This is a genomic window from Thalassotalea agariperforans (assembly GCF_053470345.1).
In genome coordinates, this window is sequence record NZ_JBQMWH010000017.1 from 1 (window position 1) to 57,671 (window position 57,671).

46 protein-coding genes and 2 tRNA genes (1 of these 48 running past the window's edge) are annotated in these 57,671 nt (G+C 37.5%); 35 read left to right on the forward strand and 13 right to left on the reverse strand.

All coding sequences use genetic code 11. The features are described from left to right. The 3 genes from ftsY to ftsX form a co-directional block, all read left to right on the forward strand. On the forward strand, positions 1–1,044 hold a 1,044-nt coding region (gene ftsY, locus ACSLUO_RS15840; RefSeq protein ID WP_448249986.1), incomplete at its 5' end, for a signal recognition particle-docking protein FtsY. Positions 1,045–1,116: 72 nt separating this feature from the next. Beyond that, positions 1,117–1,815, forward strand: coding sequence for a cell division ATP-binding protein FtsE (gene ftsE, locus ACSLUO_RS15845; protein ID WP_448249988.1), 699 nt, complete (start codon positions 1,117–1,119; stop codon positions 1,813–1,815). Beyond that, positions 1,808–2,797: a permease-like cell division protein FtsX gene (gene ftsX, locus ACSLUO_RS15850; RefSeq protein WP_448249990.1), complete on the forward strand. Its 990-nt coding sequence runs from the start codon at positions 1,808–1,810 to the stop codon at positions 2,795–2,797. Before ftsE ends, ftsX begins: the two co-directional genes overlap by 8 nt. On the opposite strand, the gene ACSLUO_RS15855 is transcribed toward ftsX, so the two are convergent. Then, entirely contained in the window at positions 2,794–4,008 is a 1,215-nt protein-coding gene (locus ACSLUO_RS15855) for an EAL and HDOD domain-containing protein (RefSeq protein WP_448249992.1), read from the reverse strand. The genes ftsX and ACSLUO_RS15855 overlap by 4 nt on opposite strands. Before the next feature lie 213 nt (positions 4,009–4,221). Between ACSLUO_RS15855 and rpoH the strand changes: the two genes are divergently transcribed. Together rpoH and ACSLUO_RS15865 are read left to right on the forward strand one after the other, a co-directional pair. Beyond that, complete coding sequence (gene rpoH, locus ACSLUO_RS15860; protein ID WP_448249994.1) at positions 4,222–5,082, forward strand: RNA polymerase sigma factor RpoH; 861 nt, start codon at positions 4,222–4,224, stop codon at positions 5,080–5,082. Positions 5,083–5,235: 153 nt separating this feature from the next. Then, the gene (locus tag ACSLUO_RS15865) at positions 5,236–7,848 is read left to right on the forward strand and encodes a DUF484 family protein (RefSeq protein WP_448249996.1); all 2,613 of its coding nucleotides are present in this window, start codon (positions 5,236–5,238) and stop codon (positions 7,846–7,848) included. Positions 7,849–7,855: 7 nt separating this feature from the next. Here the strand turns inward: ACSLUO_RS15865 and ACSLUO_RS15870 are convergent, their stop codons facing one another. Next, positions 7,856–8,773: a hypothetical protein gene (locus ACSLUO_RS15870; protein ID WP_448249998.1), complete on the reverse strand. Its 918-nt coding sequence runs from the start codon at positions 8,771–8,773 to the stop codon at positions 7,856–7,858. Between the two features lie 165 nt (positions 8,774–8,938). Between ACSLUO_RS15870 and tatA the strand changes: the two genes are divergently transcribed. The 6 genes from tatA to hemB are packed head-to-tail and all read left to right on the forward strand — an operon-like array spanning position 8,939 to position 13,195. Then, on the forward strand, positions 8,939–9,169 hold the full coding sequence (gene tatA / locus ACSLUO_RS15875; protein ID WP_448249999.1) for a Sec-independent protein translocase subunit TatA: 231 nt from the start codon (positions 8,939–8,941) through the stop codon (positions 9,167–9,169). A gap of 3 nt (positions 9,170–9,172) precedes the next feature. Further along, the gene (tatB, locus tag ACSLUO_RS15880; protein WP_448250001.1) at positions 9,173–9,544 is read left to right on the forward strand and encodes a Sec-independent protein translocase protein TatB; all 372 of its coding nucleotides are present in this window, start codon (positions 9,173–9,175) and stop codon (positions 9,542–9,544) included. Between the two features lies 1 nt (position 9,545). Then, positions 9,546–10,298 carry a twin-arginine translocase subunit TatC gene (tatC, locus tag ACSLUO_RS15885; protein ID WP_448250003.1) on the forward strand — a complete coding sequence of 251 codons (753 nt, stop codon included), beginning with the start codon at positions 9,546–9,548 and terminating at the stop codon, positions 10,296–10,298. 39 nt (positions 10,299–10,337) lie between these two features. Then, the gene (locus tag ACSLUO_RS15890) at positions 10,338–11,126 is read left to right on the forward strand and encodes a TatD family hydrolase (protein WP_448250005.1); all 789 of its coding nucleotides are present in this window, start codon (positions 10,338–10,340) and stop codon (positions 11,124–11,126) included. Continuing rightward, entirely contained in the window at positions 11,119–12,180 is a 1,062-nt protein-coding gene (locus tag ACSLUO_RS15895; protein WP_448250007.1) for a GGDEF domain-containing protein, read from the forward strand. Before ACSLUO_RS15890 ends, ACSLUO_RS15895 begins: the two co-directional genes overlap by 8 nt. Positions 12,181–12,184: 4 nt before the next feature. Then, positions 12,185–13,195 (forward strand): porphobilinogen synthase, encoded by a 1,011-nt coding sequence (gene hemB, locus ACSLUO_RS15900; RefSeq protein WP_448250009.1) that lies wholly within the window; start codon positions 12,185–12,187, stop codon positions 13,193–13,195. Between the two features lie 115 nt (positions 13,196–13,310). Here the strand turns inward: hemB and ACSLUO_RS15905 are convergent, their stop codons facing one another. From ACSLUO_RS15905 to ccoG, 3 genes are read right to left on the reverse strand one after another with little or no spacing between them, the layout of a single operon-like run. Further along, positions 13,311–13,958 carry a thiol:disulfide interchange protein DsbA/DsbL gene (locus ACSLUO_RS15905; RefSeq protein ID WP_448250011.1) on the reverse strand — a complete coding sequence of 216 codons (648 nt, stop codon included), beginning with the start codon at positions 13,956–13,958 and terminating at the stop codon, positions 13,311–13,313. Positions 13,959–13,984: 26 nt separating this feature from the next. Then, on the reverse strand, positions 13,985–14,977 hold the full coding sequence (locus ACSLUO_RS15910; RefSeq protein ID WP_448250013.1) for a serine/threonine protein kinase: 993 nt from the start codon (positions 14,975–14,977) through the stop codon (positions 13,985–13,987). Then, positions 14,977–16,389 (reverse strand): cytochrome c oxidase accessory protein CcoG, encoded by a 1,413-nt coding sequence (ccoG, locus tag ACSLUO_RS15915; RefSeq protein WP_448250081.1) that lies wholly within the window; start codon positions 16,387–16,389, stop codon positions 14,977–14,979. Before ccoG ends, ACSLUO_RS15910 begins: the two co-directional genes overlap by 1 nt. Positions 16,390–16,552: 163 nt before the next feature. Between ccoG and ACSLUO_RS15920 the strand changes: the two genes are divergently transcribed. Then, entirely contained in the window at positions 16,553–16,909 is a 357-nt protein-coding gene (locus ACSLUO_RS15920) for a hypothetical protein (protein ID WP_448250014.1), read from the forward strand. A gap of 62 nt (positions 16,910–16,971) precedes the next feature. Here ACSLUO_RS15920 and ACSLUO_RS15925 read toward each other — a convergent pair whose 3' ends face one another. From ACSLUO_RS15925 to ACSLUO_RS15935, 3 genes are all read right to left on the reverse strand, one after another. Beyond that, complete coding sequence (locus tag ACSLUO_RS15925) at positions 16,972–19,266, reverse strand: FdhF/YdeP family oxidoreductase (protein WP_448250016.1); 2,295 nt, start codon at positions 19,264–19,266, stop codon at positions 16,972–16,974. Then, entirely contained in the window at positions 19,263–20,198 is a 936-nt protein-coding gene (gene fdhD / locus ACSLUO_RS15930; RefSeq protein ID WP_448250017.1) for a formate dehydrogenase accessory sulfurtransferase FdhD, read from the reverse strand. Before fdhD ends, ACSLUO_RS15925 begins: the two co-directional genes overlap by 4 nt. A 114-nt stretch (positions 20,199–20,312) precedes the next feature. Further along, the gene (locus tag ACSLUO_RS15935; protein ID WP_448250019.1) at positions 20,313–20,936 is read right to left on the reverse strand and encodes a peroxiredoxin family protein; all 624 of its coding nucleotides are present in this window, start codon (positions 20,934–20,936) and stop codon (positions 20,313–20,315) included. Between the two features lie 197 nt (positions 20,937–21,133). Between ACSLUO_RS15935 and ACSLUO_RS15940 the strand changes: the two genes are divergently transcribed. From ACSLUO_RS15940 to ACSLUO_RS15995, 12 genes are all read left to right on the forward strand, one after another. Continuing rightward, positions 21,134–24,400, forward strand: a complete 3,267-nt coding sequence (locus ACSLUO_RS15940; RefSeq protein ID WP_448250021.1) for an ATP-binding protein — start codon at positions 21,134–21,136, stop codon at positions 24,398–24,400. A gap of 96 nt (positions 24,401–24,496) precedes the next feature. Further along, positions 24,497–25,357 carry a formyltetrahydrofolate deformylase gene (gene purU, locus ACSLUO_RS15945; RefSeq protein ID WP_448250023.1) on the forward strand — a complete coding sequence of 287 codons (861 nt, stop codon included), beginning with the start codon at positions 24,497–24,499 and terminating at the stop codon, positions 25,355–25,357. 102 nt (positions 25,358–25,459) lie between these two features. Beyond that, complete coding sequence (locus tag ACSLUO_RS15950) at positions 25,460–27,247, forward strand: M61 family metallopeptidase (protein WP_448250025.1); 1,788 nt, start codon at positions 25,460–25,462, stop codon at positions 27,245–27,247. Between the two features lie 724 nt (positions 27,248–27,971). Continuing rightward, positions 27,972–28,544: a Der GTPase-activating protein YihI gene (gene yihI, locus ACSLUO_RS15955; protein WP_448250027.1), complete on the forward strand. Its 573-nt coding sequence runs from the start codon at positions 27,972–27,974 to the stop codon at positions 28,542–28,544. Positions 28,545–28,550: 6 nt separating this feature from the next. Continuing rightward, a complete protein-coding gene (locus ACSLUO_RS15960) occupies positions 28,551–29,048 on the forward strand; it encodes a DUF2489 domain-containing protein (protein ID WP_448250029.1) in 498 nt (165 codons plus the stop codon). Positions 29,049–29,090: 42 nt separating this feature from the next. Continuing rightward, positions 29,091–29,402: a TraR/DksA family transcriptional regulator gene (locus tag ACSLUO_RS15965; RefSeq protein ID WP_448250031.1), complete on the forward strand. Its 312-nt coding sequence runs from the start codon at positions 29,091–29,093 to the stop codon at positions 29,400–29,402. A gap of 128 nt (positions 29,403–29,530) precedes the next feature. Continuing rightward, positions 29,531–30,901, forward strand: coding sequence for an oxygen-independent coproporphyrinogen III oxidase (gene hemN / locus ACSLUO_RS15970; RefSeq protein WP_448250033.1), 1,371 nt, complete (start codon positions 29,531–29,533; stop codon positions 30,899–30,901). A gap of 130 nt (positions 30,902–31,031) precedes the next feature. Further along, positions 31,032–31,107, forward strand: a tRNA-His gene (locus ACSLUO_RS15975). A gap of 865 nt (positions 31,108–31,972) precedes the next feature. After that, positions 31,973–32,575 (forward strand): RNA polymerase sigma factor, encoded by a 603-nt coding sequence (locus ACSLUO_RS15980; protein WP_448250035.1) that lies wholly within the window; start codon positions 31,973–31,975, stop codon positions 32,573–32,575. Further along, positions 32,572–33,738 (forward strand): FecR family protein, encoded by a 1,167-nt coding sequence (locus ACSLUO_RS15985; RefSeq protein ID WP_448250037.1) that lies wholly within the window; start codon positions 32,572–32,574, stop codon positions 33,736–33,738. Before ACSLUO_RS15980 ends, ACSLUO_RS15985 begins: the two co-directional genes overlap by 4 nt. A gap of 105 nt (positions 33,739–33,843) precedes the next feature. After that, positions 33,844–37,128 carry a TonB-dependent receptor gene (locus tag ACSLUO_RS15990; protein WP_448250039.1) on the forward strand — a complete coding sequence of 1,095 codons (3,285 nt, stop codon included), beginning with the start codon at positions 33,844–33,846 and terminating at the stop codon, positions 37,126–37,128. 398 nt (positions 37,129–37,526) lie between these two features. After that, on the forward strand, positions 37,527–40,226 hold the full coding sequence (locus tag ACSLUO_RS15995; RefSeq protein WP_448250041.1) for a CHASE domain-containing hybrid sensor histidine kinase/response regulator family protein: 2,700 nt from the start codon (positions 37,527–37,529) through the stop codon (positions 40,224–40,226). Here ACSLUO_RS15995 and ACSLUO_RS16000 read toward each other — a convergent pair. From ACSLUO_RS16000 to ACSLUO_RS16010, 3 genes are all read right to left on the reverse strand, one after another. Then, the gene (locus tag ACSLUO_RS16000) at positions 40,223–40,870 is read right to left on the reverse strand and encodes a TVP38/TMEM64 family protein (protein WP_448250042.1); all 648 of its coding nucleotides are present in this window, start codon (positions 40,868–40,870) and stop codon (positions 40,223–40,225) included. The genes ACSLUO_RS15995 and ACSLUO_RS16000 overlap by 4 nt on opposite strands. A 26-nt stretch (positions 40,871–40,896) precedes the next feature. Next, the gene (locus tag ACSLUO_RS16005) at positions 40,897–42,696 is read right to left on the reverse strand and encodes a PQQ-dependent sugar dehydrogenase family protein (protein WP_448250044.1); all 1,800 of its coding nucleotides are present in this window, start codon (positions 42,694–42,696) and stop codon (positions 40,897–40,899) included. A gap of 99 nt (positions 42,697–42,795) precedes the next feature. Continuing rightward, positions 42,796–43,446, reverse strand: a complete 651-nt coding sequence (locus ACSLUO_RS16010; RefSeq protein ID WP_448250045.1) for a single-stranded DNA-binding protein — start codon at positions 43,444–43,446, stop codon at positions 42,796–42,798. Positions 43,447–43,573: 127 nt separating this feature from the next. On the opposite strand from ACSLUO_RS16010, the gene ACSLUO_RS16015 reads away from it, so the two are divergent. The 3 genes from ACSLUO_RS16015 (at position 43,574) to ACSLUO_RS16025 (ending at position 46,192) form a co-directional block, all read left to right on the forward strand. Further along, positions 43,574–43,990 carry a hypothetical protein gene (locus tag ACSLUO_RS16015; RefSeq protein ID WP_448250047.1) on the forward strand — a complete coding sequence of 139 codons (417 nt, stop codon included), beginning with the start codon at positions 43,574–43,576 and terminating at the stop codon, positions 43,988–43,990. A 200-nt stretch (positions 43,991–44,190) separates the two neighbouring features. After that, positions 44,191–45,330 (forward strand): methyl-accepting chemotaxis protein, encoded by a 1,140-nt coding sequence (locus ACSLUO_RS16020; RefSeq protein ID WP_448250049.1) that lies wholly within the window; start codon positions 44,191–44,193, stop codon positions 45,328–45,330. Between the two features lie 22 nt (positions 45,331–45,352). Further along, positions 45,353–46,192, forward strand: coding sequence for a nitrate- and nitrite sensing domain-containing protein (locus ACSLUO_RS16025; protein ID WP_448250051.1), 840 nt, complete (start codon positions 45,353–45,355; stop codon positions 46,190–46,192). Between the two features lie 19 nt (positions 46,193–46,211). Here the strand turns inward: ACSLUO_RS16025 and ACSLUO_RS16030 are convergent. Then, positions 46,212–46,288: transfer RNA gene (locus ACSLUO_RS16030), tRNA-Arg, on the reverse strand. A 614-nt stretch (positions 46,289–46,902) separates the two neighbouring features. On the opposite strand from ACSLUO_RS16030, the gene ACSLUO_RS16035 reads away from it, so the two are divergent. The 5 genes from ACSLUO_RS16035 to ACSLUO_RS16055 all read left to right on the forward strand — a co-directional run bounded on the left by ACSLUO_RS16035 (position 46,903) and on the right by ACSLUO_RS16055 (position 52,686). Continuing rightward, entirely contained in the window at positions 46,903–47,472 is a 570-nt protein-coding gene (locus ACSLUO_RS16035) for a gluconate 2-dehydrogenase subunit 3 family protein (protein ID WP_448250053.1), read from the forward strand. After that, the gene (locus ACSLUO_RS16040; RefSeq protein WP_448250055.1) at positions 47,472–49,211 is read left to right on the forward strand and encodes a GMC oxidoreductase; all 1,740 of its coding nucleotides are present in this window, start codon (positions 47,472–47,474) and stop codon (positions 49,209–49,211) included. Before ACSLUO_RS16035 ends, ACSLUO_RS16040 begins: the two co-directional genes overlap by 1 nt. After that, entirely contained in the window at positions 49,211–50,149 is a 939-nt protein-coding gene (locus ACSLUO_RS16045; RefSeq protein WP_448250057.1) for a TIM barrel protein, read from the forward strand. Before ACSLUO_RS16040 ends, ACSLUO_RS16045 begins: the two co-directional genes overlap by 1 nt. 309 nt (positions 50,150–50,458) lie before the next feature. Further along, a complete protein-coding gene (locus ACSLUO_RS16050; protein ID WP_448250059.1) occupies positions 50,459–51,025 on the forward strand; it encodes a sigma-70 family RNA polymerase sigma factor in 567 nt (188 codons plus the stop codon). Then, positions 51,022–52,686: a LamG-like jellyroll fold domain-containing protein gene (locus tag ACSLUO_RS16055; RefSeq protein ID WP_448250061.1), complete on the forward strand. Its 1,665-nt coding sequence runs from the start codon at positions 51,022–51,024 to the stop codon at positions 52,684–52,686. The genes ACSLUO_RS16050 and ACSLUO_RS16055 overlap by 4 nt, the downstream gene beginning before the upstream one ends. A 12-nt stretch (positions 52,687–52,698) precedes the next feature. On the opposite strand, the gene ACSLUO_RS16060 is transcribed toward ACSLUO_RS16055, so the two are convergent. Beyond that, positions 52,699–53,781 carry a substrate-binding domain-containing protein gene (locus tag ACSLUO_RS16060; RefSeq protein ID WP_448250062.1) on the reverse strand — a complete coding sequence of 361 codons (1,083 nt, stop codon included), beginning with the start codon at positions 53,779–53,781 and terminating at the stop codon, positions 52,699–52,701. 337 nt (positions 53,782–54,118) lie between these two features. On the opposite strand from ACSLUO_RS16060, the gene ACSLUO_RS16065 reads away from it, so the two are divergent. From ACSLUO_RS16065 to ACSLUO_RS16075, 3 genes are all read left to right on the forward strand, one after another. Beyond that, positions 54,119–54,790: a GntR family transcriptional regulator gene (locus tag ACSLUO_RS16065; RefSeq protein ID WP_448250064.1), complete on the forward strand. Its 672-nt coding sequence runs from the start codon at positions 54,119–54,121 to the stop codon at positions 54,788–54,790. 168 nt (positions 54,791–54,958) lie between these two features. Further along, positions 54,959–55,945, forward strand: a complete 987-nt coding sequence (locus ACSLUO_RS16070) for an efflux RND transporter periplasmic adaptor subunit (RefSeq protein ID WP_448250066.1) — start codon at positions 54,959–54,961, stop codon at positions 55,943–55,945. A gap of 5 nt (positions 55,946–55,950) precedes the next feature. After that, positions 55,951–57,671 carry the 5' portion of an efflux RND transporter permease subunit gene (locus tag ACSLUO_RS16075; protein ID WP_448250068.1) on the forward strand. Its footprint extends 1,306 nt past the window's final position, so the window shows 1,721 of its 3,027 coding nt (coding positions 1–1,721); the start codon lies at positions 55,951–55,953; its stop codon lies beyond the right edge, outside the window.

Consider the following 57,671-nt stretch of genomic DNA (forward strand, 5'->3'; position numbering starts at 1 on the left):
CCAGAGCCAGAGCCAGAGCCAGAGCCAGAGCCAGAGCCAGAGCCAGAGCCAGAGCCAGAGCCAGAGCCAGAGCCAGAGCCAGAGCCAGAGCCAGAGCCAGAGCCAGAGCCAGAGCCAGAGCCCAAAAAAGGCTTTTTTGCTCGTTTAAAAGCGGGTTTAAGTAAAACCCGACAAAACTTAGGCGGTGGTTTATTTGATATTTTTCGTGGCAAAAAAATTGATGATGACTTATTTGAAGAATTAGAAACCCATTTATTATTAGCAGATGTTGGGGTTGAAACCACGTCGAAAATTATTGACTCATTAACGGAATCGGCTAGTAAAAATCAATTAAAAGATGCAGAAGCTCTTTATGAATTATTAAAAGATGAGCTGAAAAAGATTGTTGCCCCAGTTGATCAGCCGCTCGTGATCCCTGAATCAAAAGATCCTTATGTGATTTTAATGGTTGGTGTTAATGGTGTGGGCAAAACGACTACTATTGGCAAATTAACTAAACAGTTTCAAGCGCAAGGCAAATCAGTGATGTTAGCGGCTGGTGATACTTTCAGAGCGGCCGCGGTAGAGCAATTACAAGTATGGGGCGAGCGTAACGATATTCCGGTTATTGCTCAACATACGGGTGCTGACAGTGCGTCAGTAATTTTTGATGCTATTAGTGCAGCAAAAGCTCGTGGTATTGATGTGTTAATTGCCGATACAGCGGGGCGTTTACAAAATAAAGGTCACTTAATGGAGGAGTTGAAAAAAGTGGTGCGAGTGATGAAAAAACTCGACATTAACACCCCTCATGAAGTGATGTTAACCTTAGATGCGGGTACCGGCCAAAACGCATTAAGCCAAGTAAAATTATTTAATGAAGCGGTTAATATTACCGGTATTACTTTATCAAAACTTGATGGTACCGCGAAAGGTGGTGTTATTTTTGCGATTGCCGACAAGCATAATATTCCTATTCGCTTTTTAGGGGTTGGTGAGGGAATTGATGATCTAAGACCATTTATTGCCAATGATTTTATTGATGCTTTATTTGAACAAGATTAAGGTTGTAGATATTCAGTTGTCGTTTTATGATAATGCCCATAATAACGGCAACTTTGGTGTAATTCACTTGGTATGATCCACTTTAAAAATGTAAGTAAAACTTATCCTGGTGGATTTTTAGCACTGAAAAACGTTAGTTTTGAACTTGCTGCAGGTGAAATGGCGTTTCTAACCGGCCACTCAGGTGCCGGTAAAAGTACCTTACTTAAGCTGATCAGCTTAATGGAAAAACCGACCAGCGGTAGTATTCAAATTAATAATACCGAATTAGCGCGGATTGCCTACAAGCAAATTCCTTATGTGCGTCGTAGCATCGGGATGATTTTTCAACACCATAACTTACTGATGGATAGAACCGTTTTTGATAATGTGGCACTACCGCTGATTATTGAAGGTTATAGCCATAAAGAAATTCGTAAACGAGTTGATGCCGCGCTTGAAAAAGTCCATTTGTCGAATAAAACTAAATGTTTCCCGAATATGTTGTCTGGTGGCGAACAGCAAAGGGTAGGCATTGCACGGGCAATTGTGAATAAACCGCCAGTGATTTTAGCGGATGAACCCACCGGTAATTTAGATCCAAAATTATCTTTAGATATTATTAAGTTATTTGAAGAATTTAACTCTGTTGGAGTTTGTGTGTTAATTGCCACTCATGACTTAGGCTTAATTGCGCGAATGAAGTATCGCACCCTAACGTTAAAAAATGGCACTATGATCACTGATGGCATTGTTGATGGTTTACAGCAGCGAGAATTAGTTGATGACTAAAACAATGAAAAAAAACGACGGTTATCAAAGCAGCCGACCACAAGTTAATTTTTTTACGAAACTTGTCTCTTTACCTATTCGCCATTTACAGCAAGCTGTGGGTAGTTTAGGAGAGTTGTGGCGTACACCCTTTACTACCGCGATGACAGTATTGGTGTTGGGCATCAGTTTATCATTACCCGCCACTCTGCAATTATTTGTTAAAAACGCGAATCAAATCACTGCACAATGGAATTCAGCCTCTGAAATTAGCCTGTTTTTAAAGTTATCAATTAGTGAAAAAAGCGCACAAAATTTTGTTAGCCGAATAGAGTTATATCCCGAAGTCGCTAGCGTTACTTATATTTCAGCTGAGCAAGCACTAACTGACTTTAAAGCATTATCTGGTTTTGGTGATGCCCTTGGTTATTTAGCAAAAAACCCATTACCCGCTACTGTGTTAGTTACCCCAACTCAGCGTTCAAGCCAAGCACAAGCCGCACAAGAGTTATTGAATAAGTTAACGCAAGAGCGCGAAGTGGAACAAGGTAAACTCGATTTAGAGTGGTTAACCCGCTTAGAAGCGATTGCCACTTTAATAGAAGATATTGTTTTTGCCATTGGCTTTTTATTATGTAGCTCAGTTGTCTTAATTATTGGCAATACTATTCGTTTAGCTATTCTCAATCAAAAAGATGCGATAGCGGTAATGAAATTAGTTGGCGCAACCGACAGCTTTATTCAAAGACCCTTTTTATATGCGGGTGCTTGGTATGGTATTTTAGGTGGTGTTTTTGCTTGTTTTGCAATAGCGATATTAGCGCAGTATTTATCAGGTGCAATTTCAGCGTTAACTGAGGTTTATCAACAAAAAATCGAATTAACCATGTTGTCATTTTCTGAATTGTTATTGATTATTGGATTTGCGGTCGTTTTAGGTTTACTTGGTAGTTTTATGTCGGTCCGTCGACATATTCGTGATATCGAACCTACAGCTGATTAAGCTTGTTTTAATATATCATCAGCCCATTCAATGGCTTGCATATGGGCATTATAAGTATCTTTGTTTGCCAAGCCTAGCTTGATGGTTAATAAGCTCGATTTTTTCCAATCGCCCTGTTCGGTTAATTTTGCTAACGTTAAATAATGCCTGAGGTAATTGTTTTTATTCATTAATGCTTCTTTAATATCATTATGAATTGGAATGATATCGAATACGGTATTAATCTGTTGATCTAAAATCCCATCAATTAAAGATAATATACCGGTTAAAAATGCTTTTGGTGGATTATTATCATCATGTAATTTTTCAGAAATAATTTCACAAAACTTTGCTCGTACCAAAGAGAAGCGCATCAATTCCATACATTTTCCACTACTTAAATCAGATAGCGCTAACAAGGAGATGAATTTTTTTAGTTCTAATTCACCAATATAAGCTAAGGCATGTTTAAGAGAAGTGATTTCTTGATTTCGACCATATACAGGGCTATTGATAAAACGCAGTAGTTTATAGGTAAGTCCAGGGTCTTTACTAAATGTATCGCTGATCTTGCTAAAGTCCATCTCTTTTGCACTTGCGTGTTGTATGAGTTCTAAAATATTTTGTTTAGCGGTGTTGGCTTTTTTTTGTTTGATCATTTCGGGTTTCGCAAAAAAGTAACCCTGAAATAACGTAAAACCGAGTAATTTGTATTTCTCAAATTGCTCTTTAGTTTCAACTTTTTCAGCTAATAAAGTAATGTTGTAATCTTGCAATCGTCTAATGTAGCGGCTGATATCAATAATACTGGCATCTAAAACATCAACTTTAATAATGTCGATCAGAGGAAAAAAAATGTCCCATTTAGGGTCAAAGTCATGATCATCTAACGCAAATTTAAAGCCTTTTGCTTTTAGTTCTTTACAGGCATCAATTAATTCATCGGTGATTGGTACATCTTCTAATATTTCAATGACTACATTTTTAGGATCTAAAAAACTTGGGAAGTTTTTGATCAAAGTATCTGCATGAAAATTAATAAATGCTGTATGGCCACTAGTAACTTTTTCAATACCTAAGGTTAAATGATTGTTAGTTAAAATATTTGAGGTAGCTTGATCTGGGCAAATATTCGGAAATTGATTACTTTCACCATCTCTAAAGAGTAGCTCGTACGCAATAAGATTCTGATTTAAATCAATAATTGGTTGTCGGGCAACATATGAATACACAAGCACTCCTAAAGGACTTCTAAAATTTACAACGAGGGGATGTCTTGTTAAAATTTTTATTGTTTATTATTTTTTTAAGAATATAACAGGCCTTTGTGAAAATACATTGATTTTTTATTGACTGATCGCCAAGGTACTGGTAGAAAAGATGGTCGCAAATTTATAACGAGCGTGCTAGTATCGCGAGCTAGCGTATGAAAAACGAGGTTTACTATGAGTAATTCAGCACCAACAATGGCTTTAACTATCCCACAAAGTGGTAGTATTGAAGCCTATACGTCTTCGGCGTATAGCATCCCTATGCTGACAGCAGAGCGTGAGCTCGAATTAGCTACTCAATTGTATCATGAGAATAACCTACAGGCGGCACAAGAGCTTATCATGTCGCATTTGCGTTTTGTTATCCATATTGCAAAAGGTTATGCCGGATACGGCTTACCACAAGCGGATCTAATTCAAGAAGGTAATGTCGGGTTAATGAAAGCGGTTAAGCGTTTTAACCCTGAAGTGGGTGTTCGCTTAGTGTCATTTGCTGTTCATTGGATCAAAGCAGAAATACATGAGTTTGTACTTAAAAACTGGCGTGTAGTGAAAATAGCTACTACCAAAGCACAACGTAAATTATTTTTTAACTTACGTAAAAATAAAAAGCGTTTAGGCTGGTTTAGCCAAGAAGAAGTACAAAATGTGGCTGACACCTTAGGAGTGACAACCAAAGACGTGATGGAAATGGAATCACGGATGAGTAGTCAAGATCAAGCTTTTGAGCTTTCTTCTGACGATGATGATTCAGCATCTACGGGTAGTTTTTCGCCAGCACAATACTTAGAAGATAAACAATCTGATTTAGCTACTTCGGTTGAAAACGAAAACTGGGATGCACATGCTAACAAGCGTTTATCAAACGCTTTAGTGACACTTGATGATCGTAGCCAACATATTATTCGTACTCGTTGGTTAGACGATAACAAAGCAACGTTACAAGAGTTGGCCGATCAATATGATATTTCTGCTGAGCGGGTTCGTCAGTTAGAAAAAAATGCTTTAGCTAAGTTAAAAAATTCAATGATTTAATAACTAAAGCGATACTATTTGAATCAAAAAACCGACAAAAGTCGGTTTTTTATTATACAAAAATCATATTTGCACTAGTTATTTGTGAAAATTTTGTTAGTATGGACGGCATAAAAATTATACTAATAACAACAAAATTAATCATTTACGCTAATGGAAGTACCGGCGAACACCGATAAAGCGGCACGACAATTACCCAAATTAAAGTCGTTGCTCAATAAATACCGACAAGTCAGGACGATGCAATCAGGGTTGCTTCGCCTGTCTGAGCTTGCCGGTACCATTACGGATATCAACTCTTTCTATCAAGCACTCGACAGTGTTGTGAGTGCGCTGTTAATTACTGATAATTTCCATATTGTTTTAGCGAATGACGAGCGTCGATTAGCGCTTGCTTATGCCAACACCAAACAAGAAGCACAATTAATTCAGCAGTTAGATGCTGCGCATTGGCAGCAGAGTTTAACGGCGTTGGTTTTTAATGAAAAACGCTCTATACATTGTAGTTCAGCTGAGCGTATGGCATTAATGAAAGCCGAAAAAATTGTCATACATGGCACTTCATGTGTTGATTGGCTTGGTGTGCCACTTAAACGCGGACAACAAGTTATTGGTGTAATAGCCTTACAAAGCTATGATGCCAAACATTATTTTGATGACCGAGACTGCCAACTGCTTGAATTTATTGCTGAGCATTTAGTGACGGCGATTGATCGAGTCCATAGTCGTGAATTATTAGAACAAAGCATTCAAGAGCGTACTTTAAAGCTCACGAAAATTAATCATGAATTACAAAAAGAAATTGCTGAGCGTCAAAAAGCACAACGTATTCATGAAGTGTTATTAGCGGTATCTGAAATTACGGCAAGCTCACAAGATTTACCGAGCTTTTATCAAGCGTTGCATCAATCTATTAAGCGTTTGTTACCCGCTGATAACTTTTATATTGCTTTGGTATCACCAGATAAAAAATCCCTAGAGTGCCCCTATTTTGTTGATCAGCGTATTACCGAAATGGTGACAAGGCCTTTTGGTAAAGGTTTGTCCGAAAGAACCATTAAAGCAGGTTTACCGATTTTAATTTGTGACGATGCTCAGTATGTTTTAACGACTCGTGGCCGGGTATTAAAAGAAAAATTGTATGACATACAAACCACGCAACCTATGCCAAAAGCTTGGTTATCTTCACCTTTGATTGATCAAAATGAAGTGTTTGGCATGTTTGCGGTACAAGATTATCAAAATGAGCATGCCTACCAGCAAAGTGACTTAGAGTTAATTCGTTTTGTCGCGCAACATATCGCTATTGCTATTGTTCGCAAGCGTATTCAATTGCAAGAGCAGCAAAATAAAGATGCTTTAGAGCATACGGTTAAAGATCGGACAAAAGCGCTAGAAATTGCCAATTTGAAGTTACGAATGCAAATTGAAGAGCGTAAAAAAGCAGAAGAAAAATTATTTCATGACGCTCATCACGATGCATTAACGAAATTACCCAACCGTTCGATGTTTTCTGATCGTTTAACATATTCACTTAGTCATTATAAGCGCCATCCCAATCAACGATTTGCAGTGTTATTTATTGATTTAGACCGTTTCAAAATGATCAATGATACTTTAGGCCATTTAGCCGGTGATAAGTTTTTGATTGAAATTTCAAAACGGTTAACCGAATGTGTGCGAGAAAATGATTTATTAGCACGTTTAGGTGGTGATGAATTTGTTATTTTATTAGATTCGTTTCAATCACAAGATGATGTTGAAGAAATAGCGACACGGATCATTAGCAAAGTTAGTCAATCTTTTACTATTGACGAGAATGAATTGTATTCCAATGCCAGTATTGGTATTGCCATGTTTAACCAGCAATATCGCGACGCTAGTGAAATTTTGCGTGATGCTGATGCTGCTATGTATCAAGCGAAAAGTTTAGGTCGTGGGCGCTACGTCTTTTTTGATGACAGTATGCGTGAACAACTTATTGCAAGCCTAACGCTTGAACAAGAGCTACGTATCGCCATTAAAGAGCAGCAATTTGAATTACATTATCAAGAGATATCAAGTTTAGATAGTGCTGATGTTATTGGTTTTGAAGCCTTTTTACGTTGGGAGCATCCAACCAAAGGTTTATTAACCCCTAGTCATTTTCTTTATATGGCAGAAGAAACCGGCGTTATTTTAGATATTGAGAATTGGGTAATTGAACAAGTTAGTTTGCAATTAAAGCGTTGGTCTGAAAATGATAAACATCATAATGCTTTTATTGGAATTAATTTATCAGGTCGTCATTTAACGCAAGCAAATCAATTACAAAAATTAATGGCGATGATCGCTAAGCATACTATTGAACCACAACGGTTAATTTTAGAGTTTAATGAAAATGCTTTTGCTAAGCATGCCGATTTAGCGTTAAAAGGGCTGCGTAAACTGAAAGAATTTGGTGTTAAATTGGCCTTAGATGATTATGGCTCAGGTTTATCATCATTTAACTTTTTACATAGCTATCCGTTTGAATTTATTAAACTCGACCGCAGCTTTATTCGTTCATTAGCAACGAGCGACAGCAATTTAGCCTTAGTAAAAGCGTTGCATACTTTAGGTGAGCAATTTGGTTACCGGTTAGTGGCTGAAGGCATTGAAAGCCAAGAAATGTTAAATAAATTGAAAGCTGTAGGTTGCGAATTTGGTCAAGGTTATCATTTGAACAAACCTAGCAAAATGCTGAACCCCGCTATTGCTGATTTTATAGAAGCTGAGCGTGCCTAAACCGCGTTTAATCGTGTTTAGTAAAAAAACCTTCCACTCGTAATGCTAAGCCTGGCGTTGTTTTGTAATTTTCCTCTTCGGCAAATTCAAAAAAAGGCTCTATTTCAAAAAATAGCCACTCTTTTAAGGCGTTAAAGCGGTAACGGTAACTTAGGGTATATTTATCAACAACAAAGCCGCGCTCGCCGTTTCTTTCACCCTCAGCCTGCAAGCCCCAAATACTCGCTTTATCGTTTGACAGTTGTTTTAAATGGTAAAACCCATGCTTCCAACGGATGCCATGAAAAGATTCTGAACCTCGGATACTATAATTGATACGATATTGTTCAGAATCATTGATTTGATAGTTATATTCCAATAATAAACGTGAACCAAAACCGTCATCCAAATAATAATACAGGGCCGGTTCAAACTTAAAGCTATGATTTTCAAGCCAGTTATAAGTACGCTTATGACGAGCGCGGATAAAAATATCGCCACCAGAAATACCTAAACGAGTATCTGTGACATAATTTTCTTTATCTTTAAAAATATAGCGAATCGCCGCGGCAAAATTAGCATCATCAAGCTCTTGATTAACCTTGATAGACTCTAGCGGCAAGTTATCAAATTGATCTTCGTCACTGTCTGAAAAAATCACATCCACTTTATCTTTAAAGTGGGGCAGCCGTACTTTTAATTTAAAACGAGCCCCCACTTCACTCCAATCTCGTGCTTTAGGTTCCCAACCAACTTTAATACGGGCACTGGTTTTAGGTGAAATTTGTTCGTCACCTTCTTCCATAAAAAAACTATCAAACCAAATGGCAGAGCGATGGACGCTATTAGAAACCCGCAGGTGAAATTTATGGCTCCAGTCTTCTTCTGTTTCAGGTGTTTTTAATTCTGTCGCTTGATTATTATCAAGGTTAGGTGGATTAGGCATTGCTTTTTTCGGCTCTTCCTGAGCTAATAGACAAGTCGCAAAAAGACTTGTGCAAATAATAGTAAGAATTCCTTTTTTTAACAGCATAAGTACCTAAAGGTATTTAGTGATTTTTCTTATTAAAACTTTATAATTACAACAATTCAATCTTTAGAGGTATTTTTTATGGGTGGTATCAGTATTTGGCAATTATTAATTGTTGCTGTGATCGTGGTTTTATTATTTGGTACTAAAAAGTTACGCGGTTTAGGCGGTGATTTAGGTTCGGCTATTAAAGGCTTTAAAAAAGCAGTGTCTGAAGATGAAAAACCGGTTGAGTCGATCACTGAAAAAAAAGCAGCTGAGTCAGTTGTGGACAGTGAAAAAACAACAGAAAAAAAGAAAGATCAGGCGTAATTCATGTTTGATATCGGCTTTTGGGAATTAGTCATTATTGGCATTATTGGCTTAGTTGTTTTAGGGCCAGAACGACTGCCAACGGCTATTCGTTCGGTGCGTGCTTGGGTGAATAAAGTAAAAACTTTTAGTAACAATGTACAAACCGAACTAAAAGAAGAGTTACGTGTTCATGAGTTACATGAAAACTTAAAAAAAGCTGAACAAATGAATATGGAAAACTTATCACCTGAACTTGCTGAGTCGGTTAAATCATTAAAAGAAGCGGCTAATATGGTGAACCGTCCATTTGATACAGATAAGTCGCTAGCAGAACCAGAAAATCAAATGAAAGCAAGTGATAATACAATAGCTAACCCAGGTGATAAATCTTAGAATGACTAATTCTTCTACCGCGCAATTTACTTTATTTGATCATTTATTAGAGTTACGTAATCGTTTATTACGTGCCATTTTAGCGGTGTTAATTGTATTTTGTTGTTTGGTGTATTTTGCCCAAGACATTTATCAATACGTTGCGCAGCCGCTATTAGCCACGATGCCAGAGAATGCTCAAATGATTGCAACGGATGTTGCGTCACCATTTTTTGCCCCTTTTAAATTGACCATTGTTATTTCGGTATTTATCGCTATTCCTGTTATTTTGTTTCAAATATGGGGCTTTATTGCGCCAGGTTTATACCAAAATGAAAAACGCTTAATAGCACCATTAATGTTAGGTAGCACTTTACTGTTTTATGCTGGTATTGCCTTTGCGTACTTTATTGTATTTCCGGTGATCTTTGCTTTTTTTAATTCGGTAGCACCTGAAGGAGTAACGATAGCAACGGATATTTCGAGCTATTTAGATTTTATTTTAAAACTATTTTTTGCTTTTGGTGTCGCATTTGAAATTCCTATTGCAATTATTTTGATGTGTTGGACCGGCGTTACAACGGTTGCTAGTTTAAAAGAAAAACGTCCTTATATTGTGGTAGCTGCGTTTGTGATTGGGATGTTGTTAACACCGCCAGATATTATTTCACAAACCTTACTTGCTTTACCTATGTTGTTATTGTTCGAAGTAGGTTTGTTTATTGCGTCATTTTATCAAAAAACTGACCATGACACTGAAGCGCAAGAAGAATAACCCTTTGTTATGTTATTAAGCCTTGAATAAGCCGATATTGTGTTAGTTGATATTGGCATAAACCTCACCAACAACCGTTTTGACAAAGATCGTGCGGATGTCATTGCTCGTGCTAAACAAGCTCAAGTACATCAATTAATCGTAACAGGCACTTGCCAAAAAACCAGTAAACAAGCATTAACTTTGTGTCAGCAATATCCGGAGATACTCACTTGTACCGCAGGTGTTCACCCTCATGATGCCGATAATGTTAGTGCCGATTATTTAGCAGAGTTAACCGCGCTTGCACAATCACCTTATGTTAAAGCGATTGGTGAATGTGGTTTAGACTTTAATCGAAACTTTTCAACACCGGAAAATCAGCAACGGGTTTTTTCAGAACAAATAGCATTGGCTGCTAAGTTATCCATGCCATTATTTTTACATCAGCGCGATGCTTTTGAACCTTGGCTTAATTTACTTATCCCCTACTTAGATAAAGTACCGGCTTTGGTTTCACATTGTTTTACTGGTGATAAAGCACAATTAATCAAATGTTTAGATCATGGCATGTATATTGGTATCACAGGTTGGTTATGCGATAAAAAACGCGGACAAGACTTACGTGATATCGTAAAGTATATTCCGCTTGAACGTTTAATGGTTGAAACGGATGGCCCTTATTTAACACCTCAAAATATTCGCCCTAAGCCCAAAAGTAGCCGTAATGAACCGGCTTATTTACCTTTTGTTGTTGAGATGTTAGCGCAATGCACCGGTTATTCAACCGCTGAAATTAGCCAGCATAGTACGCAGAATGCGCGTAAGGTGTTTACCTTAAATGACTAAATTTTTGCAGAACAAATTTTTAATCGTGTATGCCATTGTATTGTTGGTTGTACTGGTGCTGACCGGCCAGTTATTTTCATCAACAACCGGCTTTCTTTTCATCTACTTAACGGCTTTCTTTTTTAATTTCAAATTAGTGGTTAAGGTTAAATTATCAGGTATAACAACGGCTTGGTTAAAAACCTTATTCAGTTTAAATGTGGTATTTAATGCTATTGCTGCATTAGCGAGTATTGTTGTTTTATATAGCGACGTTATCTTGCTGCCTCACGCCTATTTATTGTCGGCTTCGATAATCTTGTTAAGTGCTTTGTCGTGGCAAGTAAATCAAGCTTTAGTGGCGTTAATCAACAAACAACAAAACGATAACCAAGTACTTGCTGATAAGTTAACAAAGCAACAATTAGCATTTGAAAACACCTTACAAGAAAGCCAAGATGAACTTGAAAACAAAGTACAAGAGCGGACATTAGAATTGCATATCGCTTTGCAAGAACTTGAAGATGTTAATCGTGAATTAGCTAAAAAAACTACCATTGATGATTTAACCGGGCTATTTAACCGTCGTTATTATGATCAAAAAATTCTAGCTGAATATCGCCGTAGTCGTCGTAATTTATCGGCGTTAAGCATCGTTGTTATCGATATTGACCATTTCAAAAAGGTTAACGATACTCATGGTCATCTTGCTGGTGATCAATGTTTAGTGGCGGTGGCACAATTGCTAAAACAATCATTACATCGCAGTAGTGATGTTGCTTGTCGCTATGGTGGTGAAGAGTTTTGTTTAATTCTACCGGAAACAGAGTCGGCAGGGGCAATGGCACTCGCTGATGAATTGCGTCATAAAATTAGCCAATTGTCAGTTGATTATCAAGGGACGCTGATCCCATTAACCATTAGTTGTGGCATCAGTTGTTATCAGCAACAAGAAGGTGCTTCGCCTGAGTCGCTATTTAGCGCAGCTGATCAGGCGCTCTATCACGCTAAACAACAAGGTAGAAACCAAGTACAACTGGCAGATCCTATCTTACTTAAAAGCATTGAGGAATAAATTCATGTCTCCATCATTTGGACAATATCCGGCTAAGCGTTTACGCCGTATGCGTAAAGATGATTTTTCACGTCGTTTAATGGCTGAAAACCAGTTAACCGTTAACGACTTAATTTATCCAGTTTTTGTCTTAGAAGGTGAAAATCAAAAAGAAAGTATTGCCTCTATGCCGGGTGTTGAGCGTAAAAGTATCGACTTATTATTAGAAGAAGCAGCAGAGCTTGTTGACTTAGGCATTCCGGCGATTGCAATTTTTCCGGTAACCCCGAGCGATAAAAAGTCGTTAATGGCAGAAGAAGCATACAACCCCGAAGGGTTAGCTCAGCGCACCGTGAGAGCGATTAAAGCAAAGTTCCCTGAGTTAGGTGTTATTACCGACGTAGCGCTTGATCCGTTCACCACACACGGCCAAGACGGCATCATTGATGATGATGGTTATGTGCTTAATGAAGTCACTAAAGATATTTTGGTTAAACAAGCCTTATCACATGCACAAGCGGGTGCTGATATTGTTGCGCCGTCAGATATGATGGATGGCCGTGTTGGCGCTATTCGTCAAATTTTAGAAGAAAACGACTTTGTAAATACCCGCATACTAGCCTATTCAGCAAAATATGCGTCGAACTATTATGGCCCATTTCGTGATGCTGTTGGTTCAGCCGGAAATATTAAAGGCGGCAATAAATTTTCTTATCAAATGGACCCTGCCAATAGTGACGAAGCATTACACGAAGTTGCGCAAGATATTGCGGAAGGTGCGGATATGGTAATGGTAAAACCCGGTATGCCTTATTTAGATATTGTGCGTTTGGTGAAAGATAATTTTAAAGTACCAACTTACGCTTACCAAGTCAGTGGTGAATATGCCATGCATATGGCTGCCATTCAAAATGGTTGGTTAGCCGAAAAACCGTGTGTTATGGAAGGTTTGTTAGCATTTAAACGCGCAGGCGCTGACGGCATATTAACTTATTTTGCTAAACAAGTAGCACGTTGGTTAAAAGAAGATAAATAACCTTATCCTGAGCTTATACGGAATGGTATTAGGTTAATTATCAATAACAAAAAAGGAGCCGAGGCTCCTTTTTTAATACGTTGATAAACAGTTGTTATATCTACATGGCAAACGTTTAAAAAGTATCTAAGGTTTGTAAATGTTTTACTAACTTAACGTAATCTGCGATGGCAGCTTCGTTACTGCTATTTTTTAAGGCTTGTATATTGATACGGTATTTACCGTTAACAATTGTTGCTGGTACGCCAGTAATAGCACGTTTATTGGCGTAAAAGTCTTGTGTTTTTTTCATTTGTTTGGCGATGCTATTGGTTGAGAAGCTATTAAACGCTTTATCAAAATTAGCCGGTTCAACACCATTTAAAACAAAAACATTTCGAATATCACGTTCTGAAGCAAAGCTAGCACGTTGCACATGAATATAATTAAATAATTTGCCAACCATTTGTTCTTCAACATTAAGTTGCTTAGCAACAACAACAGCTTTAGTCAGCATAAACTGAATTTCAGGTGAAGCTGCACGTAAAAAATCTACATGATTACGGACAAAGCTAATTTCTTTTGGTAATTGCTTTTTTACATCGGCAAAAAAGGGTTCAAATTTAAAACAATGTGGGCAATAAAAAGAGAAGAATTCTCGGATTTCTGGCTTACTGCTTAGTTCATCACTAACTTTGGTGTAATGCTCACCTTCTTTATACTCTGCACATGATGCAACAAAAGAGATCATGGCAAAAACAATAATACTGGCAATTTTTTTCATTCATATTTCCTTAAATGTTACCCAAATTAAAAGTGAGTGGGCAATAAACTTAATGGCGCTTGTTGTAGTGCTGACATTTGCTCTTTTAAAATTAAAATTTGCTGCTCCCAATATTTTTCAGTATTAAACCACGGAAAATTTCTTGGAAAAGCAGGATCTTGCCAGCGTTTACATAACCATGCCATATAATTAACAACACGCATAGTACGTAATGATTCTATCAGGACTAGTTGCTTATGTTCAAATGAATAAAACTCTTCGTAGCCTGATACCATAGTATCTAATTGTAACAATTGTTGTTGGTGATCACCTGATAACATCATCCATAAATCTTGAATTGCAGGGCCTTGGCGGCAATCGTCTAAATCAACAAAGTGTGGCCCAGCATCTGTCCATAAAATATTACCGGCATGGCAATCACCATGTAAGCGAATTTGTTCAACGTGTTGGTTGGCTTGAAATTGCTCGGCAGCAACGTCGACAACTTGGTCGAGAATAGTAAAAAATGGTACATCTAATGAGCTTGGCACAAATTGTGAGTTTTTAATGTGTTCGCGGGCATCAAATAACATTTCTTGGCTGTTCATGGTGAGCCGATGTTTAAAGCTATGCTTCGCGGCAATAGCGTGAATACGCCCAACAAAGCGCCCCATCCATTCAAGCTGGTCAAGGTTATCGACTTCAAAAATGCGGCCACCACGGCATGGAAACAGGGCGAAATAATAGCCCTGATATTCGAATAAACTACGGCCATCGATAACTAAAGGGGCAACAATGGGTAATTCTTCAGCTTCTAGTTCAAGGGCAAAATCATGCTCTTCTTGAATTTGTGCCAAGTGCCAACGCTCGGGGCGATAAAACTTAGTGACGTATTTTACTTTGTTTTCATCATGGAATTGATAAACACGGTTTTCATAACTATTCAGGGCTAATAAGCCACTTTCGACACGTATGCCGAGCGACTCAATACCATCTAGTATCAAGTCGGGAGATAAAGAAGAAAAATCAAAAACAGCCATTAACGTTTATTAAAAAAGCGAGTATTGTGCTCTATGGTAACATCATTTTGTGGTGAAACTTGTTCAATCACAAAAGTTATATCATTCATGTAACCCGATAAATCGTAAGGGTCTACCGCAATACTGATAGGTAAGGTATAAACGGCGGCGGCTTTAATGGTAATTTCTTGTTCACCAATCCATTTTGCATTGTTAATACCTTTCACCGATAAGCGATAAGTATTGTCGGTTTGTGATTTGTTGAGAATTTTAAAGGTATAAACGTTTTCTATTTCACCGTTAAAATTTTCCCGAGCAAGCTCAGTGCGATCACGAATAATATCAAAAGATAATGGCTCACGGTTGGCAATTTCCCACACTAATAAGCCAGTCATCACAACTAATACCACAGCATAACCGATAAGTTTAGAGCGTAAAAAGTGAACTTTTTTTCCTTTTAATTCATTCTCTGTTGCGTAACGAATTAGCCCTTTGGGGTAATTCATTTTATCCATGACTCCATCACAAGCATCAACACAGGCACCACAGTTAATACATTCATATTGTAAACCGTTGCGAATGTCGATACCGGTTGGGCATACTTGGACACATAAATTACAGTCGATGCAGTCACCTAAGTTAAGCGCTTTTGGATCTTGTTTACGGCCTCGTGGGCCACGATTTTCACCACGATTATAATCATAGGTTACGGTGACGGTATCTTTATCAAACATGGCAGATTGAAAACGGGCGTAAGGACACATATGTAAACACATGATTTCACGCATCCAACCGGCATTACCATAGGTACAAAAAGCAAAAAACCATACCGTTGCGGCGGCGGCAAATGACATATCAAAGGTAAAGAATGTACTAAACGCTTCCGTTACCGGCATAAAGTAACCAACAAAGGTTAAAGCGGTTAAAATTGAAAATAGTAACCAACAGAAATGTTTGACCGTTTTTCGCCAAAATTTATTAAAATCAAGCTTTTGGCTATCAAGTTTTTTACGTTGGTTAGCGGTACCTTCAAGCTTTTCTTCAAACCAAATAAAAATAAAGGTCCAAACGGTTTGTGGGCATAAATAACCACACCATACACGGCCTGCAAAGGTAGTTACAAAAAACAGTAAAAAAGCGGCAAGCATACATAACCAAGCTAACAGGGTAAGGTCTTGTGGCCACAAGGTTAAGCCCCATAAATTAAAACGTTGCTCAGTAATATCGAATAAAATGGCTTGTTTGTCGTTATATTGTAACCAAGGCAATAAGGCAAAAACGCCTAAAAAAAAGAAATTCATTTTACGACGCAAACGCTGAAAAAATCCGGTTACTTTACGAACGTAGATTTGATCACGAGGTGCGTATTTTTCATCACTTTTCGATTTAGGGTGATGAATTTTAACGTTTTTTACTGGAATATGCGTAGCCACAGGGCTTTGGGTTTTTGGAGAGTTGTCTTGCTTGTTATTAGTGCTCACATTAAATCCTTGATTCAAGACATGTTGACGTATATTGTTAGCCTGCTGTAAACGGCTTATGGTTAACAATAAAATCGTTTATTAGCAGATGCAGTTAACTATTATATGGTAAATCATGAAAAAAATATTGATCTTAATCGTTGGAATCGCATTATATTTGCACTTTTATCCGAACCCAGAAATAAATAAATGGTATGAGGAAAAAAAAGCGGAATTTTTAGATACCATGGCAAAGTCAACTAAGGTAACTTTTAAGTCTAATTTAGATGGTGTTTATGAGGAGCTGAAAGCGGAATTTATTGGTTTTTCACCGGAAGAATTACAAAACTTAAAAGTGATCACTAGTTCGCTTGAATCGATCACCGAGTTTTACCAACAAAGCTGTACCGGAACTAAACAAAGCAAGTTATTTCACCCTGATAATGCCGATAAAGTATGCGCTAAAATATCGACACTTATCAGCAAAATGTAAGGCCACGGTTGCTAACATGCCGAGCTCAGCTAACCTAGCTTACTTAATATTAAACTGTAGCTTTATAAAATAGCTGCAGTTTGCTGTGTTTTTTCAATAATTACCGCTATTGATTTTGAGGTTGGGGTATCGCTTAAATCACCATTACTGGCAAGTGGCACGAGTGGATTCGCTTCAGGGAAATAAGCAGCAATATTACCTTTGGGAATGTCGTAACTCACTAATTTAAAATTGACTATTTGTCGTTTTTTCTTATCCGGCCATAAGCTGGTTACGTCAACTCGCTCACCTTCAACTAAATTCAAATCAGTAATATCTTGTGTATTCATTAAAATAATATTGCGTTCGCCGCTAATACCACGATATCGGTCTTCAAAACCATAAATAGTGGTATTGTATTGATCATGAGAACGTAAGGTTTGTAAGACAAAAATTTTATTATTGGATAAGGCTCTTATTGGCGCAGGCACAATATCATCAGGTAAATCATGGCTATGAAACTGTGCTTTGTTCGTTTTTGTTAACCATTGAAGTTGGGCCGCACTATTGCCTAAATAAAAACCGCCGGGTTGTTTCAGTTTATTATTCATATCAGCAAAGCCGGGAATCGTGTTAGCAATAGCATCGCGAATTAAGTCGTAATTACTTGCCATAGCTAACCAATCGACAGGTTTAGCACCTAAGGTGGCTTGCGCAATGCCAGCGATAATGGCGGGCTCTGAACGCATGTTCTTAGTATTGCTGGCAACCACACCTTGTGAAGCGTGGACCATGGAAAATGAGTCTTCAACGGTAACCGATTGTGGCCCTGTGGCTTGCATATCAATATCGGTACGGCCTAAACAAGGCAGTATTAATGATTGTTTGCCGTGGGTTAAGTGGCTACGGTTTAATTTAGTGGCAATGTTGACGGTTAAATCACAGTTACTCAGTGCTTGTGTGGTAATTTCGGTATCAGGCGTTGCTGCAACAAAATTACCCCCTAGTGCAATAAAGACCTTACTTTCACCATTTAACATTGCTTGAATCGCTTCAACGGTATTGTGACCTGCTTGTTGTGGTGGTTTGAAATGAAAACTGTTTTCAAGCGCATCAAGAAAAGCTTGTTCAGGCTTTTCATTAATGCCCATGGTGCGATCACCTTGAACGTTAGAGTGGCCACGTACCGGGCATAAGCCCGCACCTTTTTGACCAATATGACCAAATAATAGCTGTAAATTAGTAAACTCTTGAATGGTGGCAACGGAATGTTTATGTTGGGTAATTCCCATCGCCCAAGTAATAATTACCCGTTTAGATTGTTGAAATAAATCAGCCGCTTGAGTAATTTCGGCGGTTGTTAACCCTGATTGCTCGGTAATTAACGACCATGGCGTTTGCTCAACCGTTTGCAAATATTGCTCTAAACCAAGGCAATGTTCATTGATAAAGCTAACATTAAATACTTGTTTATTTTCACTTAATGCTTGTTGGTGACGAGCCAATAATACTTTTACTATGCCACGCACAACAGCCATGTCACCACCAAGTTTCGGGGTGAAATATTGTTTAGTGATCGCTTTGCCGCCGGTTAACATTTCAACGGGGGATTGCGGATTAGTAAAACGTTCTAAACCACGTTCTTTTAAATTATTAAAGGTGACAATATTGGCACCACGATGAGCGGCTTTACTTAAGGTATCAAGCATACGTGGGTGGTTGGTGCCGGGATTCTGGCCAAAAACAAAAATACCGTCGGCATGTTCAAAATCATCAATAGTAACAGTACCTTTGCCTGTGCCAATGGCACTTTTTAAGGCGACGCCGCTGGCTTCGTGACACATGTTTGAGCAATCAGGAAAGTTATTACTGCCAAAACGGCGAACAAATAATTGATATAAAAAAGCCGCTTCGTTACTGGCTCGGCCAGAAGTATAGAATTCTGCTTGGTTCGGATCGGATAATTTATTTAATTCACTAGCGATCAAGTCAAAGGCTGCTTGCCATGAAATGGCTTGATATTTATCACTTGCTTGGTCATACACCAAAGGCTCTGCTAAACGGCCTTGGTATTCTAAAAAATAATCACTTTGTTTGTTCAGCCAGGTAACTGTGTATTGCGAAAAAAATTCGCCATCAATACGGCGAGCCGTGGCTTCCCAATTGACCGCTTTGGCACCATTTTCACAAAAACGAAATCGACCGGGTTCGTCTTTTTCTCCCCAAGCACAGCCGGGGCAGTCAAAACCATGATCTTGATTGGTTTTTAATAAATTTTTAATATTACGGGCAACGTTTTCACTTTTTAATAAATGTTTAGCGGTGCTTTTTAATGCGCCCCAACCACCGGCAGAGCCGTTGTATTTTTTTACCGTCATAATATGTGCTCGTGTTTGCTCTGCGGCGCAATTTGAGAATTGATCCGCCAGTTGCCGTGATAGACATTAAATTGCTGATTTTTGGTAAACCCAATTAAGGTAATATTAAATTGTTTGGCAACGTCAATAGCTAAACTCGACGGCGCACCGACTGCGATAATTACCGGAATACCCGCCATTACAGCTTTTTGCATTAATTCAAAACTTACGCGGCCAGTTAATAATAAAATGGCGCGAGCAATCGCTGTTTGTTGCATGACAATATCGCCAATAATTTTATCAACGGCATTGTGTCGGCCAATATCTTCTCGAATACTAATCCACTGTTCGTTATTAATTAAACCAGCGCCATGAACACCGCCAGTATCAATAAATAAGCTTTGTTGCTTTGTTAATTGCTGTACAAGTTGCGGAATACTAGCCATGTTTAGCCAATGTTGTTCGTTATTCACGGATTGTTGTGTTTTTAGTGCCAGTGACTTAATCGAAGTTTTGCCACAAAGGCCACAACTTGATTGGCTGGTAAAGCTGCGACTTAAACTGGGCCAGTCAATGGTAATGTGTTTGGCAAGTTCCACTTCAACAATATTATTGGTTTCGCTATCGCTAGCAATTTTGATCGATAAGATATCGGCTGCTGTGGTGATCACCGCTTCCGAAAATAAAAAGCCGGTAATTAAAGCAACATCATCGCCAGGTGTCCGCATGATCACGGCCAGTTCTCGTTGCTGGTAGTTATTTTTTGCCTGCTCAAACGACACCAAATTAATTTGTAACGGCTCTTCAATAACCACTTCATCGCTTGATAAGCGAGTGCTTAAACAATTCAAGCGATAATGGTGTTTATTAACCGTTTTACTCGTAGGGCTACTAGGTAATTGGCGTATTGTTGGCTGTAAATCAGGTTTTATCATACCGCTAAGTATACACATTCAGACCTGAAATAAATAACAGCTAACGGATAAGAAATAGTACGATATTGCGCATTATGGGCAAATAATGAATGGTGAATATCGTACTAGTTAATTGTTTAACCTTAGTTCAGGTTATTTTACTAAACTTGCCGCTTTCAGTAATAACTCTTCATGTAAACGCACTTTAAAGTTAGGGTTAACATAATTAAATTGCACTAAACCTTGCTGATCAATAATGTAAATTGCTGGCGCCGGTAGTACCAAACGTTGCTGATTAAGTTTGTTGGTTTGTAGCGGGTTGCCTAATGAGAGTTTAGCAACGTATTTTTCAGTGGTTTTTTCCGAGGCAAAATAAGCTAAACCAAAAGCTTGGCTGATGGTTGAGTGATAATCAGATAATAATTGGTAATTAAGATCTTGTTTTTTGATGCTTGCTTTTAAGTCAGCTACGCTATCGGTTGAAATACCAATTAATTGAAAGCCCATATCAGCAAGTTGATTTTCAATTTTTTTCAATTGTCCCATTTGAGTATTACAAAATGGACACCAACCACCACGATAGAAAAACAAAATTGATTTTTTACCGTTTAATAAGGCTTTTAAACTTGGTGTGGTATTGTTGGTAGTGACAACCTTAACATCAGGGATCATTTGGCCGTTTAATAATGGCTGAATACTATCAGCGTTTTCGGCGATGGGTTTGGCAAAAACGTTAAAACTTGTGACTAATAAAATAAGTGGTAATAATTTTTTCATATTTTTTCCTTTAAAGTAGCGTTAGCACCTAATAGACCGTATAAAACCAATATTCTTTCATTGTGAATGAGCACTGGCTTACTAGCAATAATCACAAGTAGGTTTTATTGTTGAGCTGTGTTAATTTGTCAGGCTAAATCTTTAGGTTAACATGCTGAAATAGTACTGAATGCTGGTTTATAAGAGTAAGGCAAGCTGTGAAAAAAATAACTTATCTTTATTGTCAACTTAGCCATTTAGCGCTAATTGTAAAAGTTTTTTGCTGTAGTTGTTTACTTATTTCTACTAGCTTATTAGCGCAGGTTGAACAGCTCCCAGCAGAAAAAACCATCAAAGTAGGCTTGTTAAATTCAACCACTATTTCAGATAATCAAGGTAGTCATCTTAATTATTTAAATAGTTTTGTTTTTGAATATTGGCAACTGTGGGGATTTACTCACCAACAAAAAGTTGCGTTTGTTTATTTAGCTGGCGAAGAGGTTTTTCCTGCTCTTGAACAAGGTAAAATCGACGTAGTGGGGTTAACTACTATTACCGGTATTGATCCTGATAATCTTTATAGTATTCCATACGCCAGTTTTAAACAGAAAATTTTTAAAAACCGCAACGGTAATGAGCAAGCTGGCACTCAGTTAGCGGTTAACTCCCCTCGTAAAACAACGCTGGATTTTTTATCGGATTATGTAGATCTTGATTATTATGCCGATATTGACGAAATGTTAGCCAATTATCAACATTATGATGCCTTATATTCCATTCGCCCTTGGGCGTTAGAGCAACAGCTAGCGGCGTTAAATTTAGCGCAAGATTTTTATGTTAGTACTGATGAAGAAGCGCCTGAAATTCATTTTCATTTTGCAACCAGAAAATCTGATCGGCAGTTAATGGCTGTTATAAATGACAGTTTACGAGCTGTTACTAAAAGCCAACTAAAAATGTGGCAAAAAAAGTATATACCGCAACAACTTAATAATTTTAGTTTTACATTAGGTGACTATATTCCAAATTTAACGGAAGCCGAAAAACAGTATGTGATAGATAATAACCACCTAGATTATCCTGTGTTACCAAGTGGTTTTCCTCCTTATATTATCAATAAAAATTTTATTCATATTAATGAACGTGGTTTAACCATGGATATGTTAAAACATATCACCAAAACCACGGGCTTAGTGTTTAACAATGTTTATGTTGATCGTATTGAAACGGCCAAGGCACATTTAGCTAAAGGAGAAGTTGATTTTTATGCTTTAGCCAACAAAGGTGCAGCATCAACAAATGATCTACTTTATTCTACACCTTATGTAACGTCTCATTTTAGTTTGATTTATCGACATGAGCATTTTGTTGATAGCAGCTTAAATGCTTTAAACACACAAGTGATTGCGGTGGTTAGAGGGCTAACAATTACTGAATATTTACAACAACAATTACCTCAAGCCAAGTTTAAATATTACCACCATATTCACGATGCCATCTATGCAGTCGCGAAAGGGGATGCAACTGCTTATGTTGGTGAGGCCTTAAATAATGCTTACGTAATTAAGCAAGAAAAATTCGCCAACCTAGCGTCAGCGCCCTTTAAAAATATTGCTTTAAAGGCTGAATTAGCTTTTGCTACTTTAGCTAACAATGAGCATTTAATTTCTTTAGTTGATCGTGCGATTAATAGCTTGTCAGCAAGTGAGTTTGACTCCATGTATGCGACTTGGAGTAAAACGGCTTTTTCAGAAGCATCTGCGAAAAAAGAAGTACAGGCCGCTTATAAAAATGCCACCATGGTTATCATTGCGATAATTTTATTGGTTATTTTGCTGATGCGTTTTTATATTCGGCAGCTTAATTTTAGGAAAGCGGCACAGCATAACATTGAAAAAGCATTAGCGGTTGCTGAAGAGGCGAGAGCTGAAGCGGAAAGATCAGCACAAGCCAAAATTAACTTTTTGGCGCGTATGAGTCATGAAATCCGTACCCCGATGAACGGCGTTTTAGGTATGGCTGAATCACTTAGCTTTACGGAACTTTCGGCAAATCAAAAAAATTTATTGCGTACCTTAACCGGCTCGGCTGAAAATTTATTAATGTTATTAAATGATATTTTAGATTTTGCCAAAATGGATGCCGGAAAACTGACCTTAGAATCGCAACCGGTTAGTATAAAAGACCTTGCTGAGCGTTCAATGCAAGCGGTTCGGCATATTGAAAAGGAAAAAAATATTGCCTTAAACGTTAACCTAGATGACGATTTAAATTACCGCTATTTTGCTGATCCATTACGGCTAACTCAGGTGTTTAATAACTTAATAAGCAATGCTATCAAGTTTACCGAGCAAGGTAGTGTCACTCTTTCTGCAAATTTAATTGCCAGTAATACCGAGCAGGGAAACACTTATGACACCATCAGACTGAGCGTTAAAGATACCGGTATTGGTATTTCACCCGTGCAACAAAAACATTTGTTTAGTCCATTTACTCAAGCCGATAGCGCTGTAACCCGTAAATTTGGTGGTACTGGCTTAGGTTTATCTATTTGCCAAGAAATTGTCAATGCGATGGGCAGCCAAATATATATTCAATCTAGTGAAAATGTTGGCAGTGATTTTTATTTTGAATTGAGCTTAAAACAAGTGCCGGTGATAAATATTGCCGAAGAAAGGCGACAAAAACCCCGAGATCAAAGTATTAATACACTTCAGAATGACGCAAAATTTGAGCAGTTAAAAGTATTAATGGCAGAAGATAACCTAGTAAATGTGAAAGTGTTATCTGCGCAGCTTGCTCGTTTAAATATTACTGCCGATATCGCTGAAAATGGCCAACAAGCATTAACTTTGTTTGAACAAACACCTTACGATATTGTGATTTCAGATTGCCATATGCCAATTGTGGATGGTTATGAATTAGCGGCCTTATTAAAACAGAAAAAACATCAACAAAAGCCATGGTTAATTGCAATAACGGCGGATGCGTTAGAGGGGACCGCGGAAAAATGTTTAGCAGCGGGCTTTGATGATTATATTGCGAAACCTTGTACGCAAGCTACGGTTACTAATAAGCTTCATCATGCTTTAAGAAAAATTACCGCTGCACAGCTTAATGAAGATTTAACCAATAAATGGTCGTTTGTTTATTTTAAGCCGGCATTATTAATGTCACATAATGACTATGATCGCGTGCTTTGTAAAAATATTGCCCAAGTTTTTATTGATATGTGGCGTGCTGATAAGCCGCAATTAATCTCCGCTTTAGATGAGCTGGATTTTCATCATATTTTTGCGTTGGTACATAGATTAAAAGGCAGTATTCGTTATTTAGGTAGTGAGAGCATAGAGTGCAACGCCATTTTAATTCAAAAACAAGCGCACGCCTTACAAAAAGAAGCGATTCGCTATTCTTGTAAACTGTTTATTCGTGAACTTGATTTATTAACAAAAGAAGTCATTGAATGGCTGGCCGATTTATAACGAGTATTTTTTAGCCCGTTTACCATTAGCATATTAGCCTAGTATGAGTATAATAGCCGCGCAAAATAAGCGTAAGCGCGACCTATGGAATGAATAATGAGTGAAATAAACCGATATATTTTAACTTGGCAGTGCCCAGACACTTCTGGTGTTATGGCAAAAGTAACCAATAGTTTATATGAACATGGTGCTTTTATCACCGAAACGGCTCAATACAGTGATCCTTACAGTAATACGTTTTTTTCGCGCTTGCTGTTTGATGACCGTAATTTAACGGTACCAATTTCTGAGTTTATTGATGCGGTTAGCTCGTTAGCGGGGCCAATGCAATTACAGTATCGTTTACGTAAAGAAGACGATGTTCCTAATGTTATTATTGCGGTATCACAATATGATCACTGTTTAGTGTCGTTATTAACTAAATGGAAGTCAGGGGCTTTACCGATTAATGTGGTAGCGATTGTTTCAAATCATCAACATTGTCAGTCGTTAGCAGAGTGGCATGGCGTTCCCTTTCATTATTTACCAGTAACGCCGGCAAACAAAGCAGAGCAAGAAGCGCAATTATTAGCCTTAATGGAAGAAACTAATACTGAATTATTAGTGTTAGCGCGTTATATGCAAATATTATCCAATGATCTTTGCCAGAAACTCGAAGGCAAAGCCATTAATATTCATCATTCATTTTTACCCAGTTTTAAAGGCGCTAAACCTTATCATCAAGCACATGCTCGTGGTGTTAAAGTTATAGGAGCTACTGCGCATTATGTAACTGCTGACCTTGATGAAGGGCCGATTATCGTGCAAGAAGTTAAGCCGATTAATCATGCCTTTACTATTGAAAAAATGGTTCATCTTGGTCATGACCTAGAAGCAACTGCTTTGAGCCATGCCGTTAATATGCATGCCGAGCAACGGATTTGTTTAAATCACGATAAAACAGTGATCCTTGCATAGCTTTTAATCTAATTAAAAGCTTACAGGCAAAGTGCCAATTTGTTGTGATTCTGATAAAGTGGTGACATAGGTTTTACCACTTTATTTGTCATAGAAGCTACAATGAATCATATCCAATATCATATTTGTGTTGCCAACAGCCATAGCCACCTTTTTTCTGTAAAAATTACCTTTCCTAGCAATATTAATAGTACTTATACCTTGTCATTACCTGCTTGGTTGCCAGGTAGTTATATGATCCGTGATTTTGCTAAAAATATCATTCAGCCGAAAGCTTTTGCTCAGCAAAATCAGCCGTTAGATTTAATAAAAATAGACAAACAAACTTGGCAAGTAACCGCGCAAGCGGAAACGACCACACTTGAATATCAGGTGTTTGCTTTTGATTTGTCGGTACGTACTGCCTACTTAGATAATCAACGTGGCTTTTTTAATGGTAGCTCAACGTTTTTAGCTATTGAAGAACTGAAAGAGTTGGCCTGCCAATTAACCATTGAGCAGCCTGAACAGCAGCCAAATTGGCGAGTTGCTACAGGCTTAACACGAGCAAAAAGCACAGAAAAATACCAATTTGGCGAGTACCTTGCGGTTGATTATCAAGAATTAATTGATGGCCCGGTCGCAATAGGTGATTTTGATGTAAGTGAATTTACCGTTGAAGGCGTGACGCACCATATGGTGTTTACGAGCCAACATTTTGGTGATACCGAGCGTTTATGTCGAGATGTTGCAAAACTATGTCAGCATCATATTAGTTTATTTGGCGAAGCACCTTTTAAAGAATATTGGTTTATTACCCATTTACAAGCAAAAGGGTTTGGTGGTTTAGAGCATAAAAATTCAACTATTTTACAAGCCAGTCGCTTTGATTTACCGAATCCAAATAAACCAGAAGAATTATCTGATAACTATAAAACCTTTTTAAGTTTATGTTCGCATGAGTATTTTCATGCGTGGAATGTTTGCCGCATAAAGCCAAAAGCTTTTGTACCATACAACTTACAAAAAGAAAGTTACACCACACAATTGTGGGCTTATGAAGGGATCACCTCGTATTACGATGATTTTTCATTATATCGCACAGGTATTATCGACTTTGATAGTTATTTAGCACTATTAGCCAAAACCGCTACCCGTGTTTACCGTGGTTTAGGACAGCATAAGCTTAGCGTTGAAGATTCTAGCTTTTATACCTGGACCAAGTTTTATCAGCAAGGCGCTGATGCGGTAAATAATATTGTTAGCTATTACACTAAAGGTGCATTAATTGCCTTGTGGTTAGATTTAACCATTCGCAAACATTCCCAAGGGCAACATAGCCTAGACGATTTAATGCGTGAATTATGGATTCATTTTGGTCGCCCGAATATTGGCACCCAAACAGAAGATTTTATTAACATTACTAATATTTTGTGTCAGCAAGACTTAACTTCACAAATTAATCAAATGCTAACCAGTGCTAGTGCCCTTGAATTACAGCCATTATTAGCAGAGTTTGGTGTTGTTAAACATTTTAGTAAATTTAAAGCACTAAATAGTATCGAAACCGTTGTTGCAAATCAGCCAATTCCTTATTTAGGTGCTTTATTTCAAAATAAAGAGTTAGGCGTAAAAATTACTTCGGTAGTTGAAAATTCACCTGCGGCACAAGCCGGTTTAGCGGTAAATGATATTTTAATTGCGGTTAATGGTATTAAGGTAACAGAGCAGTCGATACAACAATTATCGGAACATTTGCCATTAAACAAACCGTTTTCTTGTCATTATTTTCGTGATGATTTGTTATTAACAACCCAATTGAGTTTTTCTGACTCGCCATTAACGGGTATTAGTTTTGTGGTTAGTGAAGAAGAAAAAGCCAAATTATGGCAAAAAAGCATCCGCCATTAATGTATACATTAGAGGTTTGTTATTTAATAGCGTGAAAAAATAATCATATTTTCAAATTTTGACGACAAATATTTAATAAATTTGAAATAAAATTTAATACATTTTTATCTTTAAAAACATTAGTATGCGTTAATGTATACGTTAATCGTTTAAAAAAACTAAAATTAATGCTTGCTGTCTGCGCAAAGATGGGTAAAGTATTAGTCAGCTACTGAGTAGCGAAAATATCAAAAAAGGAAATGTTGCACGGAAAGCAAGATATCAATTAACTTTGATGATAACTTTTACAGAATATGGATGGTTCAATAACTTCAAGGTATGGAAGTGGTTATAACCTAAATTAGGTTAAGGGTTGTTTAACCCCAGATAATAATAAAAAAATAGCTACTAAAGCTAAATAATAACAAAAATAAGAGTATGTTTAACAGGGATAGTACTAATAAGGTAGGATACCGAAATTAAGATTAGGAAGTTATTTGTTAATGGTTTAACCAAGATAACAATATCCGAAAGCGATGGCTAAGCCATCGCTTTTTTCCTTTCTGGCTCATGATTTTTTCTCTTCTCAACTACACACTAAATCCTATTAAACTTATCACTAAGTTTTGATAGCAATTCGACAGTAAAAATAATTAAGCTAAAAGCAAACATTAATGGAATAGAATTGGTATTAACCTTTGTTTGCAGTAAAATACCCCACAAGTAACTTCTTTGAGCATTTCCAATGACCCGATCAAAAAAATCTAGAAAACCAGGTACTGGTTCTAGTGGTGTACGTAAAGCAGATAAAGACGCTTTAGCGATTGTAAAAGAAAAGCGTTTGCGTAAAAAAACGGGTAATAAACCTGGTACCCGACAAGTCACTAAAAGCAAAACTGATGGACAAACTAACGCTCAAAATAAAGATCCGCGTTTAGGTAGTAAAAAACCTATCGAATTAATTAAAACAGCGCCGGTAAAAACTCAACCTAAGCAAAAAGCACCAAAGGTTGTGGATATACCACAAGTGCGCGCGGTTGATTCGACAGAGTCAGATTTAATGCAGGAATTAGCTCGCATTGAAGAAGATGAACAATTACAAACAATACTAGCAAAACAAGAAGATGACATTACATTAAGTGAGTCTGAGGTTGAATATTTCAACAAACTGATGGATCGTCACCAAGAAATTAGTAGCCAGTTAGGTTTGGACGAAGAAGACGATGAAGAGTTTTTAACGGCCAGCAAACAGCCGTTATCAGAAGAAGATTTATGGCGTAAGTTTAATGATACTGATTTTGATGACGAGGAGTTGTAAGCGTTGATGGACAGTAGTGATTTATGGCTTTATTTGTTGTTGGCGGGTGTCGTTGTTATTGTTGGCTTAGCTTTTTATGCCGGTAAGTTACTCTCGCAATTAAAACAGCAAAAAATTAGCCAAGCACAAGCGCAACAAGCGTTAATTGCTGGTCAAAATGCACATGACGCTAAAATTTTAACGAGTGTGCAAATTATTGCCAAAGCAATGAAAGAAGAACAGTGTGAATATGCTGAGGGGTGTTGGCGGATCAGTGTCTTACTTGATTCGTTAAAAGCGAGCCAATCACTAGACGCGCAGTTTCCTGCTATATTTGAGTTATATAATCAAATAAAGCACATGCAAATTTTAGACGCCCGTAAAGAACTCGCGAAAAAAGAACGAATGAAGCAAGACGTTGAACGTATGAAAGCGGAAGCATCGTTATATGATGCCATCAATGCTGATTTAAACTTATTGCTACAATACAGCCAAGAACGGCTTGCGGTGCTAAAACAAGTTTAATTTTTGCCACTGTGCTTTTCATTGAAAATACAGAGGTGCAAGATGTTAAACGAACTTAAAGCACAATTTACTGAACGTATTATCGCTTTACAACAGCGTATCGACGCTATTCATCATGATTTTGCTAAAGGTCATTCTAGTGATTGGACAGAGCAAGCTGGTGAACGTGAAAATGATGAAGTACTCAATGCGCTTGAGTCAGAAGCCAAAATAGAAATACAGCAATTATCAAATGCCATCAGCCGGATTGAAAATGGTAATTATGGTATTTGCTTAGCTTGTGGTGATGAAATTGCCAAGCAGCGCTTGATTGCGCAGCCTGCAGCGACAAAATGCATTCAATGTGCAGAATAAATAGCCTTTAAAAGTAACTTAGTTAAATTACTGAGCTAGTAGAGCTAAATTAAGGTTTGTTGCGCCTGATCAATATTCATTTATTGAAACAATCTTATACTCCTAGATTCTTAATCTTAGGAGTTATTATGCAGGTTCAGCAGTTATTTAATCCCAAACTATTAAACAAGTATAATACTAGCGGACCGCGTTATACCTCATACCCAACGGCGCTAGAATTTGACGATAATTTTCAGCAAGCGCAATTACTCAGCGCGATTGAACAGTCAAACAACCAAACCTTGTCGTTATATATTCACATTCCTTTTTGTCACAGTCTTTGTTATTACTGCGGCTGTAATAAAGTAGTGACTCGTCATCGTGGCAAAGCAGATATTTACCTCGATCACTTAATTGAAGAAATTAATCAACGTGCGCCGTTGTTTCAGCATTATCAAATAAAACAATTACACCTTGGTGGTGGCACACCCAGTTTTTTAACCGAGCAACAATTGTCTCGTTTAATGGCAACATTAAAACAAGCTTTTGATTTTACCTATGTTGACGAAATTAGCATTGAAATTGACCCGCGTGAAATTGAATTATCCTTGATTGATCACTTAGCTAGCTTAGGTTTTAACCGCTTAAGCATTGGTGTGCAAGATACCGACTTAAAAGTACAAGAAGCGATTAACCGAGTGCAATCAACACCATTTATTAGTGAGTTGGTTAGCCATGCAAAACAGGCCGGTTTTAATTCCATTAATGTTGATTTAATTTATGGCTTACCTCATCAAACACAACAAACTTTTGCTAAAACTTTAGCCGATGTACAAGCAATGGCGGTTGATCGTGTTTCATTATTTAGTTACGCCCATTTACCGAGTCGATTTGCTGCACAACGCAAATTACGAGATGAATGGTTGCCAACTAGCCAAGAAAAGTTTGCCTTAATGCAGCAAGCGATCACCACATTATGTAACAATGGCTATGATTTCATTGGTATGGATCACTTTGCTAAACCTGATGATGAATTATCAATTGCACAAAAGAATGGTGTTTTGCATAGAAATTTTCAAGGTTATACCACTAAAGGTGATTGTGACTTGTTAGGTTTAGGCGTTTCATCGATTAGCGCTATTGGCAATAGCTTTAGCCAAAATACCAAAGATTTAAAACAGTATTATCAGCAAATAGAAGCAAGCGGACAAGCCATGGAACAAGGCATTAGTTTATCAAACGATGACCTTATTCGGGGCGATGTTATTCGTGCTTTAATGTGTAATTTATTTGTTGATAAACAGGTGATTAGTCAAAGGTATCAAATTAACTTTGATGACTATTTTCACGCAGAATTGTTATCATTAGATACCTTTATTAAGGATGATTTAGTGACCACATCTGAACATTGGATTGCCGTTTCGCCAAAAGCTCGCTTACTGATCCGTAATATTGCCATGAGCTTCGACGCTTATTTGAAAAAGCATCTTAATCAGCAGCGTTTTTCACGGGTGATTTAAAAATAATTTGTGAATAATAATAATTTGTAAAATATTACTAAAATTTTTAAAAGTGGCTTGCCAAAGCGTTATTTACTCAGTAGAATCCGCGCATTGTTCAAGCCTTTGAACATTTTAGTAAACCTCAGTGGTGGCTATAGCTCAGTTGGTAGAGCCCCGGATTGTGATTCCGGTTGTCGTGGGTTCAAGTCCCATTAGCCACCCCATATTTCTGTTTATCTTATTTCGTTGTATTTTAATTTAGATTATCTCAACCACGAACCGTCATCACGATGTGATTCCGCTGTTTCTGGGTAAGCGTGAGTTCAAGTGTTATTAGCCACCCCATCTTTCTGTTTATCTTATTTCTTCGTATTTTAATTTCGATTATCTTAACCACGAACCGTCATCACGATGTGATTCCGCTATTTCTGGGTAAGCGTGAGTTCAAGTGCCATTAGTCACCCCATCTTCTTAATTTTCTTATTTCTTTGTATTTTAATCTGGATTATCTCAACCACGAACCGTCATCACGATGTGATTCCGCTGTTTCTGGGTAGGCGTGGGTTCAAGTCTCATTAGCCACCCCATCTTTCTGTTCATCTAATTTCGTTGTATTTTAATTTCGATTATCTCAACCACGAACCGTCATCACAATGTGATTCCGCTATTTCTGGGTAAGCGTGAGTTCAAGTGCTATTAGCACCCCATCTTTCTGTTTATCTTATTTCTTCGTATTTTAATTTTGATTATCTCAACCACGAACCGTCATCACGATGTGATTCCGCTGTTTCTGGGTAAGAGTGAATTCAAGTGCTATTAGCCACCTGAAATAGCTCAGTTAATATTTGATAATGTCTTTAAAATTCATAGTGATATCAAAGCTTTATGACTATCCAGTTTTGTTTGTAAAAATTAAAGTGAAAATATTATAGTAGTTTTCACTGGTTGATGCGTCTATAGAGTAGAACCTCAATAAAAATAAAAGGCTCTACTCTACAGCTATCAATTAAACCGAATGTGTTTTATGGTGACGTAGCAATAATTTTGTACAGAGGTAGCCCTTACTCTTGAGGTGTTATTGGAGACATTGTGAATTTTAAAAAAAATAATAATAAGCAAACAGCTAATGAAGAAAACGCGAAAGGTAATCTCTTTAGTGTTTTTAGTCGATTTGAATCGTCATTAAAATATTTTATTTCTGGTTATGTTATCAATCCTCAGGATGTTGATGATGTCTGCCAAGAAACTTTTTTACGGACCTATAAATCATCACTTGAAAAAGAAGTGCAATCGCCCAAATCCTTTATGTTTAGAGTAGCGAAAAATTTAATTTTTTCTAACTTTCGACGGGCGTCTACGCAGTTAAATGAATATGTTGAAGATATTAATATTGTTGATTCGACGATAGATTTAGATAATTTAGAAAACAACGTATTAGCCCAAGAAAAGCTTGGCGTGATGTGTGAAGCTATTGCGGCTTTACCTAATAAATGTCGACAAGTGGTTATTATGCGTAAAGTGTATGGACTATCGACTAAGGATATTGCGGCAAGAATGAATATTAGTCCAAGTACAGCAAGCAATTACATAACCCGAGGAATGTGCGCTTATAACGACGCTATCGCTCAATATAATGATGAAAACTATAATGAAAAAGAAAATATCCCTGTTAAAAAAAGAGGGGCTATATGAACAAAACCATTAAAGGTTTTACGAATAAAACCATTATCAATCAAGAGGCTGCCGAGTGGGTTTTGCTGCTTGAAGATACACCGAAGCTTTCTCAAAAACAGATAGAAGAGCTAAATGCCTGGGTCTCAACGAGTGATGTTCATCGCGAATGTCTTGAGTCGATGGTGAAATCATGGGGAGAGATGGATTTATTATCTAGGGTAATGCTGCCGTTAGAAATGAAAAAACCGTCTTTTATTTCTGTTTTATTTGCAGGCTTACTTTTTCCTTTTTGTGCTTTATATCACTGGTTTTTAGCTTGTCTACGACCGGGTAAAAAAATGTTTAATACTGTGCTTATTCCTTCATTGTCATTCAGTGGGGTACTCGCGGTTGTTATCTTTACTTTGATACCTTTAGATAACAGCAATGATTTAGTTTTTCACACTAAAATGGGCGAGCATAAAAGTTATACCATGGCGGACGGTTCAATTTTATGGTTAAACAGTAGTACAACTATTCATGTGGATTATACGGAGACCTTTCGCCGCATAAAACTTATTCAAGGTGAAGCTCATTTTGAAGTTGCCAAAGACGCGACCAGACCTTTTGAGGTTTATGCGAATGATCGGCTTGTGCGCGCAATCGGCACAGCTTTTTCTGTTCATAAATTAAAAGATACTATTCAAGTAATTGTGAGTGAAGGTACGGTTGAGCTAGCGGTTATTGATGAGACCTTAGTTGTGATCCCTGATGATTTTAACAAGGCAAATGTGCAAAAAGCTCTGGATTCAGCTCCAAACAAAACAGCGACACCGCCGACAAATATTAAACAGGTACTAGGCAGACTAAGTGCTGGGCAAAGCATTAGTATTCCTATAGAAAATGAAAATATAAGCGATGTTGTTGAACTGGATAATAGTGAAATTACCCGCTCTCTTTCTTGGAAAGAAGGAAAGTTAGTTTTTGCGGGGGAATCATTAGAAGATGTTATTCAAGAAATAACTCGCCATACTAATGTTAAAATAGATGTTTTAGATCCTCAATTAAAGTCCATGCGCATTGGCGGACAATTTCAATTAGGCGAAACCGATACCTTATTCTATGTTCTGGAGTCTGGTTTTGGCATCACCGTTAACAAAGTAGACGAACTTCATGTTCAGCTACTGTTAAAAGAAAAATAAATGCACTTTATGAATAGTAGATTTATATTATTCACACGTCTTATTAATTGGCAGGTTAATAAGGCGTTTATAGTTATTAGTTTATTAAGTCTCCTTTTGTTGGCAATGGAAGTAGCAGCAAAAGAAGAAGCTCGGATCGACAGAAAATATGAATTTAATATTCCTGTTCAATCGTTAAGCCTCTCGCTCAATAAGCTATCTGATATCGCTAAGGTTTCATTTCTATTCCCTTATGACCTAGTCAAAAATAAAAAAGGAAGCTCCGTAAAAGGTCAATATAGCTTGCAACAAGCACTGACTATATTGTTAAAAAATACCAACCTTGAAGGAGAACTTTCTCAAAACAGAGCTTTTTTAATAAAGCCTTTAATAAAAGATTTGGGAACAGAACGAATGAAATATCAAAAAACACTTCTTGCCGCGACAATATCTTCATTGATATTTTCTTCTGCTAGTAATGCTGAAGAAGCGGTTGAAAAAACAAATACCTCAACAACAAAGGAAGTCGAAGTTATTCAGGTTCGAGGAATACTCGGTAGTTTGAAAGCCGCCTCACTGATCAAACGTACTGATGGTCGGATCATGGATGCGATTGTTGCAGAAGATATTGGCAAGTTACCTGATAATAATATTGCTGAAGCGCTACAGCGTATCTCAGGGGTCTCAATTAACACTGACTTTGGTGTTGGCAGCAGTGTTTCTATTCGAGGCCTATCGCAAAACCGTGTGGAATTAAATGGTCGCTCTACCGTTGGAGATTCACGAGATGGTATCAGCATGGAAGACTTTCCATCAAGTTTTCTAAAATCTGTGGCTGTGATTAAATCACCAACCGCGGATATGATTGAGGGTGCGCTAGGCGGTACTGTCAGTATGGAAACTGTGCGTCCCTTAGACCTAAAAGAAATGACAGCCGCAGTCTCATTAGATGGCGAATATTCAGATAAAACTGAAAACTGGGCTCCTATATTTAATGGCTCTATAGGTGATAATTGGGATTTAGGGGAAGCAGGTAACTTCGGCGCTATGTTCCTATTGTCATATCAAGACCGTAAAATACGTCAAGATGAGTTTTCAAACCGCGTTAAAATTGTGCAAGAAGACGCAGGCGGGGCAGGCGGCATTGGTGAAGGTAACACACCAAGTGGCGGCTATGTTTTTAGAGATCAAAATCGATTAGAGCAATTTGTTGAAGATCGTGAACGCACCGCTTATAACCTTCAACTACAATGGGCACCGGCATCTGGCGACGGCAGTTTTTATTTAGATCTGGCACAAACAAAACGAGAAGGGGCCCAGTCGGGTAACTCAATTCTTGAAGTTGGTGGTAATAGAGTTTACAACGCTAACACCACGCAAGATAAATATGGCCAACTAAATAATCACACCCTGACTGATACTTTTGCTATTCCTAAAACATGGAGTGACTTTCGGACAACAGACTCTTTTACTCATGCATTAGGCGGTGAATGGTATATTACCGATAATGTTAAAATATCTGGTGAATTATCGATAGCGTCATCAGAAAGCTACAATCCCGATTCTGAATTCAACCTGCGACCAGTGAATAAAACCAACTGGAATGAGTGGGCAGATCAATATGATCCAGCCACAAGCGGGACATACGACAATGATTGTCGAGTTAACTTTGATTGTCGCCACACTTCAGACGTAACATTGTTTCAAACGGGTGATAGCATTCCTTCAATTATTTATTCAGATCCGCAAGTCTATTTAAATCCTGAAAATTTAGCGGTTCGCGCTTTTTGGTTTGAAGGTAAAACAACGAAAAATGATGAAGAAGCGGTTCGTTTTGATGTTGAAATTGTTGAGCCACTTGGCTTAGGCTGGCTTTCTTCATTAGAGTTTGGTGTACGGGCGACTAAACGAGATTATCAATTTGACGAACAAACCTTTAGATTCAATGATATTTACAGTAATGCTTATACAGATCAAGGGACAGATAACGAAAAACCTGCCACGTTTTGGATCGATGATTTTGAAGCATTATTCCCTGGCTCTATAACAACGGTCAGCCATCCTAACTCTTTTGACCAAACAGGTTTGCATGGCCAAAATGACTTATTAACATACCGTACTTACCGGGGTGACCTATTAGCCAATCCAGAAGCGACCTTCGATCGAGTAAATCAATTACTTGCTGGCACTAATTTAGCCGTGAGCGGTGGTTTGCATGATAATACTCAGCGTATTGATAACTCATTCCGTGATATTACCGAAGATACAGCCGCGCTTTATGTTTCTGCGAACATAGACTTTGATGAACTCACCGGTATTATTGGCGCACGTTATGTCACCACTGATCTTAGCTCTGGTTATATCTCAGACGGTGCTTTTGTGGCTGATAAAAATGATTACAGTGACTTGCTACCGAGTATCAACCTTAATTACTCATTTTCGGATGAAACTCAAGTACGCTTTGCTGCTGCTAAAGTAATGCGCAGAGCCGACTTTAATGACTTAAGCCCATCACTATTGGTCGACCCGTTTAATGTATCTGCGACATCAGGTTCAGCGACGTTAAATCCGCATCGGGCAACACAATATGACCTGTCTATAGAGCATTACTATGGTGAAAGTAATGTTGTCTCGTTTGCTGTATTTTATAAAGACATCGAATCATTTTTATCTAAAACCGCTAACTGTGTGGCCAGTGAAGGTACGGCAAACCAAAACGTGACGGAATGGCAAAATATTTGTCATCTTGAAACGGCTGGCGTAGATAATGATAACCTAGTTTTATACACAAGCTCACAATTTAGTGATGCTGCTGATCCAGAAGCCGCGGGTGAAAACGCAGTTGCCGCACAGCGAAATCTAGGCCTTACCGGGATTAATACCGCGAAAACAACCAATGGTGAAAACGGCTCAATTACCGGTTTCGAAGCTTCAATTCAGCAAAACTTAGATTTTTTACCTGGTTTAGGTTTCAGTGCTAACTGGACATACGCTGATAGTGAACAGCCTAACGGTAGCACCTTGCTTGATGTCTCTAAAAATACATTTAATGGGCAAATTTATTGGGAAAGTGACGAATTTCAAGTTCGCTTAGCCTATAACTATCGTTCTCGTTACCTAGCCACGGAAGATGAAAGACTGATAGAAACAATTGGTGCTTTAGCGCTTGATAGCTCTACCGATGATGAAAGCGACCCGCTCTTTGATCCAACGTCAGGGAACAATTATCGTGAAAATAGAGGTCAATTTGATATTTCAGCAAGTTGGGATGTTAATGAAAACATCACGTTAGTCACTAACATGACTAACCTAACGGGCGAACCTTCTCATTTTTCAACCGAGCTAGGTAGTTTGTGGAAATATACTGAAGCCGATCGTCGCTTAATGATGGGAGTACGTGCTAAATTTTAATGTCTAGAGCATTTCATGATTAGCCGAGCAAAGCCTATTGAAAAATAGGCTTTTTTCTTTATGTGCTCCAGCCCTTATATGCCGCGTTCTTGATTTTTACAATCTACGAGAATCTTAAACCGACAGCCGGATTGTGATTCCGTTGTTTCGGATTAAGCGTGGGTTCAAGTCCCATTAGCTAACCACTCTGTTTTATGGAATAAACTCTTCAATAATTTCTGATTTAAGCTTAATCTCTTGCCGGCATTATCTATTTGTTATCTATCAAGATAATTTTTTCTTTTTAGTTCTGCCTTCTAGTTCAATTAGGCTAATATATAGTTAAGTGGCTGTTGATTGATTTTTGTTGTTACGAAAATTAATTTTTTGAAATAAAACCAAAACGTGGGAATTTCTATTTGAAAGGGATATTTTTAATAATAGTTAGCTTTTGCTTACATTATGTTTTGGTGCAATTTGGTAGTTTATTTACCATTCCATCAGGCTTTGCTAGCGTTATTTGGCCAGTAACCGGTGTCATGTTAGGGCTATATTTAGTTTATGGCCGAGCGGTGTTAGTTGGAGCCTTTTTATCGGCCTTGTTGGTTTTTCAGCAAGAGCAGTTAACGGCTAGTTTATCTTTATTTCAATATTTAGTCTTATCGTGTGTAGGTATTCTGCAGTTAGTGATCAGCAAGTGGTTACTTGAACGATGTTGTGATTTACCTTTAAAAACCTATATACCAATGGAAATTATTAAATCTTTGGTATTAATTGGCCCTGTTGCGGTGTTAATTTCGTTTGTGTTCGCTATTCCTGCTCTGGGTTATGCATTCGTTAATAATATTGAAATGTTAAGTTATATGTGGGTGGTGAAATGGCTGGGTGAGTCTTTAAGTATTGTTTTTATTACACCGATATTTTTATTCGTTACTAACAACATTTATATTAAAAAAGCACCAACTTCACTATCAGCTATACTTACAAGCCTTACTTCTTTAGCGTTAGTTAGCCTGATTTACCTTTTTTTAAATCAGCAAAGTTTTGAAGAACAAGAACGTAAGTTTGTGAAAGCAACTCAACCATTTATTCAGCAATTTAACGTTTTTCAAAGCCAAATAAAAACACAGTTAAAATCGTTAGATGGCTTATTTCAGGCCAGTGATCACGTTTCAAGAGATGAATTTAAAAGATTTACCGATGCTATTAATAGCGCTAACTTTAATGTGAGGGCATTGGCTTGGGTACCGTTAATTACGGCAGAAGAACGTGTCGAATTTGAACAAGGTTTGTCAGCAGAGTTATCAACAGATATAAAAATTAAAAGCTTAACAGAACAAGGTTTTGTGACTACCTCTGAACAAGCACAATATGCACCTATTACATATATTGAACCGTTAGCCGTTAATAAATCAGCCTTGGGGCTCGACCTTTTTACACATCCTGTTGTGAAATATACCGTTGAAAAAGCAATAACCAATAAAGATTTTGTTATTTCACCGTTATTAACCCTGGCACAACAGCGTAATAAATTTACCGGCGCTATTGTTTATTATCCGGTTTATAAAAGCACCGGAAATGCTGAACAACACACTTTACTTGGCTTGGTTGAAGTGGTGATTGAAGTTGATGTGCTATTTACTGGGCTTTATCAGCAAGTTTCAACAACTGAATTTAGTTATCAGATTGAGTATGGCGATAACAATGTTTATCAACATGCTGATTTTCATCCAGATAGTATCTTTAACCGTAGTGTAGAGGTGGATGTTTTTGACAAAAAAGGCAAGTTGTTATTTACCAGTACCCCCGCTTTTGAATTAGGGCTAATTAATTATCTTAATTTAATTATTGTGGTAATTAGCTGCATGATTGGTGTGATTTGCGTCATGTTTATCTTTTTTATATTGCGCTTTAATACATCGCTTAGTAAAAAGGTTAATGAAAGTACTCAGTTATTAACGCAAAAAAATGAAGCTTTAGTATTAGCTAATCAGGCTAAAAGCTTATTTTTAGCGAATATTAGCCATGAATACCGAACACCACTTAATGCCATTATTGGCTTTACTGAAATAGCACAACGTGAAATTTCGGACCCGCAAGCGGTGTCGTATTTTAAGCAAATACAGCACTCATCTAATATTCTGCTTGCTATTGTTAATGACGTTTTAGATACCTCAAAAATACAGGCGGGTGAGCTAACGCTTGATTGCCAACCGTTTCAGCCGACAGAAATTACATCAATTGTACTTGATATTCTAAGTGAAAAAATTAGTGAAAAAGGGTTAACGGTTAAGAAAAATTTCACGCCAGCTTTTCAGCGTTGGGTTAACGGTGACGATACACGTTTTCAGCAAATAATGATTAATTTACTTAACAATGCCGTCAAGTTTACAGAACATGGCAGTATTAGTATTTTTGGTGACTGCCATGATGTTGATGATAATAAACGAAAACTTATTGTGGAAATTACCGATACGGGCATTGGGATTGAAGAAAGCGCGCAACAGCGCTTATTTGAGCCTTTTGCTCAAGCTGAAAATTCTACGAGTAGAACTTATGGCGGTACAGGATTAGGTTTATCTATTGTTAAGCAGTTATGCTTATTAATGGACGGTAATATCAGCTTAACCAGTGAACTTGGTAAGGGCAGTACCTTTACCGTTGTTTTACATTTAGCTAAAGCCAATAAGCCGCTAGTGAATAACGATATTATTATGGCGAGTGATGCGGAAGTTGCCAATTTCAATAAAGCAGAAATTTTAGTTGTTGAAGATAATAAAATTAATCAGATGGTGGTGAATAAACAATTATCATCTTTTGGGGTTATTTGTCATTTTGCTGATGATGGCCAACAAGCGTTAACTTATCTTGAAAATAACCAACCTGATCTTATTTTGATGGATCTGCAAATGCCGGTAATGGATGGTTTTAGCGCCTCTGAGCAAATTAAACATAATGATAAAACCAAAGCCATACCGATTGTGATTTTGAGCGCTAGCGTAGTTAAAAAAGATCGAGAAAGAGCCGCTTTACTTGGTATTGAAGACTTTATTAACAAACCTTTTAAACAAGCCGATTTATTGCGAATATTACATAAATATTTATCAACAAACACTTAAATTGACGCGTGTTTTTCTCGTTTTGAATATAAGTAATAGCTAAGTAACAATGCCAAGATAAACAAGCTAATACTCGCTATTAAATGGCTGCTACTGTCTAATTTTATTCCGGCACCGGCTAATGAAAAAATAACCATTTGTGGAATAAAGCCCAAAAATGACCCTGCAATAAACGGCTTAGCATTGAGCTGACAAGCACCGGCAATAAGGTTAGTTAGAAAGTTACTGCCAAGCGGCAAAATGCGAATAATAATAGCCTTATAAAATAACTGTTCACTTAAGAAGTTATAAATAGCGTGTTGTTGCATGGTAAAATATTGCTTAACTAATTTTTCTAAATATTTGTTCGCAAAACTAAAGGTTAACCAGCAGCCTAAAGTAGTAGCAAGAGTTGCTATCATCACGCCAAAAATAAAATCAAAACAATAACCACAAATAAAAGAGCCAATTTGTCTGGGTAGGCCAATACTGGTTAATAGAGTGATAATAAAAAATAACAAAATAGCACCATGAATACCTGTCGGTAGATAATGGCTTAACAGTTGCTGAAATTCAGGGTTATTGAATAATAACTGACTAGGGAGCGCGATAATTAATAGAATAATTATCGCGATTAATGTCAGGATCAGGTTTGATTTAAACACTTAGTTAGCATTAACGGTTATGTATATTAATAGTTATTTCTATCACATACTTCGCTGTGGTGTGGGTTTATTTTTTCACTGATGCTCCAGCACCATAACGTAATTATGTTTAAACATTCTTGGTAATCAATACGTGTGTACCTTTGATTGCCACGACGGGCATATAAACAAATTTGATATTTTTGATTATTTTTATCCGTTAATTCAACAATGATCACACGGGCTTTGTTATCAACCATTTTTAAACGGTGCTCTAAAGCAAACTTTCGATGCATCTCAGATTTTTCAACGTTATTAAAAACATTCACTTCTTGATGATCAATAAAATTAACGACTTGATTATTTAATATTATAGCACTGCTTGTGATGTCGGTTAGTGCTAGCGTGACGTTGGCAACTTTTTGATGGCGTTTAAATAAATTAATCCGTTGGCCTTGGTGGGAAAGTTCAAAGCGCGCATATAATTTTCGAACAAGTGCTTTTTCGCGATCATAGGTTTTAATTTTTTTAACGGTAAAAATACCTAACGCCATTATGAAAAAAACAGCTAACCAAAGGTAAATTTGTTGGTAAGTTGCTTCAGAAATTTCAGTTCGGCTGGAAGTTTCTTCACTACTTGCATCTTTATTTTGGTTTTCAGAAATACTATTAACTTGGCTGATAATACCGTCGGTGGTATTTAATAATATCAGCTCAAAATCACTATTAGTCATTAACCCTAACTTAGCATGAGGGTCACGGTTTTGAATATTGGTTAACATCACTTCATCAACAGCTTTGTTGGCGGCAACGGTTAAACTTGTTAATTTCCATTGCTCACCGGTAAAACTTACTGTGATAAGCTTATATAATAAATCAGAGAGCTTTCTGCCTTCGTACCACACCACTTGTTGAGTACCGTTTATCGTGTCACTTTGCCACAAAGGTTTGATATTCTCTTTACGTAAATCATCGCCATTATCAATTAATGACAATGTTGTTTTTTGTTCTTGCTCAGCAAGGAAAAACCATTGTTGATTGTTCTTCTTCTGCCATAAAATTTTTGTGATGTTTTTAGCGCCAAGGGCAATGATTTCGTTAGCAATGTCGGCATCGTTATTAAAGGCGTTACTTTCTGGCACAGTGTAGTTACGCAAGCCAAATTTATCAGGGTGAATACGTAATATAGCCCCAGAATACAGAGGCATTTGTTGGTGTTCTGCTGCACTATTTAGAGTAATAAACAATGCGCCAAAGTCATCTTGCCAAGGTTTTAAGTAAGGATTGAACGAAAGCTGTTGAATAAAGGTAGCTTTTGCCGGCGAAGCAATACGAATAATTTCACGTTTACTGGTGGTATCTGTTTGTTTACCGTCATTGAGCAGTTGCCATTCGTTAACCACTAAATCATAGTTGCTGTTCTCAAGAGGTGTTTTTGGCAAGCGAATTAAGCGTTTTTTATCATCAAAAACTTCTTGGTGAGCAGTATAAAAAACATGATAACCAGGTAAATCTTTTAAGGCGAAATTAGGATGTAAAGTTAAACTGGTTAATTGAATGTTGCCTACGTTAAGCGCTTTCGTAATATCGAGCAGTTCAGTTTCAGCTGTTTTTCCTTTAATTATTTCTGTGATTTTCCCTTGTTTAGAAAACACATAAAAATGATTTTGTTTACTTGGGTGTGGAACAATTTGTTGCCAATTAAATTGGGTATTTTCTATTTTGTTAAAGGTGACTAAATGCTCTAAATCTATCGCATGGCTCAGGCTACTGATGAACAACATAGCAATAGCACTGACCTTAACAATGAGGTTAAAAAAAGAAGATAAAGATTTAGTAATTAACATGGCTGAAAACAGTCCTTCGTGATGAAAGCGATCCTGTGCATAGTATGCATAAGAGCGCGGTTTAGTACAATCTTTGCTAATGAAAAGATTAACTTGGCATTAATTTGCCAATAAAACAGTTTGTTTGGCTTCAATAAATTGTGATTTTTCAGCATTGTTTAAATAACTGAGCTTACCTTCAATCACCATTTGGCTGCCAACTTTGGCATGGTCTGTTAAATATTGTGCTTGTTTACCCCAAACATGGAAAGGCCGCTGAACAATAAACTCTTGTAGTTTATTCGAAATAGGTGAAATTATCTGATGTTTTATCATCAAAATGCCTTCTCCTAATTGTTTATCATGTTCGGTGGTCATTAATTTGATTGGTGCACTCAACTCTCCACTCACTTGCACAAGGTTGATAGATTGCGCATAACCTTTGGAAAACACTTGGGCAAAATTGGCGTGAATAATTTCACGATTGGTTTTTTTACTATTTAATAAATAACCATGTACCAGCATAACATCGCCTTTTTCTGCGTATAACAAGGCTTGGTCAACAATATCTCCAATCACTTTAATGGTATGAAAACTGGTCCATTCTTTATATTGCTGACTTGCGGTGTCAAACCAGCGAGTATGAGTAGCGAGTTTAACTTCTGCCATCGCGACAACGGGATTAGCCAAATAACGAATTTCGGGTTTATTGACTAAATTACCTAATAAAGTCACTTTACAGAGGTGGTGCTTGCTTAACGATGCTGACATAGTCGTTCTTTACATTCTATTGAGATGCATAATGTACGCAAAGGGCTGTAAGTAATCAAGAATGTTGAAAAATTCTTAGTTACTGGCATGATGTCCATCATTATTTTTATTGAGTGTTAAAAGTATCATGGAAAGTTTTTCAGCAGAGTGGCAAGTATTACAAAATCAATACGATAGTTATGAAAAATATAGCTTAGTAATAAAGTTATTAGCGGCTATATTTTTGTTTTGTGGCTTAGCTTACCAGCTACCAAGTATCTATAGCGCAGTATTAATTGCGGTTTTATGGTTACAAGATGCTATTTGGAAAACCTTCCAAGCACGTATTGAAGCACGTTTATATGTAGTAGAAGCGCAATTAGCGGCAATTAAACATGGGGATGCTGTGCATGAATTAGCTTTTCAGTTTAATCGAAACTTTTTAGCGCAGCGCCCGAGTAGTATTGGCTTAGTAAAAGAATATTTATTACAAGCGCTTAGACCAACAATTGCTTACCCTTATCTATTGTTGCTGCCAATGGCGTTGCTCTTACCACTTGTTTAGTTAATAGCTAGATGTTTTGCACTTAGCTGATGCAGACGTCAAAAAAGCTGCTCACCAAAATAAGGCAATATTGTCAACCTTCCCCAAGTTGGCGCAAAATATTTGTTTGTGTTTACATATTTCTCTTTTAAAACAATGAACTGTCTATTGGTTCGTATTTTGCTCAGGATCTATCGTTATTGTTTTGAAAGGATCGCGTTGTGTTTATTATTTTTTCGCCCATTTATCTATTGATCAAAAATATCGGGTTTAAAGGGGTATTTTGGTTAACGTTATTTTGCGGTATTAGCCTTGCTGTCGGTCATTTTTATTTATCTGCAGTGCAGTTATTACCTGTGAGTATTAGTTTTTTTTACGTATTTTTAGGCGTTGCTTGTGTTGCAAATCAGCAACTACAGCAACTTAAAAAGGTACTTGAAACAATAAATACTAAGGACTTTGATCACCGTGATATTCATTTTAATAGTTTGATGAATTCACAATTTATTGAGCAATTAATCCGTTCTTATCGTGAGCTAGGGCGTGTGAATATTCAACATGAAGAGCGCAATAAAGAGGTGGAATATTCAGCTATTCAAGTGATCGAAACCTCATCAAAAGTAAAAGAAAACGTACAATCACAATCTGATGCAACAAATTCTACGGCGGCGGCGATCACGGAAATGAGTCAGTCATTAATTGAAGTGAACAATGAAATTAGCAATACCCATCAATCATCCTGCCAAGCTTCTGATATTGCACATCAAGGTAAAGCAACGCTGGTATCGTTAAACCAAGCGGTAATGGAAGTGAATCAACGCGCGCAATCAACTCAACAACGCATGGTGTCACTTAATGAGCTAGTGGTAAATGTTGAAAAAATTACCGAGTCGATTCAACAAATATCACAACAAACCAACTTATTAGCCTTGAATGCCTCTATTGAAGCGGCGCGTGCAGGCCAATTTGGCCGAGGTTTTGCGGTTGTTGCTGAGGAAGTTAGAGCCTTAGCTGAGCGAACAAATAACTCAACAGGTCATATTGTCGCCAATATTAATGAGGTACTTAAAGAAAGTGGTGAGATTGTCAGTACCATGACTGAAGTGGTCGCTCAAACAGATGTGTGTATCGATAAAGTGAGTGAAGTTGATAAAGCCTTTTCTGACATTGAAGCGGCGACTGAACAAGTAAAATTACAAATGGAAATAGTAAGTAGTGTCTCAACTCAACAAGCGGTAGCAACCAATGAAATTTCTGAACATATTGCAAGAGTTGTGTTAGGTGCACAAGCGAATGCTGAAGTTGCGGTGCAATCCGAGTCAGTTGCGAATCATCTACGCAAATTAACACAAGCTCATTAACGGTATTTCTAAGGAGAGTAACATGGAAATTATAATGATCACCTGTATCGTAGTGTTTGTGATTGCAAGTATCTTTGCTATCAAGCAGAAAAAACGCAGCAACAAAAAAAACATTCAACAGCAAGGTCTGGTTTATGTTGGTCAAATTAAACAATTAATTACTTATGTGCAGCAACATCGTGGCTTAATGTCAGCTTGGTTGAATGGTGACACCAGCGTGCAAACAAAATTAGCTCAATTAAAGCAAAAAATATTACAGCTTAATAAAGAGTTATCAACATCACCGGTCAGTCAAAATGAACGTTTAGCAGGATTTAATGATCACTGGCAACGTTTATTACAGTTAAATAATAAACCTTCAGTGGCAAACAGTTTTGAGCAACATACTATGATGATCCGCAATCTTGCTTATTTATTAGAAGATACAGCAGAAAGCAGCTATTTAACCTCTGATCATTTAAGTGAGTTTCCTCGTGTTGGTTTTGTTTGGCGTGAATTGGTATTAGCCACTGAAAATATTGGTCAATCGCGTGCATTAGGTACTGGTGTTGCTGCTCAGCACTTTTGTTCTAGTGTTGATAAAATTAGGCTTAATTTTTTAACTCAAACCATGGCTGACACCGTTGAAAATACTTTGCAGCAGCTTTCCTCATTACCACATGAGCAAAGTACACATAAGGTTTTGATCAGCTCGGCAACTAATCAAATGAATCAACTGATCAAGACCATTTCAGATGAATTGGTTAACGCGAAGAAAGTATTAGTAAATAGTAGCGATTATTTCGATTTGGCAACCAATACCATGCAGCAAATGAACGCTATTTTTGACCACCAGGTTAAGCAACTTCACACTTCATTATAACAGGAGACGTTAGAGAAATTGGCGCACCATGCAGGAGTCGAACCTGCGGCCTTGCCCTCCGGAGGGGCACGCTCTATCCAGCTGAGCTAATGGTGCGTAATTAATTGATCGGTATTTTTATGAAAAACGGGTAGCAACATCAGTATATATTAAAAATATATTATTGAGTTAAGCCATTTAACAATACCGGCGAGGATTGTATTAAAAGAATCGCGCGAATACTAGCGCAGAATGTTTATCTGATGCGTAATATGCCTCTTTTTTTTATATCGAGGTAATATTACGGTTTATTGGTCATATCCAAAACAAACTTTCCTGCCATTTTGACCAAAAAATATTCCCTGCTGAAATCACCTTTATTTATGACTTATCTAAGACAAATTTATCTCTCAGTATAAATTAACAGCCACTACAATCATTGGTGATAATAATATTGGTTTACGTAAATTTTTTTCGTGTTTTTTGTTTTGGTCGTTTTTCAGTTGAGCAAGTAGCCCTTATTTAGTGTTGAAAACAAGCAAAATAAAAATAATTGACTCAATGGGGTATCAATTTAGCCTAAATTTTGTCTTTTCCTCGTATCAATTGTTAATTTCAGCAAGAGCGCTCATTTTTTAACGTCTTTATGATCTCAAAAAAACAGTTGGTTGTGATGGGGTAGCAATTTAAAACAAATCGTAATTTTTATGTTTTATATAGGATATAAGTGCATGCTTGATATTAAAATTAGCCGACGGGTGTTTATTGGTGCAGCCATGTTTACCGTTTCAGCGCCTTTATTAGCAACGGTTTTAAATAATAAAACACAGCTATATAAAGTGCTTAATGACGGCCAATATTTTAATGCCGCAGACATGACGTTATTAACCGATATCGCGGAGATCATGATCCCGAAAACCGAAACGCCGGGGGCTAAAGACGCGCACGTAATACCTATTTTAGACGCTTTAATGCTCACTTGGGCGAGCACAAAAACCAAGCAGCAATATCAAGCATGTCTTGCTCAAATAAAGAAAATTGCGATAGCTACTTACCAAGATGAATATATGCATCTGTCTTTACCGCAGCGCACTGAATTAATTACCGCATTAGATAAACGCGCTTTTGCAAACTCCAAAACAGCCTTATCCGTGAATTACCGAAAATTAAAAGAGATGATATTTCATATCTATTATAGCTCTGAGGAAGCAAACCCTGATTTTGTTTTAATACCGGGTGGTTATCGAGGTTGCATCACTAAAGCAGAGCTTGAAAGCATTCAGGCAAGGGGATATTTATAATGACAAATAACACCAAACTACAAGATGAATTATATGATGTTATCGTCGTCGGCTCAGGTATTACTGGTGGTTGGGCCGCAAAAGAGTTTTGTGAAAAAGGTTTTAAAACCCTAGTGATTGAACGCGGTCGACACTTAGACCATCCAAGTAAAGAATACACGGATATGCAAGCACCGTGGCAACTGAAAAACCGAGGTTTAGCGTCTGAAATTTACGATGAACAAGGTCGTTATCAGATGCTAAAAAAGAAAAAAGGCAGATTAAAAACTGACTCAATACAATTTTTTGTTGATGAAAAAGAACACCCTTATTCCTACCCTGAAGAACGTCCGTTTATGTGGACACGTGGTTATCAGTTAGGTGGCCGTTCATTAACTTGGGGCAGACAAGTATTACGTTGGGGGCCAAAAGACTTTCAATCTAATGAAAAAGATGGTCATGGCGTACCCTGGCCAATAGGTTATGAAGATTTAGCCCCTTGGTATGATTATGTTGAGCGTTTTATTGGCGTGGCGGGCAATAACGATGGCATAGCTGATTTACCCGATGGCGTTTTTCAAAAGCCATGGCAGATGAGTTGCGCAGAACAATTTATTGCGGACAATATGGCGAAAAAATTTAACGACAGACGTTTAATTATTGGCCGCTCAGCTAATTTAACTGAGCCAACAGAAGAACAAGCAAAACAAGGTAGAGGGCAGTGCCAAGCTCGTAGCTACTGTGCCAGAGGCTGTAGTTTTGGCGCTTATTTTAGTTCGTTATCGGCGACACTGCCTGTTGCCAGAAATACCGGTAATTTAACCATAATAACCGATGCTATCGCTTCTACTGTTGATTACGATGAAGCAACGGGTAAAGCATCAGGCGTTACTATTATTGATGCTAATACCAAAGAAAAACGCCGTTATAACGCTCGCGTGGTTTTCCTTTGCGCCTCGGCGCTTGGCAGTGTGCAAATTTTATTAAATTCAACTTCAAAAACATTCCCTAACGGCATTGCTAATTCAAGTGGCGTAGTGGGGCATTATATTATGGATCATTTCACTGGCGCGGTGGGCAAAGCAGAAGTACCAGGGCTTGAAGATAAGTACAGCTATGGCAGAAGACCTATCGGCACTTATATTCCTAGTTACCGACATTATCAACAAGAAGACTTAGGTTTTACGCGTGGTTTTGGTTTTCAAGCGTTTGCTGGCAGAGGAAAAACAGGTACCAGTGCTAAAACGATGGGCATTGGTGCTGAAGTTAAAGCAAAAGCTAATCAAGACAAACCTTGGCATTTTACCGCAGCCATGTACGGCGAAATGCTGCCCTATTATGAGAATGCTGCCAGTTTACACCCAACTAAAAAAGACAAATGGGGCATGCCACAATTACATATAGATGCTGAATTTAAAGACAATGAACGAAAAATGAGTGCACAAGCTGCGATTGATATTAAAGAAATACTCGAAGCGGGGGGTTGTACCAATATCAAAATTATTAAGGCATTAGATAATAATCATCGACAAATGGTTGGTGCTAGAACGCATGAAATGGGCGGCGCTTGTATGGGGAAAGATCCAAAAACATCGGTATTGAATAAATGGGCACAAACCCATGATGTTAAAAATTTATTCGTCACTGATGGCGCTGCTATGTCTTCTTGTGCGACACAAAATCCGTCACTAACTTATATGGCGATAACAGCACGAGCAGCCGATTATGCCGTAAAATTAATGAATGAAGGAAAACTATAATGGATAGACGTCGATTTCTAACAAGTACAACAATTGGTGCAACAGGTTTGGGGCTTTCTGCTTGTACTGGTATTTCATCACGTGCTCAGGGCGATAATAATAGTGATGGCATTATGCCATTAGCTGAACGGCAACAATGGTTAAAACCCTTTGCGTGTAATATTGAACAATGGTTTAGACCGATGCCTTTTCTTGATCGTATCAATGCTGCTAAAGCGTTAGGTTTTAGTGCGGTAGAAATGTGGGATCCTAATCAAGAAAAACGAGGGAAAACACCAGAATTAATTGCCCAAAGAGCAAAAGAACAAGGCATTAAAATAACCAGCTATTCGCCGAATGCGCCTGATCTTGCCGAACCTAAAAATGAAAAGAAAATTATGCAATGGTTAGACGTAGCCATTGCCTCAGGTAAAGCGTTGAATGTGTCTAACTTTAATTTGACAGGTCACAAATTAATTAACGGCTTAACAGAAGCACAAATGGTTAAAAACTACACTCAAATGTTGAAAAAAATCGCCCCGCGTTTAGAGGCTGAAAACATGGTAGCAACGGTTGAACCTTATAACCCATTTAATCACCCAGGACATTTTGTTTACGGTAACGAGCCTTTGTTAACGATATGCCGAGAAGTTAATTCACCTAGTATCAAAATAAATTGGGATTTTTTCCATATGCAGCGCACCAACGGTAATTTGATCACACATTTAGAAAATGGTTTTGATCAAGTAGCCTATATTCAATTTGCTGACTCACCTGGCAGAAATCAACCAGGAACAGGGGAGGTTTATTATGGTCATGTGTTTACTCGCTTGCGAGAATTAGGCTATCAAGGCTATATTGGCGCAGAGTTTTTTCCAAAAGATAAAGATGCATTAACCGCGGCATCAGTGATTGCTAACTTAGCTAAAAGTATTAATTTATCTAACCCAACGAGTTAAACCATGGCGTTAATTGTTAACGGCCTTTTTGTTAAATTAAGGTCGTTAATCTAAAATATTTAGCAATGTCATCACGGTAATAATGAGTTATGTTTTTGATAACATAGTAGCTAAAAGCGCCAACCGCTTATCTTTTATAATTTCTTATTGATTAAAATCTCCGTTCTTATTGAGCAAATTTGACCGATTTGTTGTACCTAATGGTTTAATATGAATTTTTTGAGTGTTATATTTAAACGCTGATCAACATTTCAATAATCGATAATAAGGCAACATATTTAGCGCATAGCTCAATATAAGATAATAATAGTGGCAACAAATAATCCGTCAACAACACATAACACAACTGCTCTTGAGTCAAAGTCTGAGCTGTTTGTGAGTTTATTTGAAGCGGATCGTAAGCGGCTTTATGCTTATATTTTTGCTTATGTGATGGATCGAGCCGCAGCGGATGATATTTTTCAAGAAACCAGTATGACACTGTGGCGAGAATTTGAAACTTTTGAGTTAAACACTAATTTTTCGAAATGGGCAAACGGTATCGCTTTCAATAGAGTTCGGGTATATCGCCGTAATAACAAACATTTAGTTTTAGGGTTAAGCGACGAGTTAATGGATGCTATTGACAATGTTACTTCTAAAGATGAGCATTTAACGAGCAATAGTCATCGTTGGGATGTTTTACAAGACTGCCGAGCTCAATTGCGAGTAGAAGAACAACAAATATATGATTCTTTTTACGTAAAAAACCTAAAAGCACAAGCTGTGGCAGATGAAACAGGTCGCTCTATTTTTGCTATTCGTAAAGTGGTTCATAAACTAAGAAAAAAACTATTTGATTGTGTTGATCGAAAAAAGGGTGAGGAATTGCTTTGAGCCGGACTGATAAGTTTAAAGAAATCTGTGATATTGCTGATAGCATTTGTGATGAAAATGTTACGCCAGAGCAAGTACACCGGCTTGAAACGTTATTAGCAGATAATGAAGAGGCGCAACGTTTTTATTCTGAATATATTGGTATGCATGTTCATATGGCGTCTTCAATTGAGCCTAATATGGAAGTGATCCGTCGTCGTATGCAAGTGGAAGAAGTAATTGTTCGTCCGGTGGGTAGCGGCCAAGAGCAGCAGAATACTATTCCTGAATTCCCTCAAGTAACACCGAGCTTTTCAACTCAAGACCCTACAATTGCAGCATTGCCTAATACTGAGCAGAAAAACAAAGCGATTACGCCGTTATTATGGGGAGTACTTTTTGTTTGTTTAGTCCTTGTGATTAGTTTGATTTTTTTGCTCAATCGCTCACCTAATGATCATATTGCCGAGTTAATTAGCGGCCGACTAAGTTCACAGAATGTTGGGCAAGTACAGTCAGGTTATTTAGATGTTGGAGAGTATACCGCTGAAAAAATGAGTATATTAAAGTTGTTTGCTGATGAGCAAGTTGAGTTAGCTAAGCATGCAAAATTAACTTTGGTTAACCGTACTGAAATTGAACTTCATCAGGGCTCACTCAGCATTAAAGAAGCGCAGGGCACGAATCTTAAAATAAAGGGGCCAAATTTTATGCTGTATTCTGAGGGGGCTGAATTGACTGTTAATCTTGATCATGTCAAAGCTGAAGTAACCTCAGGCAAAGACACGATATTAATGCCAAAGCGCTGGCGGCCTAAACATTATTGGTCGTTTGATAGTAATAGTGATCGTGCTTTAGATTTAGCCGGTAATGCCCATGGCGTGGTAGAAAAAGGCGCCAAACGGGTTCAAGGATTGTTAGGCAATGGCGCTTTTGAATTTGATAATGGTATTAATGCTCGATTAAATGTTGGTAGTGGCGGCGGAACGGCTCCTGCTACCGGTAGTTTTGCGGTTGTTGATGGTGTAACAATTGAAGCGCTGATCAAGCCTGAATATTCCGGAAAACTGGGTGAGCTTGACGAAATATTTAGAAAAGATCAAACCGACCAAAGTTTACGTATGCTGTTGAGTTTTCAACACGATAAAGGTAAATACTATTTAAAACCGGAAGGCGATGTAGCTGAAAGTTTAAGTTTTGGCCTTTATTTAGTGGGTCAAGGCTACAACGAATTGAAACTGCCACTTGATGGTAAAAATGGTCGGCCAAGCCTTGCACAATTGAAAGATGGTAAGGCACATCATGTGGTGGCTACCTATAATGTTAGTAGTGGTTTAAAAGCTATTTTTATTGATGGCAAGATGCATGCTCACTATCAATACCCAGCGGGTTCGAAAATGTTAAGTGGCGGCTCTGGCATGGCAAATATTGGTAACTCGCCTAATGCATTGTCGCACCCAGGAGAAGCTTATCACGGTGTTATTGATGAAGTGGCTTTTTATGACTTTGCGTTACCTGAATTTATGATTGAACAACATTATCGCTATATTCAGCAAGGGTTAAACTATTTTGGTGTAAAACCTAATGCTAATAATTTACCGGATATTTTAGCGTTACCATTACCTAACTATCAAACCTTTATTATTGATCCTTTAACCGGGTTGCCCGCCGCAATAAAATAACCGATACGGTATTTACTGCTTTGGTAAAATTAAAGATAAATCAAAATTATAAGAGGTAAGTGCAGGGTTATATACTTTAGAAAATGGTTTGATGTTAATGTTCGACCAAGGTTCTGACTGCAAAAAAGGTGTTAATTGCTCAATGTTTTCTCGGGTCGCTTTAACATAAGGTGTCGAAAATAAAGTGGCTTCAAGGGTAGGTGCAATTTTGTAACCGTGTTCATGATCATGAATTAATATTAAAGCCCACATTGCACTTAAATGATTTCCTCCCATGCTAAAAGCAATGTTACCTGCTTTTATTTGATTAAAAATAGCGTTATTCCAGCCTAAATTAGCTACAAGCGGTTTTGGGTAAGTATTAAATGCCATCTTATTAAGTTGCTCAGTAATACCTAAAGCAATGTCTGTATTAGCAGCCCAAATAACATCAAGTCGTTGGTGACGGAGGAATAATTTTCGGGTCATTTCTTGAGCGGTGTTTTTATTCCAATGGGCAAAAACGGTTTGAACCAACTTGGCATCCTGTACATTATCATAAGCACTTTGTAAGCCTAATAAAGTACTTTGTGCTGCTTTTGTGGCTTTATCTCCTGCTATTGCGATCATTTTTACGGGGTTGTTTGGTACAAGGTGTTTTCGGCGATTGATAAGCTCTGTCGCAATCCTTTGACCTGCGAGATATTCATTATTAACGACTTGGGCAATCCAATGAGAATAAAATTGTTGTGGATGACCAATGTTTTTTCTGTCGAAATCTAAAAAGCCAGAAGTTACATCAATACTTTTGATATTGTGTTTTTCGAACAAGTCTAAAATAATTTTTGGGTCGTTACGCCTTTGTGTCCAAATAACCCAATCAGGTTTTTCTGCAGATGTAACAACATGCTCAACTACATCAAAGTATTTTTCTTTTAAAATTTTGACGGGAATAATGGTTATATCTAGTCCTAATTGTTTGGCAATAGCAGGAAGTGGATCTGCGGTAGTTTCCCAATAACCAGTATGCCCAGGAGGAATATAAACGACTTTTATTGGCTTAGCAGATAGTGAAACAGAGTATAGTAGGAATAATAAAGTAGCCAATTTTGTCATAAAAAGCCTTAATTTTAGCAGCTTATTGATATTTGAATTTGTTATTAGCAAGTGCTTTATCAGCGGTGAAATATGCATTTCTAGTTTAAATGTACAATTTTAAGCATAGCGACTCAACTTAAATTTCTCCAGTTTTATTAGCGAGAGCAAAAGTCTATTTGTTATTTTTCAATGTGTTTATGTTTATTTAAAGTGGTTTTTGTCGTTGTGAAAAAAGACTAATTTCAGCATTTTGTTAGTGCTAGGTTGCTTTTATTAACTTGGTTAGTTGTTATCTCAAGTATCGATCGTTATCATTTGAAAATTATTTATCATATATTTACCGTGAACTTTACTTTTGAAGAAAGCTGAACCTACTCCTTTAAGCCTCCGAGCCTACCAAGAGCTGCGTGAAAAAATTCTTAATAATGAATTACGCCCTGGTCGCTATTTCCTTGAACGTGATCTCGTGGAATTATTAGAAGTTAGTCGAACACCATTAAAAGAAGCGTTAGTACGTTTAGAGCAAGACGGTTTACTGACTATTCAACCTCGTCATGGCATACAAGTAACTTCATTATCAGCTAATGATATTGCCGATATTTATCAAATTATTATCAGCCTTGAGGGTGAAGCTGTTGGTACGGTTGCTAGAAAAGGTTTATCGAGTGAACAACGACAACAATTGTGGCATTTCACTATCGAAATGGAACAAGCACTAGCACGAGATGATTTAGAAGCTTGGGCTAAAGCTGATGAGAGTTTTTATCGTCGCTTGCTTGAATTATCAGGGAGCCAGTATTTAACTCAAGCGGTATTACATCACTGGGATTTAAGCCATAGAGCGCGTTATTTAACCTTAAGATTAATTGAAAAACCATTTATCACTATCTCAGAACATCAGGCTTTAATTGAAGCACTTGATACAGGAGATATTGAAACCGCGGTATTATTACATCATCAAAATCGATCGGCAGCAGGTGAAGCGTTAATCAAGCTTATTCAACAATATAGTTTAGACAATTTATAACTTAGATTGAATTAAGTTTGAGCGTTATGATTAACTTTAAAAAATTATAGTGATATTTCCCCTTTAAAGGGACAAAAAACTTGAACTAAAGATTGTACTTTCATGGCAAAGCATCCTAAAGTATTACTATCAATAAAAGTAATTAATTTAATAGCTTAAATCATTCACATGAAATACCTAAAATTCCTCGTCTTAGCATTATTTTGCACTAGTGCGGCTAGTCAAAATTATGAAACCACTCAAGTTGTGGTTGAACCTTTTTCAGATACTATTCAGCGCACGGGTAAATTAGCGTTTAAAAATACCGTGTTATTAACTTTTAAAGCCAATGGTTACTTAGCAAAATTAGCAGTAGATGAAGGTGATGCCTTTAAAAAAGGTCAGTTGTTAGCCTCGTTAGATACCACCGAATTATTAGCCGATAAAAACTCTAAGTATGCTCAATTGTTACAAGCGAAACGAGAATTAACCCGTGCTAAAGAGCTATTAAATAAAAAATTGGGGTCACAACAAGAGTTAGACCTTGCTGAAACTCGCTTGGAAACGTCGCGTTCTGCTTATCAAGTGGCTTTTTATAATTTAGAAAAAGCTGTGATTGAAGCGCCGTTTGATGGCGTAGTATTAAGTCGTCATACTGATTTAGGAGAGTTACAAGCGCCAGGTAAACAAGTGTTACGGGTAGCGTCACTATCTAAAAACTGGGTTGTTAAAGTTGCTTTAACCGGTACTGAAATTAACCAAGTTAAATTACAACAGCTGGTAGATGTCGTGATCGCTGGCAAAGGTCGTTTTCAAGGGCGAGTGGTTAAAATTCCAGCCATTGCTAATACAGATGGTAACTTATTCTTAATCGATGTGTTATTACCTGAGTTAGATTTATCAAGTGGTGTCATTGCAGGCCAGCTAGCCGATGTGAATATTCATTTTTCCTCTGATGAATTTGTTTATCGTTTACCAATAGATGCGCTAATAAGCGTTGATGATAACGGCAAAGCAATTATCCTTACGCAAAATGACAGTGGCAATGGTTTTGAACACCGGTATTTTGATATTCATAAAATTGACAATCAATTTGTCTATTTGTCAGCAAGCTCCCACGAAACCACATTGCAAGTTGTTGTACGTGGTTGGCAACATATTCAAGTAGAAAAATAATTGTTATGCAGTTACCTCGTTTAGCTATTAAAAATGCGCAATTCACCATTACCGTGGTTATTTTAATGGTGTTGGTGGGTATTGTTTCATACTTCACCATGCCACGTTCTGAAGATCCACAATTTGACTTACCGATCACCTTAATTGAAGTGATTTATCCCGGAGCGTCACCACGAGATATTGAAACCTTAGTGGTTGATCCGCTTGAAGAAGAGTTTTCTGATATTGAAAATATCAAAAAAATAGAATCGCAAGTGAAAAATGGTGGCGCGCGCATCAAAGTTGATTTTCATTATGGTGTTGATGCCGAAGTTTCTTACAATAAAATAAAACAAGCGGTCTCAGAAATTGAATCAACCTTACCCGATGGCGTTTTAGAAGTTCTGGTATTAAAAGCAACGCCAAAAGATGTTGCTATCATGCAGTTAGCCTTGTGGAGCGAGCCACTTAACTACAAAGAAATGGAGTTTTACGCTAAACAGCTAGAAAAGCGTATTGAGTCAGTCTCTGGCGTTCGAAAAGCCGATGTTTGGGGCTACCCTATGCAAATTGTTGCGGTGGATATCGACCTTGCATTAATTAAACATTATGGCTTATCGATCACGCATATTAATCAGGTATTACAAGGTCGAGCAGTTAATATAACGCCAGGCTTTGTTGATGCATCAACCCGTCGTTTTAATGTTAAAGCGTCAGGTAACTTCCAAGATATAGAAAGCTTGGCAGAGACCGTGATTGTTTCTAATGATGAATTTGTCTTACGATTAAAAGATGTTGCAAAAGTAAGTTTTGGCGATTTAGAGCCTAACTACCTTGCTTATGCGGATCACAAAGAAGTAATTTTTGTCACCGTAGTACAAAATGAAAATACCAATATTTTTGATTTAACCGAAAGTATTGATAAAGAAATCAATATGTTCAAAAACACGGTACCTGAAGATATTTTTGTTGATACCTTATTTAAACAAGCAGACAGCGTGCATGTTCGGGTTAATGGTTTTTTTAATAATTTATGGCAAGGCTTGATAATTGTCGGTCTGATGTCGTTTTTATTTTTAGGTTTGCGCGAATCAATTGTAGTAATTTCGGCAATTCCACTGTCGTTTCTAATTGCTATTGGCTGGTTAGATATTACCGGTTTTGGTTTACAGCAAATGTCGATTGTCGGGCTGATAATCGCCTTAGGCTTGTTGGTGGATAATGCTATTGTGGTTACAGAAAGTATTCACCGTGAAAAGTCAAAAGTGATCAACTTAACCGAGGCTTCAGCCACCGGTACTAGCAAGGTTGGCTGGGCAATTACTTCCGGAACAATCACTACTATGTTAGCGTTTTTACCTATGTTGATGCTAGCGAGTAGTACCGGTGACTTTATACGCTCAATGCCAGTAACAGTAGTACTAGTTTTACTGGCTTCACTGGTTATAGCATTAACCTTAACGCCGATGCTAGCGAGTAAGTTTTTTACTCAAAAACCATCAAAAATTAAAAGTTTACAAGTATATGTAAATCGGTTTGCTGAAAATATTTATGCACCAGCGCTGAAAAAAATGTTCACTATGCGTTGGTTGGTTATCATTATTGCCGTGCTAACGTTAGCCGGTATGTTTTCTATTTTTAGCCAAGTGGGTGTTAGTTTATTTCCTAAAGCGCAAAAACCTATGTTATTGCTGGATATTGATATGCCGCCCAACAGTTCGTTAGCCAGCACCCAAGCATTAATGCA

Coding starts and splice junctions, on each gene's coding strand:
- ftsE (WP_448249988.1), top strand. CDS start 1,117: ATGATCCACTTTAAAAATGTAAGTAAAACTTATCCTGGTGGATTTTTA.
- ftsX (WP_448249990.1), top strand. CDS start 1,808: ATGACTAAAACAATGAAAAAAAACGACGGTTATCAAAGCAGCCGACCA.
- rpoH (WP_448249994.1), top strand. CDS start 4,222: ATGAGTAATTCAGCACCAACAATGGCTTTAACTATCCCACAAAGTGGT.
- ACSLUO_RS15865 (WP_448249996.1), top strand. CDS start 5,236: ATGGAAGTACCGGCGAACACCGATAAAGCGGCACGACAATTACCCAAA.
- ACSLUO_RS15870 (WP_448249998.1), bottom strand. CDS start 8,773: ATGCCTAATCCACCTAACCTTGATAATAATCAAGCGACAGAATTAAAA.
- tatA (WP_448249999.1), top strand. CDS start 8,939: ATGGGTGGTATCAGTATTTGGCAATTATTAATTGTTGCTGTGATCGTG.
- tatB (WP_448250001.1), top strand. CDS start 9,173: ATGTTTGATATCGGCTTTTGGGAATTAGTCATTATTGGCATTATTGGC.
- tatC (WP_448250003.1), top strand. CDS start 9,546: ATGACTAATTCTTCTACCGCGCAATTTACTTTATTTGATCATTTATTA.
- ACSLUO_RS15895 (WP_448250007.1), top strand. CDS start 11,119: ATGACTAAATTTTTGCAGAACAAATTTTTAATCGTGTATGCCATTGTA.
- hemB (WP_448250009.1), top strand. CDS start 12,185: ATGTCTCCATCATTTGGACAATATCCGGCTAAGCGTTTACGCCGTATG.
- ACSLUO_RS15905 (WP_448250011.1), bottom strand. CDS start 13,958: ATGAAAAAAATTGCCAGTATTATTGTTTTTGCCATGATCTCTTTTGTT.
- ACSLUO_RS15910 (WP_448250013.1), bottom strand. CDS start 14,977: ATGGCTGTTTTTGATTTTTCTTCTTTATCTCCCGACTTGATACTAGAT.
- ACSLUO_RS15920 (WP_448250014.1), top strand. CDS start 16,553: ATGAAAAAAATATTGATCTTAATCGTTGGAATCGCATTATATTTGCAC.
- ACSLUO_RS15925 (WP_448250016.1), bottom strand. CDS start 19,266: ATGACGGTAAAAAAATACAACGGCTCTGCCGGTGGTTGGGGCGCATTA.
- fdhD (WP_448250017.1), bottom strand. CDS start 20,198: ATGTGTATACTTAGCGGTATGATAAAACCTGATTTACAGCCAACAATA.
- ACSLUO_RS15935 (WP_448250019.1), bottom strand. CDS start 20,936: ATGAAAAAATTATTACCACTTATTTTATTAGTCACAAGTTTTAACGTT.
- purU (WP_448250023.1), top strand. CDS start 24,497: ATGAGTGAAATAAACCGATATATTTTAACTTGGCAGTGCCCAGACACT.
- ACSLUO_RS15950 (WP_448250025.1), top strand. CDS start 25,460: ATGAATCATATCCAATATCATATTTGTGTTGCCAACAGCCATAGCCAC.
- yihI (WP_448250027.1), top strand. CDS start 27,972: ATGACCCGATCAAAAAAATCTAGAAAACCAGGTACTGGTTCTAGTGGT.
- ACSLUO_RS15960 (WP_448250029.1), top strand. CDS start 28,551: ATGGACAGTAGTGATTTATGGCTTTATTTGTTGTTGGCGGGTGTCGTT.
- ACSLUO_RS15965 (WP_448250031.1), top strand. CDS start 29,091: ATGTTAAACGAACTTAAAGCACAATTTACTGAACGTATTATCGCTTTA.
- hemN (WP_448250033.1), top strand. CDS start 29,531: ATGCAGGTTCAGCAGTTATTTAATCCCAAACTATTAAACAAGTATAAT.
- ACSLUO_RS15985 (WP_448250037.1), top strand. CDS start 32,572: ATGAACAAAACCATTAAAGGTTTTACGAATAAAACCATTATCAATCAA.
- ACSLUO_RS15990 (WP_448250039.1), top strand. CDS start 33,844: ATGGAAGTAGCAGCAAAAGAAGAAGCTCGGATCGACAGAAAATATGAA.
- ACSLUO_RS16005 (WP_448250044.1), bottom strand. CDS start 42,696: ATGTTAATTACTAAATCTTTATCTTCTTTTTTTAACCTCATTGTTAAG.
- ACSLUO_RS16010 (WP_448250045.1), bottom strand. CDS start 43,446: ATGTCAGCATCGTTAAGCAAGCACCACCTCTGTAAAGTGACTTTATTA.
- ACSLUO_RS16015 (WP_448250047.1), top strand. CDS start 43,574: ATGGAAAGTTTTTCAGCAGAGTGGCAAGTATTACAAAATCAATACGAT.
- ACSLUO_RS16025 (WP_448250051.1), top strand. CDS start 45,353: ATGGAAATTATAATGATCACCTGTATCGTAGTGTTTGTGATTGCAAGT.
- ACSLUO_RS16035 (WP_448250053.1), top strand. CDS start 46,903: ATGCTTGATATTAAAATTAGCCGACGGGTGTTTATTGGTGCAGCCATG.
- ACSLUO_RS16040 (WP_448250055.1), top strand. CDS start 47,472: ATGACAAATAACACCAAACTACAAGATGAATTATATGATGTTATCGTC.
- ACSLUO_RS16045 (WP_448250057.1), top strand. CDS start 49,211: ATGGATAGACGTCGATTTCTAACAAGTACAACAATTGGTGCAACAGGT.
- ACSLUO_RS16060 (WP_448250062.1), bottom strand. CDS start 53,781: ATGACAAAATTGGCTACTTTATTATTCCTACTATACTCTGTTTCACTA.
- ACSLUO_RS16070 (WP_448250066.1), top strand. CDS start 54,959: ATGAAATACCTAAAATTCCTCGTCTTAGCATTATTTTGCACTAGTGCG.